57 protein-coding genes (1 of these 57 running past the window's edge) are annotated in these 56,774 nt (G+C 52.9%); 37 read left to right on the forward strand and 20 right to left on the reverse strand.

The genetic code is table 11. The features are described 5' to 3' along the window. Positions 1–31 precede the first annotated feature (31 nt). Complete coding sequence (locus J2I47_RS14225; protein ID WP_207365261.1) at positions 32–1,012, forward strand: Gfo/Idh/MocA family protein; 981 nt, start codon at positions 32–34, stop codon at positions 1,010–1,012. Between the two features lie 70 nt (positions 1,013–1,082). On the opposite strand, the gene J2I47_RS14230 is transcribed toward J2I47_RS14225, so the two are convergent. Together J2I47_RS14230 and J2I47_RS14235 are read right to left on the reverse strand one after the other, a co-directional pair. Further along, positions 1,083–2,477, reverse strand: coding sequence for a S8 family peptidase (locus tag J2I47_RS14230; RefSeq protein WP_207365262.1), 1,395 nt, complete (start codon positions 2,475–2,477; stop codon positions 1,083–1,085). 159 nt (positions 2,478–2,636) lie between these two features. After that, positions 2,637–3,539 (reverse strand): EamA/RhaT family transporter, encoded by a 903-nt coding sequence (locus J2I47_RS14235; protein WP_207365263.1) that lies wholly within the window; start codon positions 3,537–3,539, stop codon positions 2,637–2,639. Positions 3,540–3,589: 50 nt separating this feature from the next. Here J2I47_RS14235 and J2I47_RS14240 point away from each other — a divergent pair, with 50 nt between their 5' ends. Continuing rightward, the gene (locus J2I47_RS14240; RefSeq protein ID WP_207365264.1) at positions 3,590–4,297 is read left to right on the forward strand and encodes an SDR family oxidoreductase; all 708 of its coding nucleotides are present in this window, start codon (positions 3,590–3,592) and stop codon (positions 4,295–4,297) included. 73 nt (positions 4,298–4,370) lie between these two features. On the opposite strand, the gene pdxR is transcribed toward J2I47_RS14240, so the two are convergent. After that, positions 4,371–5,837, reverse strand: a complete 1,467-nt coding sequence (gene pdxR / locus J2I47_RS14245; RefSeq protein ID WP_207365265.1) for a MocR-like pyridoxine biosynthesis transcription factor PdxR — start codon at positions 5,835–5,837, stop codon at positions 4,371–4,373. Positions 5,838–5,919: 82 nt separating this feature from the next. On the opposite strand from pdxR, the gene J2I47_RS14250 reads away from it, so the two are divergent. Beyond that, the gene (locus J2I47_RS14250; protein ID WP_207365266.1) at positions 5,920–6,558 is read left to right on the forward strand and encodes a pyridoxamine 5'-phosphate oxidase family protein; all 639 of its coding nucleotides are present in this window, start codon (positions 5,920–5,922) and stop codon (positions 6,556–6,558) included. A 41-nt stretch (positions 6,559–6,599) separates the two neighbouring features. On the opposite strand, the gene J2I47_RS14255 is transcribed toward J2I47_RS14250, so the two are convergent. Beyond that, the gene (locus tag J2I47_RS14255; RefSeq protein ID WP_207365267.1) at positions 6,600–7,571 is read right to left on the reverse strand and encodes an aldo/keto reductase; all 972 of its coding nucleotides are present in this window, start codon (positions 7,569–7,571) and stop codon (positions 6,600–6,602) included. 43 nt (positions 7,572–7,614) lie between these two features. Between J2I47_RS14255 and J2I47_RS14260 the strand changes: the two genes are divergently transcribed. From J2I47_RS14260 to J2I47_RS14270, 3 genes are read left to right on the forward strand one after another with little or no spacing between them, the layout of a single operon-like run. Continuing rightward, complete coding sequence (locus J2I47_RS14260) at positions 7,615–7,935, forward strand: nucleotidyltransferase family protein (RefSeq protein ID WP_229374607.1); 321 nt, start codon at positions 7,615–7,617, stop codon at positions 7,933–7,935. Positions 7,936–7,981: 46 nt separating this feature from the next. Continuing rightward, entirely contained in the window at positions 7,982–8,299 is a 318-nt protein-coding gene (locus J2I47_RS14265; RefSeq protein ID WP_207365268.1) for a putative quinol monooxygenase, read from the forward strand. Continuing rightward, the gene (locus J2I47_RS14270) at positions 8,296–9,144 is read left to right on the forward strand and encodes an MBL fold metallo-hydrolase (RefSeq protein ID WP_207365269.1); all 849 of its coding nucleotides are present in this window, start codon (positions 8,296–8,298) and stop codon (positions 9,142–9,144) included. The genes J2I47_RS14265 and J2I47_RS14270 overlap by 4 nt, the downstream gene beginning before the upstream one ends. A 32-nt stretch (positions 9,145–9,176) precedes the next feature. Here the strand turns inward: J2I47_RS14270 and J2I47_RS14275 are convergent, their stop codons facing one another. The 7 genes from J2I47_RS14275 to J2I47_RS14305 all read right to left on the reverse strand — a co-directional run bounded on the left by J2I47_RS14275 (position 9,177) and on the right by J2I47_RS14305 (position 12,364). After that, complete coding sequence (locus J2I47_RS14275; protein WP_207365270.1) at positions 9,177–9,521, reverse strand: hypothetical protein; 345 nt, start codon at positions 9,519–9,521, stop codon at positions 9,177–9,179. 8 nt (positions 9,522–9,529) lie between these two features. Further along, a complete protein-coding gene (locus tag J2I47_RS14280; protein WP_207365271.1) occupies positions 9,530–9,874 on the reverse strand; it encodes a hypothetical protein in 345 nt (114 codons plus the stop codon). A 61-nt stretch (positions 9,875–9,935) separates the two neighbouring features. Continuing rightward, on the reverse strand, positions 9,936–10,298 hold the full coding sequence (locus tag J2I47_RS14285; protein ID WP_207365272.1) for a hypothetical protein: 363 nt from the start codon (positions 10,296–10,298) through the stop codon (positions 9,936–9,938). 8 nt (positions 10,299–10,306) lie between these two features. Next, positions 10,307–10,885: a hypothetical protein gene (locus J2I47_RS14290; RefSeq protein ID WP_207365273.1), complete on the reverse strand. Its 579-nt coding sequence runs from the start codon at positions 10,883–10,885 to the stop codon at positions 10,307–10,309. Positions 10,886–10,980: 95 nt separating this feature from the next. Further along, positions 10,981–11,349, reverse strand: coding sequence for a hypothetical protein (locus tag J2I47_RS14295; RefSeq protein WP_207365274.1), 369 nt, complete (start codon positions 11,347–11,349; stop codon positions 10,981–10,983). A gap of 96 nt (positions 11,350–11,445) precedes the next feature. Beyond that, positions 11,446–11,784: a hypothetical protein gene (locus J2I47_RS14300; RefSeq protein WP_207365275.1), complete on the reverse strand. Its 339-nt coding sequence runs from the start codon at positions 11,782–11,784 to the stop codon at positions 11,446–11,448. A 220-nt stretch (positions 11,785–12,004) separates the two neighbouring features. Continuing rightward, positions 12,005–12,364 (reverse strand): hypothetical protein, encoded by a 360-nt coding sequence (locus J2I47_RS14305; RefSeq protein ID WP_207365276.1) that lies wholly within the window; start codon positions 12,362–12,364, stop codon positions 12,005–12,007. A gap of 206 nt (positions 12,365–12,570) precedes the next feature. Here J2I47_RS14305 and J2I47_RS14310 point away from each other — a divergent pair, with 206 nt between their 5' ends. Both J2I47_RS14310 and lhgD read left to right on the forward strand, forming a co-directional pair. Continuing rightward, positions 12,571–13,776 (forward strand): anhydro-N-acetylmuramic acid kinase, encoded by a 1,206-nt coding sequence (locus J2I47_RS14310; protein ID WP_207365277.1) that lies wholly within the window; start codon positions 12,571–12,573, stop codon positions 13,774–13,776. 100 nt (positions 13,777–13,876) lie between these two features. Continuing rightward, complete coding sequence (lhgD, locus tag J2I47_RS14315) at positions 13,877–15,073, forward strand: L-2-hydroxyglutarate dehydrogenase (RefSeq protein ID WP_207365278.1); 1,197 nt, start codon at positions 13,877–13,879, stop codon at positions 15,071–15,073. Positions 15,074–15,159: 86 nt separating this feature from the next. Here the strand turns inward: lhgD and J2I47_RS14320 are convergent, their stop codons facing one another. Then, positions 15,160–15,873 carry a ThuA domain-containing protein gene (locus tag J2I47_RS14320; RefSeq protein WP_207365279.1) on the reverse strand — a complete coding sequence of 238 codons (714 nt, stop codon included), beginning with the start codon at positions 15,871–15,873 and terminating at the stop codon, positions 15,160–15,162. 109 nt (positions 15,874–15,982) lie between these two features. Here J2I47_RS14320 and J2I47_RS14325 point away from each other — a divergent pair, with 109 nt between their 5' ends. Then, a complete protein-coding gene (locus tag J2I47_RS14325) occupies positions 15,983–16,423 on the forward strand; it encodes an NUDIX hydrolase (protein WP_207365280.1) in 441 nt (146 codons plus the stop codon). Positions 16,424–16,459: 36 nt separating this feature from the next. Here J2I47_RS14325 and J2I47_RS14330 read toward each other — a convergent pair whose 3' ends face one another. After that, positions 16,460–17,380 carry an AraC family transcriptional regulator gene (locus J2I47_RS14330; RefSeq protein WP_207365281.1) on the reverse strand — a complete coding sequence of 307 codons (921 nt, stop codon included), beginning with the start codon at positions 17,378–17,380 and terminating at the stop codon, positions 16,460–16,462. A gap of 189 nt (positions 17,381–17,569) precedes the next feature. Here J2I47_RS14330 and J2I47_RS14335 point away from each other — a divergent pair, with 189 nt between their 5' ends. Genes J2I47_RS14335 through J2I47_RS14345 form a run of 3 tightly spaced genes read left to right on the forward strand, consistent with a single transcriptional unit; the run spans position 17,570 to position 20,136 of the window. Next, positions 17,570–17,971 (forward strand): GlcG/HbpS family heme-binding protein, encoded by a 402-nt coding sequence (locus J2I47_RS14335; RefSeq protein ID WP_207365282.1) that lies wholly within the window; start codon positions 17,570–17,572, stop codon positions 17,969–17,971. Between the two features lie 27 nt (positions 17,972–17,998). Beyond that, on the forward strand, positions 17,999–19,189 hold the full coding sequence (fdhA, locus tag J2I47_RS14340; RefSeq protein WP_207365283.1) for a formaldehyde dehydrogenase, glutathione-independent: 1,191 nt from the start codon (positions 17,999–18,001) through the stop codon (positions 19,187–19,189). Between the two features lie 17 nt (positions 19,190–19,206). Then, positions 19,207–20,136, forward strand: coding sequence for an alpha/beta fold hydrolase (locus J2I47_RS14345; RefSeq protein ID WP_207365284.1), 930 nt, complete (start codon positions 19,207–19,209; stop codon positions 20,134–20,136). Positions 20,137–20,167: 31 nt separating this feature from the next. Here J2I47_RS14345 and J2I47_RS14350 read toward each other — a convergent pair whose 3' ends face one another. Next, entirely contained in the window at positions 20,168–21,565 is a 1,398-nt protein-coding gene (locus tag J2I47_RS14350) for a high affinity choline transporter 1 (protein WP_207365285.1), read from the reverse strand. Between the two features lie 259 nt (positions 21,566–21,824). On the opposite strand from J2I47_RS14350, the gene J2I47_RS14355 reads away from it, so the two are divergent. From J2I47_RS14355 to J2I47_RS14395, 9 genes are all read left to right on the forward strand, one after another. Further along, positions 21,825–22,448, forward strand: coding sequence for a TetR/AcrR family transcriptional regulator (locus tag J2I47_RS14355; RefSeq protein ID WP_207365286.1), 624 nt, complete (start codon positions 21,825–21,827; stop codon positions 22,446–22,448). After that, a complete protein-coding gene (locus J2I47_RS14360) occupies positions 22,435–24,114 on the forward strand; it encodes a TolC family protein (RefSeq protein WP_207365287.1) in 1,680 nt (559 codons plus the stop codon). Before J2I47_RS14355 ends, J2I47_RS14360 begins: the two co-directional genes overlap by 14 nt. A 107-nt stretch (positions 24,115–24,221) precedes the next feature. Beyond that, positions 24,222–25,355: an efflux RND transporter periplasmic adaptor subunit gene (locus J2I47_RS14365; protein WP_207365288.1), complete on the forward strand. Its 1,134-nt coding sequence runs from the start codon at positions 24,222–24,224 to the stop codon at positions 25,353–25,355. A 97-nt stretch (positions 25,356–25,452) separates the two neighbouring features. Further along, a complete protein-coding gene (locus J2I47_RS14370; RefSeq protein ID WP_207365289.1) occupies positions 25,453–28,899 on the forward strand; it encodes an efflux RND transporter permease subunit in 3,447 nt (1,148 codons plus the stop codon). Between the two features lie 172 nt (positions 28,900–29,071). After that, the gene (locus J2I47_RS14375; RefSeq protein ID WP_207365290.1) at positions 29,072–30,379 is read left to right on the forward strand and encodes a metallophosphoesterase; all 1,308 of its coding nucleotides are present in this window, start codon (positions 29,072–29,074) and stop codon (positions 30,377–30,379) included. A gap of 74 nt (positions 30,380–30,453) precedes the next feature. Continuing rightward, positions 30,454–31,308 carry a dienelactone hydrolase family protein gene (locus J2I47_RS14380; protein ID WP_207365291.1) on the forward strand — a complete coding sequence of 285 codons (855 nt, stop codon included), beginning with the start codon at positions 30,454–30,456 and terminating at the stop codon, positions 31,306–31,308. 108 nt (positions 31,309–31,416) lie between these two features. Beyond that, positions 31,417–32,475 carry a class I SAM-dependent methyltransferase gene (locus J2I47_RS14385; RefSeq protein WP_207365292.1) on the forward strand — a complete coding sequence of 353 codons (1,059 nt, stop codon included), beginning with the start codon at positions 31,417–31,419 and terminating at the stop codon, positions 32,473–32,475. A gap of 180 nt (positions 32,476–32,655) precedes the next feature. Next, positions 32,656–34,002 (forward strand): xylose isomerase, encoded by a 1,347-nt coding sequence (gene xylA, locus J2I47_RS14390; protein ID WP_207365293.1) that lies wholly within the window; start codon positions 32,656–32,658, stop codon positions 34,000–34,002. 52 nt (positions 34,003–34,054) lie between these two features. After that, the gene (locus tag J2I47_RS14395; RefSeq protein ID WP_207365294.1) at positions 34,055–34,510 is read left to right on the forward strand and encodes a nuclear transport factor 2 family protein; all 456 of its coding nucleotides are present in this window, start codon (positions 34,055–34,057) and stop codon (positions 34,508–34,510) included. A 19-nt stretch (positions 34,511–34,529) separates the two neighbouring features. Here J2I47_RS14395 and panC read toward each other — a convergent pair whose 3' ends face one another. After that, positions 34,530–35,372 (reverse strand): pantoate--beta-alanine ligase, encoded by an 843-nt coding sequence (gene panC / locus J2I47_RS14400; protein ID WP_207365295.1) that lies wholly within the window; start codon positions 35,370–35,372, stop codon positions 34,530–34,532. Between the two features lie 176 nt (positions 35,373–35,548). On the opposite strand from panC, the gene J2I47_RS14405 reads away from it, so the two are divergent. From J2I47_RS14405 to J2I47_RS14420, 4 genes are all read left to right on the forward strand, one after another. After that, the gene (locus tag J2I47_RS14405) at positions 35,549–36,361 is read left to right on the forward strand and encodes a glycogen/starch synthase (protein WP_207365296.1); all 813 of its coding nucleotides are present in this window, start codon (positions 35,549–35,551) and stop codon (positions 36,359–36,361) included. Between the two features lie 10 nt (positions 36,362–36,371). Then, positions 36,372–37,748 (forward strand): DUF4270 family protein, encoded by a 1,377-nt coding sequence (locus tag J2I47_RS14410; protein WP_207365297.1) that lies wholly within the window; start codon positions 36,372–36,374, stop codon positions 37,746–37,748. Between the two features lie 62 nt (positions 37,749–37,810). Then, on the forward strand, positions 37,811–39,649 hold the full coding sequence (glmS, locus tag J2I47_RS14415) for a glutamine--fructose-6-phosphate transaminase (isomerizing) (protein WP_207365298.1): 1,839 nt from the start codon (positions 37,811–37,813) through the stop codon (positions 39,647–39,649). 83 nt (positions 39,650–39,732) lie between these two features. After that, positions 39,733–40,674 carry a fructosamine kinase family protein gene (locus J2I47_RS14420; RefSeq protein WP_207365299.1) on the forward strand — a complete coding sequence of 314 codons (942 nt, stop codon included), beginning with the start codon at positions 39,733–39,735 and terminating at the stop codon, positions 40,672–40,674. 120 nt (positions 40,675–40,794) lie between these two features. Here the strand turns inward: J2I47_RS14420 and J2I47_RS14425 are convergent, their stop codons facing one another. From J2I47_RS14425 to msrB, 4 genes are all read right to left on the reverse strand, one after another. After that, positions 40,795–40,989 carry a cold-shock protein gene (locus J2I47_RS14425; RefSeq protein ID WP_207336764.1) on the reverse strand — a complete coding sequence of 65 codons (195 nt, stop codon included), beginning with the start codon at positions 40,987–40,989 and terminating at the stop codon, positions 40,795–40,797. A 53-nt stretch (positions 40,990–41,042) separates the two neighbouring features. Next, entirely contained in the window at positions 41,043–42,443 is a 1,401-nt protein-coding gene (locus tag J2I47_RS14430) for a M14 family zinc carboxypeptidase (protein ID WP_207365300.1), read from the reverse strand. Positions 42,444–42,616: 173 nt separating this feature from the next. After that, a complete protein-coding gene (locus tag J2I47_RS14435; RefSeq protein WP_207365301.1) occupies positions 42,617–45,259 on the reverse strand; it encodes a T9SS type A sorting domain-containing protein in 2,643 nt (880 codons plus the stop codon). 13 nt (positions 45,260–45,272) lie between these two features. Further along, a complete protein-coding gene (gene msrB, locus J2I47_RS14440) occupies positions 45,273–45,671 on the reverse strand; it encodes a peptide-methionine (R)-S-oxide reductase MsrB (protein WP_207365302.1) in 399 nt (132 codons plus the stop codon). Positions 45,672–45,810: 139 nt separating this feature from the next. Here msrB and J2I47_RS14445 point away from each other — a divergent pair, with 139 nt between their 5' ends. Continuing rightward, complete coding sequence (locus tag J2I47_RS14445; RefSeq protein WP_207365303.1) at positions 45,811–47,736, forward strand: RecQ family ATP-dependent DNA helicase; 1,926 nt, start codon at positions 45,811–45,813, stop codon at positions 47,734–47,736. Between the two features lie 41 nt (positions 47,737–47,777). Here the strand turns inward: J2I47_RS14445 and J2I47_RS14450 are convergent, their stop codons facing one another. After that, complete coding sequence (locus J2I47_RS14450) at positions 47,778–48,620, reverse strand: SDR family oxidoreductase (protein WP_207365304.1); 843 nt, start codon at positions 48,618–48,620, stop codon at positions 47,778–47,780. Between the two features lie 57 nt (positions 48,621–48,677). Between J2I47_RS14450 and gldD the strand changes: the two genes are divergently transcribed. The 11 genes from gldD to murD form a co-directional block, all read left to right on the forward strand. Then, a complete protein-coding gene (gene gldD, locus J2I47_RS14455; RefSeq protein ID WP_207365305.1) occupies positions 48,678–49,283 on the forward strand; it encodes a gliding motility lipoprotein GldD in 606 nt (201 codons plus the stop codon). A gap of 207 nt (positions 49,284–49,490) precedes the next feature. Next, entirely contained in the window at positions 49,491–49,934 is a 444-nt protein-coding gene (gene rplM / locus J2I47_RS14460) for a 50S ribosomal protein L13 (protein WP_207365306.1), read from the forward strand. A gap of 3 nt (positions 49,935–49,937) precedes the next feature. Beyond that, positions 49,938–50,324, forward strand: coding sequence for a 30S ribosomal protein S9 (rpsI, locus tag J2I47_RS14465; RefSeq protein ID WP_207365307.1), 387 nt, complete (start codon positions 49,938–49,940; stop codon positions 50,322–50,324). Between the two features lie 183 nt (positions 50,325–50,507). After that, positions 50,508–51,392, forward strand: coding sequence for a 30S ribosomal protein S2 (rpsB, locus tag J2I47_RS14470; RefSeq protein WP_207365308.1), 885 nt, complete (start codon positions 50,508–50,510; stop codon positions 51,390–51,392). Positions 51,393–51,562: 170 nt separating this feature from the next. Beyond that, a complete protein-coding gene (gene tsf, locus J2I47_RS14475; RefSeq protein WP_207365309.1) occupies positions 51,563–52,399 on the forward strand; it encodes a translation elongation factor Ts in 837 nt (278 codons plus the stop codon). A 205-nt stretch (positions 52,400–52,604) separates the two neighbouring features. Further along, entirely contained in the window at positions 52,605–53,192 is a 588-nt protein-coding gene (locus tag J2I47_RS14480; RefSeq protein WP_207365310.1) for an RNA polymerase sigma factor, read from the forward strand. A gap of 29 nt (positions 53,193–53,221) precedes the next feature. Beyond that, positions 53,222–53,410 carry a hypothetical protein gene (locus J2I47_RS14485; RefSeq protein WP_207365311.1) on the forward strand — a complete coding sequence of 63 codons (189 nt, stop codon included), beginning with the start codon at positions 53,222–53,224 and terminating at the stop codon, positions 53,408–53,410. 31 nt (positions 53,411–53,441) lie between these two features. Beyond that, complete coding sequence (locus tag J2I47_RS14490; RefSeq protein WP_207365312.1) at positions 53,442–54,272, forward strand: mechanosensitive ion channel family protein; 831 nt, start codon at positions 53,442–53,444, stop codon at positions 54,270–54,272. A 57-nt stretch (positions 54,273–54,329) separates the two neighbouring features. Then, positions 54,330–55,292: a DUF3078 domain-containing protein gene (locus J2I47_RS14495; RefSeq protein ID WP_207365313.1), complete on the forward strand. Its 963-nt coding sequence runs from the start codon at positions 54,330–54,332 to the stop codon at positions 55,290–55,292. A gap of 96 nt (positions 55,293–55,388) precedes the next feature. Then, positions 55,389–55,721, forward strand: coding sequence for a large-conductance mechanosensitive channel protein MscL (gene mscL / locus J2I47_RS14500; RefSeq protein WP_207365314.1), 333 nt, complete (start codon positions 55,389–55,391; stop codon positions 55,719–55,721). Positions 55,722–55,853: 132 nt separating this feature from the next. Next, positions 55,854–56,774, forward strand: partial view of a UDP-N-acetylmuramoyl-L-alanine--D-glutamate ligase gene (gene murD, locus J2I47_RS14505; RefSeq protein ID WP_207365315.1) — the 5' portion only. 423 nt of this gene lie beyond the right edge of the window; 921 of the gene's 1,344 nt are visible here — the first part of the coding sequence; its start codon is at positions 55,854–55,856; its stop codon lies beyond the right edge, outside the window.

Genomic DNA, 56,774 nt, shown 5'->3' on the forward strand with positions numbered 1-56,774 from the left:
ACGTTCGCGAAGCCATTGTACATTAACGCCCATGGATCAAATCAACTGGGGTATCATTGGCTGCGGCGACGTAACGGAGGTGAAAAGCGGCCCGGCGTTTAATAAAGTGCCTCATTCTGCGCTGGTGGCCGTGATGCGGCGTGATGCCCAAAAAGCCGACGACTATGCCCGCCGGCATCAGGTACCAGCCTGGTACACCGACGCCGATGCGCTGATTAATGATCCCAACGTGAACGCTGTTTATGTAGCTACGCCTCCAGACAGCCATGCCGACTATGCCATTCGGGCGATGCGGGCGGGAAAACCCGTGTATGTAGAGAAACCGATGGCTCTGAACGCAGCTGAGTGTGCCCTTATGAACCAGGTGAGCCGCGAAACAGGCGTGCCGCTGTTTGTGGCGTTCTACCGCCGGGCACTGCCTTATTTTTTACGGGTAAAGCAACTCATCGACGATGGCGCCATCGGCGCTATCCGGATGGTCAACGTGACGTTGAACTGGCAACCCGACGACCGTGAAGTAGTAGCTGGACGTGGGTGGCGCGTGTCGCCGGTAATTTCGGGGGGCGGCCTGTTTCATGACCTGGCTTCGCACCAGTTCGACTTGCTGGAATTTATGCTTGGTCCCATCAAAACCGCCAGCGGAATTGCGCGAAATCAGGCCCGGCTGTACGAAGCGGATGATGTAGTCGTAGCCACGTTTGCCTTTGAATCGGGTGTGGTGGGTACCGGAAGCTGGTGCTTTACCGTCAATAAGGAGCAACGTATGGAACATACGCAACTCATTGGGTCGAAGGGGAAAATCACGTTCTCGTTCTTCGAAAATTTTATCATCACCGTCGACACTGCGTCGGGTACCGAAACGATCAGCGTACCTTTTCCCGAACACGTTCAGCAGCCACTCATTGAGTTGATTGTGAATGCATTACGCGGTGGCCCCGATAGTCCAAGCACTGGTGAAACAGGTGCACGATCCAGTCGTATCCTCGACTGGATAACGATTGCCAAATCTTAATCAATAGGCAAAAAAAAGCCCCGGCTGGCGGGGCTTTTTTTGATTCAGACAGGTAGCTGTCGGGCAAGGTTCAGAACGTAGCAACGCTCAACCGCCCACCCGTCACGCACTTACCCGACAGGGCTGCCGTTGGTACAGCGGCTGCGAGTATGGCTGCTTTAATTTGAGCGGCTGTTGCCGTTGGGTTCAGTGATTTGTAAAGAGCTACCGCCCCCGTTACGTGTGGCGTAGCCATAGAGGTGCCATTATACGAAGCGTAGCTAAACGTGTTGCCCGTACCCGGCACCGTTGACCAGATACCCTGCCCCGGTGCACCAATGTCGACGGTGGTGGCTCCGTAGTTCGAGAAGCTCGCCCGTGCCCCTGCCGAAGTGAGCGCTGCCACCGCAATGATGTTGGCGTTGGGGTAGTTGGACGGGTAGTTGGCTACAGCGTCGTTATTGTCGCCAACGCCATCAGAACCGCCGTTTCCGGCCGCTGCCACAAACAGGATGTTAGCTGTGTTGGCTCGTCCAATGGCATCCTGTAACGTCTGCGAAAAGCCCCCACCACCCCAGGAATTATTGCTGGCAACAATGCCCAGACTTGGGTGACGGGTTTTCATATCGGTCAGGTAATCAATGGCTTTGATAGCGTTGGCCGATGTGCCGCCTGAGGCGCCCAGGAACTTTAGACCAATCATTTTCACGTTCCAGCAAACGCCGGCAACGCCTGCGCCGTTGCCCCCCACAGCGCCAATGGTACCGGCAACGTGCGTGCCGTGATCGTCATTGACGTCGTCATACACAGAGGCGTTGTTGTTGGCAAAGTCCCAGCCATTGACATCGTCGATATACCCATTGCCATCATCGTCTTTGCCATTGACCGTCTCGTATGGATTCACCCATTTGTTGGCCGCCAGTTCGCTGTGAGTAATCATCCAGCCCTCGTCAATAATGCCTACGATAACACTGCTCGACCCGGTTTTATTGGCGGCCCAGGCTGTAGCTGCCTGACTGCCATATTGGTTGGCGGGTGATGTGCCGGGGCCATACATACCCCACAACGAACCGTTGGAGAAATAGGTGTCATTGGCCGTTACGTCTGTTGTGTAGATATAATTTGGCTCAGCATACTCAATTTCGGGCATGCCTTTGAGTTGACTAACGGCCTCCAGCACATCCGTTGGAACACTAGCCAGGATAACACCATCTGTGTCACCCGCCTTCTCCATCATTTTGGTCAGAATCTTCTCTGATTTACTGACCTTCATTTTGGCTAATGCCTTGAGTACTTTGTCGTTGGCTGTTCCGCTTTTAAACTTAATCAGCACCTCGCCGGGTACATAGCCCACATCAGTACCTACCCGCCCCTGACCCGGCTGTTGGGTAGGTGTTACATCGATTTGAGGCTGGCAACTGTACAAAAATCCGCCGCAAAGCAGCGCCGCCAACATCCGTCGGCCCGTGTGAAATGATTGTTTCATGTAATAGTTGATTAAGGAATTTGGGCTGTAACTTATAAATAAAATAGCATCTATTCATCAAATCGAATGCGGTATTTTTTCACTTTTTGGGTAGGTAAAAGGCCGGTAACTTATGAAATGATCTCTACTGTGTTCAGCCAGATCTGGTGGCAACGAACGTCAGACGAATTCCTGCCACGAAATCAGGCCGATTGCCAGTATGGCCAAAGCAAGCCCTATCTTATTGATGGTCAGTAGCTTTTCTCGAAAAAAGAGTGCAGCCACAGCTGCGGCAAGCAAAATCACGCCGATGTTATAGAGCGGATAGACAAACGCCCCGTTACCCTTAAACGCCGATAGTGCCAGCACGAGGGTGTAGAAGCTAAGAAAGTTGGGAACACCCAGCGTAACGGCGCCAAGCAGGTTCTGCTTCTCTATCCGGTCGATACCCCGGATAATGCGATACCCAAACAGTAACGTACCTGCGGTAATAGCTCCCACCACCATCGTCAGCGTGACCACCACCGGCGACTGACCAGTGGCGATGTAGCGCACGTTCATCACGTTGATCATTGTGTTGGTGAAGCCGTACATCAGAAACACCGCCACGGGCAGCATGGCCACCAGCGTCGATGTGCTGGCCGTTTCTGGACCACCAGGAGCACTTTTTTTGTACGTGCTCATCCCAACGGCCACTACCGCGAGAACCAGACCAACGTAATTCCACCCGTCGAAGGCACGGCCCCCGCCCCCCAGCACAAACAGGCTGACGCAGACCGGAATCACCAGCGAGAGATTATTGGCCAGTGACGTGGCCGTGATGCCATTGCGCTGCGTGCTTTCTCCCGACAGCAGAAACGTGACTACAAATGCCACGCCAATGCCCAGCGCTATCCAGGTCCAGGTTTGGCCCAAATCCAGGGTAAACGACGTACCCGCTGGCAGAAGTAGGTAGCCCGTAATAAAGCAAACGACGTAATTGAGGCTAATGGCCTGTACAGTGTTGACGTTAAAGCGCGGAAACAGCCGGAAATTTAGCAGCAGCATCACCGACAGTGCGACACTGGCAAGGAGATAGATCATTTTTCAGAAAATCGAAACGGACGGTCCAAGATACAGCCCATCTTTGCTTCATGAACATGCAAAACAAAGTCGTTATTATTTCTGGTGCCTCGCGGGGCATTGGGCGGGCTACAGCGTTGTTGCTGGCCCAACATGGCGCTAAAGTCGTAGCCACAGCCCGCAACGCCGATGAGCTGAAAACCCTCGAAACGGAAGGAAACGGCCAGATTGTGGCCGTGCCAGGCGACGTAGCCAATGAAGCCGACATGACTGCTGTGGTGCAAACAGCCCTGGACAAATTCGGTCACCTCGACATTGTAATCAACAACGCGGGTTTTGGCATTTTCAAAAACGTAGACGAGATCACTATCGACGAGTGGGATAGCGTGATGGCCACCAACGTGAAGGGCACGTTTGTCCTGACCAAAGCTGCATTACCCAGTCTGAAAGCACAGGGTAATGGCCATATTGTGGTGGTGGCATCAGACGTAGCCAAGCGCACCTTTGCGGGTGGGTCGCTCTACACTGCCAGCAAATATGCCCAGGAAGCGTTTATGGGGGCACTTCGGAAAGAAGTACGGTCGTTCGGCATCAAAGTAACCGGTGTCTATTCTGGCCTTGTCGACTCGCACTTCCACGCCAAAGGTCACGGTCACGAAACCTCAAAAGGCTACCTCCAAAGCGAAGACATGGCCGATTCGATGCTGTTTATCCTGAGCCGCCCCGCCCACGTGGTCATCGACGAATTCATGGTTCACCCGCTGGAACAGGAGTATTAATACAACATATATGATATATACTGTACCATATATGTTGTAAAGAATGGAAGGCAACTGGTCAAAACGCACTGCCTTATAGGCCAATAATCTCCCTCAAAATTTCCATACCCTGCTCCATTTCATCAACCGTTTTCGAGGCGAAGCCGAGGCGGGTATGGTGTACAATGGGGGCGTCGGGTTGGTAGAAACGGCCATTGTTGAACAGCAGGCCCCGGTTGCGGCAGCGGGCGGCGAGTTGGGGTAGATCAATAGCCTTGTCAAACTCGGTCCAGACGGCCATACCCCCGTCGGGGATGGTAAACGCAACGCTGTTGCCGAGAGTGGTTTTCAGCAGTTCGCAGAAATGGTCACGGCGGGCATGGTAGGTCTTCTGGGCTTTTTTGAGGTGTTTTTGAACGTCGCCTTCCGCCAGCATTTCGGCAATGGCCTGCTCCAGAATGGTGTCGCCCTGCCGGTCGATGATACGGCGGCGGTAGCCTAGTGCGGCTACCAGGTTCGGCGGACAAACCACATACCCCACCCGAAACGCCGGGGCGATTGACTTCGTAAACGAGCCTACGTAGACAACCATCCCGGCGGCATCGGCACTGGCGAGGGGCAGAATTGGGCTGCCGACGTAGTGGAAATCGTAGTCGTAATCATCTTCCAGCACCACGAAGCCATATTGCTCAGCCAGTTGTAGCAACCGAATACGCCGTTCGGCACTGAGTGTGATGGTGGTTGGGTAATGGTGGTGTGGCGTGACGTAAACTAACCGCACGGGTTGTTGCTGGCAAATGGCTTCAATGGCATCCACCACCAGCCCCTGCCCATCAACCGGAATACACATACGATTGGCTCCGCATTCGTCGAACACCAGGTTGGCCGACTGGTAGCTCAGGTCGCCAACCAGCACCACATCACCGGGTTCGAGCAGGAGTTTCGAGAGCAGATAGATGGCCATGATGCTGCCCCGGGTAGTAAAAATATGGTCGGGCGTGGCGGGAATACCCCGGCTGTCGCGGAGGTAACTGGCGAGTTGCTGACGAAAAAATGGCGTACCGTTGGTGTCGGCATAGCCCATCAGGTGCTGCTGAAAACCCCGATTCAGAATGTTGCGGTAATTGCGGCCCAACTGCTCAACGGGAGCCAAACGCAGGTCGGGCAGGCCATCATCAAAGCTCAGGATGGTGCTTGTTTTTAGAACGGGGATTTCCAGAAAAGGCTTTTTGTTGATCGTGAAGCCTGTTTGCTGTGCCATGCTGGTCGCAGCTAACTCCGTAAGCGGGCTAGGCACAACGTCGGGAAGCCGGCTGCTGACAAACGTGCCTTTGGCCGGAACCTGCATCAGCCAACCCTGCGCCGTAAGCTCGTCAAAGGCCGTCAAAACGGTTTTGCGGTGAACGCCCAGCAGCGCAGCCATTACCCGGCTACCCGGCAATTTTGTATTGGTCGACATAACGCCCTGCCGGATATGGCGGATCAGTGCGTTGGCAATCTGTGTGGACAGTGGCGTGCTGAGTTGTCGGTCCAGCGGAATCAGGGTAGCGTAGGGAAGCATAGCCGGACTACTGATTATCGCTAAACTGGTAGCCTATAGTAGTCCGGTAAAGGTCGAGTTTTGTTTAAAACAACACAACATCATGACGCCTACCTCACGCACCAAGCTCACCCGCCTGCCGAAACGCGGGGCACATGACCCGGCCACGATATACCCTATTCTGGACGAAGGATTGGTCTGCCATGTAAGCTATATTCTTCATGGACAACCGTTTATGATTCCCATTGCCTACTGCCGCATCAACGATACGGTCTATATCCACGGTTCGGTGGGCAGTCATTTCCTGCGCGAACTGGCTAAGGGTATCGACGTTTGTTTGGCGGTGACGCTCATTGACGGGCTGGTGCTGGCGCGGTCGGCGTTTCACCACTCGGTGAATTATCGGTCGGTGATCCTGTTTGGCAAAACGCGGTTGGTTACCGACGGGACCGAAGCCTGGGACGTGCTGAAACAGATCACGGAACACCTCATTCCGGGCCGCTGGGATGATACCCGCCAACCCAACGACAGTGAGATGAAAAAGACAATGGTGCTGGCCATTGATGTTGACGAAGCCTCGGCCAAAGTCCGAACCGGCAATGTTAACGATGACCCTGACGATGCCGGCCTGCCGCACTGGGCAGGCGTATTGCCCCTGACTATTCAGCCACGAGCACCCATCCAGGACCCAAACCAGGCAGCGATGGAAGTGCCGGAATACGTTACGGGGTGGAAGCGGTAAGTTTAATGTACATTGTACATTATTCATTGTACATTAAAATACTACTGACTCCATTCCGTTGGGGTACGATCCCAGCGGTGATTTTTTAATTCCTGTAATAGACTGTCGTCCAGTGCCTTGCCGTCACTGGCAGCGCAGTTAGCTTCTACATTGCGGATCTGACGCATACCCGGAATGGTGGTGGCCACGTCGGGGTTAGCCAGTATAAAACGTAGGGCCATTTCGGGCATGGTCATCCCCTGCGGCACCAGTGGTTTCAGGGCGTCGGCGTGCTCTATGCTGCTATTGAGGTTTTCGGGCACGAAATACGTTGACCGCCAGTCGTTAGCCGGAAAGGTCGTTTCTTTAGTCATCGTGCCGGTCAGCGTACCTTCGTCAAATGGGACACGAGCAATCACGCCGATGTTCAATTCCCGGCACAAGGGGAAGAGTTGATCCTCCGGGTTTTGGTCGAAAATGTTGTAGATCACCTGTACCCCGTCAATCAGGCCAGTGCGAAGTGTATTAAGGCAGTTTTCGGGCTCCCAGCGGTTCACAGACAGTCCCCAGGCAGTTACTTTACCTTGTTTGGTTAGATCTTCAATGGCCCGCTTCCACTCGTCCTGACTCGCCCATTCGTCTTCCCAAACGTGGAATTGCATTAGGTCAATCGTCTCCATGTCGAGGTTTTTCAGGCTCTTCTCAGTATATTCTACAATGTAGTCGGCAGGGAATACGTCGTTGAGCAAAAAGCCCTTTTTTGAGGGCCAGGTGCGGTTTTTCGGCGGAATTTTGGTGGCTGCGTACAGCTTTTTACCAGCGTTGTCTTTCAGTAATTGCCCCAGAATCTGTTCGCTGACGCCCTCGCCGTAGCCCCAGGCCGTATCGAAAAAGTTGCAGCCCAGTTCGACCGAGCGTTGCAGGGCGCGAAGTACTTCGGCCTTATCCGATCCGGTCCAGCCTGCGAGGCCCCACATGCCGTAACCAATTTCACTAACTTGCCAGCCTGTCCGGCCAAAGGTCCTGTATTGCATAAACGCGTTTTTGATTAAAGCAGAAAAAGGGTAGCTTGTACCTATGGAAACATCATGTAAAGTATCGGTAGGGGCTATTCCGTTTGTATCGATGCTGAGCACCTACTTCGCTAATAAACCCGTGAAACGCGCCTATTTGTTTGGTTCATATGTACGGGGTGAGCAGTCGGAAAGCAGTGATATCGACATATTAGTAGAACTCGATTATGAAAATGGGGCTGATTTTTTCGGATTTATCCAGATGCGTGATGAATTGGCTGATCTGTTAAAAAATCCGGTTGATTTGTTAAGTGCTAATGGGTTATCAGCGTATGTTAAGCCCTACATAGACGCAGAAAAACTGCTGATTTATGCTAATTCCTGATAAAGTCAGACTACTTCATAGGTCAATAGGCTAGTCTACATTATTTATGCTTACTCGGTTGGTTCGTATGTCGTTTCAGGAAGATCGCTTGGCTGATTTTGCTGCCATTTTTGATTCATCAAAGGCAAAGATTCGGGCGTTTCCGGGTTGTCTGCACCTCGAACTTCGCCGCGACCTCGATCATCCCAACGTCCGGATTACGCATAGCCTCTGGGAATCGCCCGCTGCGCTGGAGGCCTACCGGCAATCGGACCTTTTCCGTACTACCTGGGCAGCCACAAAAGTCTTATTTGCCGAAAAGCCATTGGCGTTTTCAATGGAAACCGAATGGAGTAGTGATGAGTACAACATCAAAAGCGTATGATCAAACCCATTCAACAAGACGACATACTGCTGGCTGATATCAAAGCAGCCCGAAAAGAATCAGATAAACTGCACGTGTGGTGGCTGGGGCAAAGCGGCTTCTTGTTGCACTACAACGGCACCTACCTTCTCTTTGATCCGTACCTATCTAACTCACTGTCAATAAAATACGCAAACACCGACAAGCCACATACGCGTGTGTCGGCACGTGTGATTGACCCCGCCTGTCTCACAATGATCAACGTGGTAACGTCGAGCCACAACCATACTGACCACCTCGACGCCGATACATTATTACCCCTGTTTGAAGCCTCGCCAGAGGCTCATTTTGTTATTCCTGAAGCCAACCGGGCCTTTGTTGCTGATCGCTTGACGTGCAACCCAGACTGGCCAATTGGCCTCTCGGCGGGGCAAGCTGTAAACGTTGGTGCAGTCACGTTGCATGGGGTTCCCGCAGCGCATAACGAGCTGGCCGTCAATGAGAAAGGTCAGAATCTGTACATGGGATTCGTGGCCGAAATTGGCCCCTACGCCATTTACCACTCCGGCGATACGCTCTGGTATGATAGCATCGTGGAAACGCTGGCGCCGTTCCAGGTTGATCTCGCGTTTTTACCCATCAACGGTAATAAGCCCGAGCGCCGCGTAGCGGGTAACTTAGACCCCGACGAAGCCGCCCTGCTGGGCCGCCGCATCGGGGCTAAACTGGTGATTCCGCACCATTACGATCTGTTTGCTTTCAACACCGCCAACCCAGCCGATTTTGTAGACGCCTGCACCCGCGAAAACACACCACACCGTGTGATGCAGCTGGGAGAAAAAATAGTGATGAGTGCTAAGCAGTGAGCGGCGGACCACTTATTGCTTAACGCATATCACTATTTTATTTGTCCGGCTGTAGCCTGCAGGGTAGAAGCAAGTGCCTCCAGGCGCGTGGCCATATCACCTTCCGGACCAACGTTCACACTCATTTCATGGGTGTTCGTCGAGAGGTCGGTCAAGATTTGCTGCATTTCGCCGGGGTTGGGGTCTCCGGCTGTCAACTGCGTTTTCAACTGCTGCAACAGATCGGTTATTTCGCGGGTGTTTTCAGCGTCGCCCAGTGTGGCAATCCACTGATCCAGAATGCCTCTGCCGCTCTGGGGCGTCATATCCATCACACCAGGTTTAAGCGTGTCCATGGTTTGATCGAGTAAGTCCGAAGCTTGTTCGTGTGATTCCATACGTTTGTTTACAGCGTCTCCGCTATGTTTTTCAGCACGATAGATAAACTCTCGAGTTTACCTGTCCACGTACCCTCGGCCGTTGGTGCTTCGGCATGGGTAGCCGCGTCGGTTGACAGGTTGTGCAACAGTTGTTTCAGTTGCGCTGGCTCGGGATCGCCACTGCTCAGCAAATCGCGGAGCTTGGTCAGATTGGCTTCCAGGCCTTCTACACCCACATTGCCGGGCAAGGCATCCAACCAACCGTCGATGAGTGTCGCGCCCGCCTGAGGCTGTGGCAATACACTTAGATCGCCCCGAAACGCGGCCAGTGTCTGGTCGAGCATATGCTGCTCATTGGTGTTTGTTCCCATCGTCTACAGGGAGCTTAGGGTTTAGCAACGGTGTAATTCCCCGCTAAACCCTAAGCTCGTTTTATACTGTCGTAGACAGTTGGCTGGCAAAGTTGCGAAGGGCCTGGCCCAGCGTATTCAAACGCGATGGGAGGTCACCAGCCGCACTTTGTCCAATCGTTTCGGTCTGGTCGGCCAGGTCCAGCAGCAGATCGTGCAGCTTCTGGTTGCTGGGCGAACCGCTTTGTAGTTCGCTCTGCAATTCCTGAAGAGGCTGAATCATTTTGCTGGCGTTATGGTCGCTTTTCAACGACGAAAACCAGTCTGTAATGAGCGAAAGGCCCTCCTGTGGTGAGGCTGCCTGACCCTGGTCAAATGCTTCAATCGTAGCGTCGATCAGCGTTGAGGCCGATGAGCCGCTTGTTTGTGAATGTTGATTAGCCATGTTGTTTTTTAGTTTGTGTTACCATTCTCAGCCCCTGAGCCATACATACCGCTACCCGTCTGTGATGTGCCGGCTGCATTATACGTGTCGCCACCAACTGATGACGAACCCGTGAACGGTGCTCCGCTCATGTCTGAGTTGTCTGAGCTATAAGCCCCCGTGGTTGTGTTTGAGCCAATGCCACCTGTGCTGCCGGTAGGATCGTCCATATCGCTCTGACGCGACTGATTACTCTGCGAACCGCCATTGGCCAGCTGCTGACCAAACGTTTGCAGGGCCGATGCCAGTTGGGCCAGTGATTCCTGTTCGGGGCCATCTACGCCCTGCGATGCGGCCTTTGTCTGGTCGGCCAATTCCTGGATAGTGGACTGAATCTGTCCCGTATTCATGCCCCCCTGCAACTCCATCCGGAGTTCGCTCAGCGTGTGGGCAATCGGGTTAGTCGATTCGTCGCCCGAATGCAGCGCACTGATCCAGTTGTCGATGAGCGAAACGCCGTCGGTTGGTGAAATGGCGGTAACGTCGCCGTTGAACGTCTGCACGGTCTCGTCGATGAGCTCCGATGCAAATTGTGAGGGTTGAGCCATATAGGAGTGAGCAGTAAGCAGTGGCAGCAGGCAGTGCCTGCGCGCGAGAAAACACGTCGGCGCGAACACTATTCACTGCCACTGGTTATTGCTACTTATTTAGACACTTGTTGATTGATGCTCTCCAGCGTAGAAATAAGGCGCTGAAGTTCTGTTTGCTGCGCACTGGCTTCCGGTGATTCCATCACGCTCTGAGTGATGTCGATTAGGTCTTCCATGTAGGCCTGTATCACCGATGGCTCAGGCGTACCACCGTCTTCACGGTTTGGGTCGAGTTCGGCTTTCAGGTCTTCGAGTACGTCGGCGATTTCGTCGGTCTCATCGGTACCGTTTTGATCCAGAAACTCAATCCACTGGTCAATGATAGACAACCCATCTTTGGGCGTCGTATTCTGAATCCCACTATCGAACGCCGAAACGGTCTGTTCGATCAATGAGGTGGTTTTGGGGTCTTGCGAGGTCATAATTTTAGTGGGCAGTAAGCAGTGGCAGTAGGTAATGCTTACGCCGGCTTATTTGCCATCGCGCCAGCACTGCCTACTGCCACTGCTTACGGCTACTTATTTAAGTTCCTTGGCGAATTCCTTAAGCGATTCGGCCAGATCTTTAAGTGAATCCTGGAGATCATCGTCGTCGGCTTTTTTAGCCGCTTTGGCGGTTTCATCACCCAGCTTTTTCACCAGTTGTGCAATTTTTTTAACGTCGGGAGCTTTCTCGCCCAACTGATCGTGCAACTCCTGCAATTCGTCGGCGATACCGCTGGCGGTTTCGTCTTTTTTCACGACGGCAATCCAGTCTTTAATCAGGGTGGCACCGTCTTTGGGTTTCACCGTGTCTACTCCATTGTCGAGGGCCTCGATAGTCGAGGTAATCAGCGATTCGGCTTTTTTAGTGGCCATGTTTGAAAGAAACGTTAGTTGAGTTGAAAAAGCCCGGTGGCAAACCCGGAACAGATGCCCGTTGCCCAAAAGGGACGTGGGGTTAAAACCCGACTATGTCTGTATTGTTTGTGGAAAGTTTTCGTCCATTGCTGGATGTTGGCGACTGGATATCGGACGCTGGAATCTGGCTATTGTATTAGTTAACGTGTCTAATGACCAGCGTCCGGTATTGGGCTTCCTACGAATGGCCCACCTCGTCGGTGCTGGCCAGCAGACCCTGGAGCGTGTCGGCCAATTGCTGAAGCTGCTCAGGGTTGGGGGTGGTTTCCTGCCGGGCAAAATAGCTTGTGTATTCGGCTAGTTCCATAAGTAGCACCCGCACCTGAACCGGGTCGGGTCCGGTCTGATTATCAACGTTGAGCAGCACTTTCTGAAGGTTGCTCAGTGCCGCCCGCACGGCCTCCAGCCCGTCGTAATGACTAAGCTCATTGAGCCAGTCATCGACTAGCGCCTGGCCCGATTCGCTGGTGTGTTCGCCGTTCTTTAGTGCCTGTGTCGTGGTGTCGATCAGGGTTGTGGTTGATTGGGGTGTGTTCATTTCGTCCTGCTTTTTGAGTGTATACTGAACAATGTACAATGAATAATGGCTGACGCGAGGTAGGCTTCACTGAGTGAAAGCCTTGACTGACAGGGGGTTAATTCTGAAATATTGAGCCAACACCTCACCAGAGATCAGTTAGCGGAACCGCCATTGTCCATGATTCATTGTGGTCCGCCGCGCAGTGCATTGTATCTTCATCACCCATGAACCCACAACTGCAACGCCTGTATGACCTGGCCAAAAAGCCCGACCGCCGTATCGTGGGGCTAATGTCGGGCACTTCACTCGACGGCCTCGACGTGGCCTTATGCCGGATTTCGGGTAACGGCGGTAACACGCAGCTTTCGGTAGAACAGTTTGAAACGGTACCTTACGAGGAGGCCTTCAAGGACAGTATCCGGGCCGTTTTTGCCAAAAAACAGATCAACTTTGAACACCTGACCCTGCTCAACGAACAGATTGGGCGGCAGCACGGGCGGTGGGTAGCACAGTGTCTGCGAAACTGGCACATAGAACCCGCCGACGTTGATTTAGTGGCCAGCCACGGGCAAACGGTCTATCACGCGCCACAGCAGCAACACCGCCGGGCGGGGTACCCCAACGCGACCCTGCAAATTGGCGACGGCGACCACGTGGCAGCTGAATCGGGGATTATTACGCTCAGCGATTTCCGGCAGCGGCACATCGCTCACGGTGGCGAAGGTGCTCCGTTAGCCGTTTATGGCGACTATCTTCTGTTTTCACAGGAAGGTGAAGACCGTATTTTGCTCAACATGGGTGGCATTGCCAACTTTACTTACCTGCCCAATTCGCTTGATGCCCGCGTTGTTTTCACCACCGACACCGGCCCCGGCAACACGCTCATCGACGCCTTTGCCCGTCAGTTTACGGGACAACCCTACGACGAAAACGGGCAGATGGCGGCGCGGGGTCGGGTCGATGAGGCACTGCTCCGTGCGCTGATCAACCACCCGTTTTTTGCACAGCCGTTTCCGAAAACAACTGGCCCTGAAGTGTTCAGTAAGTTGTATGTGCAAAACGCACAGCAACAAAGCGGCACCGAGACCATCGCCCCCGACGACCTGATGGCTACGCTTACCCGCTTCAGCGCCGAGACCATTGCTCAGGCCATTCAGCGGACGCTCACGCAGACAAAGATTGTCCATCCGCACGTATACATGAGTGGGGGCGGGGCGCACAACCCTGTACTGGTGGGGGCTATCAACGCCTTGCTTCCGGGTTGTACCTTTGCCAGAACAGATGCCCTCGGCATTGCCGGCGACGCCAAAGAAGCCGTTCTATTCGCCGTCCTGGCCAACGAAGCCGTTGCCGGAACCGGTAAGATCAACTTCGGCGAACGTCAGGGTGTGCCAAGTGTGAGTATGGGGAAGATATCTTTTTATAAGTGATGCACGATGAGTGATGAGCGATGAATGGGCTGACGCAAGAACAAATACGCTTGTGTCAGCCCATTCATCGCTCATCATTCATCGTGCATCATTAAAAATTATGACCGACGTAACGATTATTGGCGGGGGAATTGTGGGACTGGCCACGGCCCTGCAAATCAAGCAGCAGCAACCGGCGTTGTCGGTGATTGTGCTGGAAAAAGAGGCCAGGGTGGCGGCGCATCAGACCGGCCACAATTCGGGCGTGATTCACTCCGGGCTGTATTACAAACCGGGTAGCCTGAAAGCCACCAACTGCATTGAGGGCTACCGGATGCTATTGGCATTTTGCGACCGCGAAAACGTGCCCTACGACCTTTGCGGCAAGATTGTGGTGGCTACCAAACCAGAAGAGGTAGGCCAACTCGACACGTTATTTGAACGGGGGCAGCAGAATGGCCTGGGCGGGTTGCGTCGCCTGAACCTGCCTGCCCTGCGCGAGATTGAGCCGCATGTGAATGGTGTGGCAGGCATTTTTGTGCCACAAACCGGCATCATCGACTACACGGAAGTGTGCGAGGCCTATGCCCGTGTTTTTCAGGCACTTGGCGGCGAAATTCATTACAGCGAAAAAGTAGAGCAGCTGACACCCGGCCTATCGCTGAGCGTGGTTGTTACGAACAAGACGCGCTACGAAACCAAACTAGTCGTGAACTGCGCGGGCCTGTATTCCGATAAGATTGCGCAACTCACGCAACGCGAACCCATTGGTTTGCAGATCGTACCGTTTCGGGGTGAGTATTTCAAGATCAAACCTGATAAACAGTACCTCGTTAAGAACCTGATTTATCCCGTTCCCGACCCGAATTTCCCCTTTTTAGGTGTGCATTTTACCCGCATGATCCACGGCGGCGTGGAAGCCGGGCCTAATGCAGTGTTGGCTTTTCGGCGCGAGGGCTACAAAAAGTCGGATGTGAATCTGAAAGAATTTTTTGAGACGCTGGCGTGGCCGGGGTTTCAGAAAGTGGCTGCTAAATACTGGCAAATGGGCCTGGGCGAAATGTACCGGTCGTTCTCAAAATCGGCCTTCACCAAGGCTTTGCAGGAACTGATCCCGGAGGTACAGGAAGATGACCTTATCGAGGGCGGTGCAGGGGTTCGCGCGCAAGCCTGCGACCGTACCGGTGGCCTGCTCGACGACTTCTCGATCATCGAAACCGAACGCGCCGTTAACGTCTGCAATGCTCCTTCGCCAGCCGCAACCTCTTCACTATCAATTGGTAAGACGGTAGCCGAGAAGGTGCTGAAGCGGTTTTGATTATGTGCAATAGGTCAGGGTCGGGTGGATGCCATCACTCCAAGTGATGGCATCCACCCGACCCTGACCTATTGCCTGCCTACTGCTTACTTCTTCTTCCCCATTGTCCACTGAATGCCGCCCAGAAGGTGAGCCGTAAAGAGCGGGTCGGCGTAGGATTCGTCGGTGTGGCCCATGCCCGTGTAGAACGAGCGCCCCCCCTCGAAATTACGATACCAGGCAATGGGATGGTTGTCGCCGTTTTTACCGCCTTCGTATGTTTTTTCATCCAGCATGGCCAGCACAGTAGGGCCGGGTACAATGCTCTTGTAGTTATACCACTCGTCGAACCGTTTCCAGCGGTCAGGCAGCATACTCGTCGACGGATTTTTTTTGTCCACTACCACTACATCGGCATTTTGCTGTTTGGGATGACTCAGGAAATAAGCTCCGCAAAGCTGGTTGTACCACGGCCAGTCGTATTCGGTATCGGCGGCAGCGTGGATACCCATGTAGCCACCACCTTGCCGGATATATTGTTCAAAAGCCTGCTGTTGAAGGCTATCCAGCACGTTGCCGGTGGTACTCAGAAAGACTACCGCCTTGTACTTTTTCAGATTAGCGAGGCTAAACTGAGCCGCGTCCTCGGTGGTATCAACTCGAAATTTGTTGGCAGCTCCCAGGGCCATAATGGCTCGTTTACCCGCCCCGATAGAGGCATGCCGGAAGCCCTTTGTTCTGGAGAAGACAAGCACGGCATCCTGCGCCAAGGCTGAGTACGATAACGAGCAGGCCAGAAGTGTAGTCAGTAGCTGTCGCATGGAAAAAGAGGGTTTGTTTTGTTAAAAAGCCATTTTTTGCGTAGCTTACTGGTATATCGAAATATAAAAAGGGGTGGCCTGTCTGCTCCGTTTTACAACCTGTTTTTGCATGAAAGTTCGTCCTGCCGTGGTGTTAAGCCGAAACGACGCTGTGTTGCTGATGCAGTATCAATATGGCGACACCACTGTATTTGCCTTACCCGGTGGCAATCCTGACCCTGGTGAAGACCTCGAAGCCACGCTTGAACGTGAACTGATGGAAGAGTTGGGTGTTGAGATCCAGGTATTTCAACTGCTTTTCTGCGGTGTGGTAACGCGGCCTAATCAGCCAGAAGATGTACTTCATTGCGTGTTTATTGGCGAAATCTTTGGCGGCGAACCCGTACTGAATGCCGACCACACCACCGCCGCTGCTGTGGTTTGGAAACCCATTGCCGATCTCGACGATCTGGCTATGTACCCCAGTGTAGCTTCGGCCATTCAGGAACACCACGCTGCTCTGTTGCCCACCACGTATCTGGGCTATATCGACCAGCCGTTTTATGGGTGATATTGACGAAACCGAGATAAGCCAAGAGATACGTTGCTATAATGATTCCGCTGTCTGTTGCCGGTATGTTTTAGGCGTTGTGCCTTCCAGCAACTTAAATAACCGCGAAAAATAGTGGGGATTTTGGAAGCCAACCATATCGCTTACCTCCGCCACCGTTAGGGTTGGGTTAGCTAATAACCTACGAGCCAAACTGATGCGCTCGCGAATAATGAACTCAACCGGCGAAAGCCCGAATGCACCTTTAAATGATCGAAAAAAGCTAGACTTGCTCATGCAGGCTTTCTGGCACAATAAGTCGATCCCAATCTTTTCGGTTAAGTGTTCGTGAATGTAGCTGATCACCGCCGCAAACCGGTTGTTGGTGGGTAAGCCATCGGCCATGACCGCCATATTCTGCGTCTGAATTACCCGAATCAGTAACGACTTGAGGGTAAGGTCGGCCAAGGCGTCTTTGTCCATGTTATCTTCCATACTGATGCTGATGAGGCGGTTCAGTACGTTGGCCAGTTCCCGATTATTATAAAAGTGATACTGATTGAAGTTCAGTTTCCATTCGCCGCTATCGCCTTTCCGGGGATACCGTTCGTTGAGGAACGCCAGCGTCTGCCCCACCACCTGCCAGTCTAAGGCAATGGTGGCACACTGAACAGGGTGTCTGGCATCGGCTTCAGGAAAATCAACCTTCATCGATACCCCTTCGGGCAGGATGACCGTTTCGCCGGGCAGAAAACTGAAACCGGGATTCTGCGATAGATACATCACCTTACGGCCGCGTAACATGCTGGTAATGAACATTCCGTCGTATGACAGCACCAATCCAGAACACTGTTTGTAGGTTTCGAAAATAGTCAGTTCGCACTGGTTTAGCGTAAACACCCGGCGGTTTTCGACCAGTGATGTCAGGGCGCGGGTATCTGACAGATTGATGGGTTCCAAAGCGAATTTCCCAGGCATAGCGCGGAAGGTATAGCTGCTGGTTTAACAGGCTTCCCGCCGTTTATGTTATAGTCCACTCGCTAAAACTGGATAATAGTAGCATTGATTGGCATTATAGTGTAACCACGCCATGAGGCAACGCCCATAGCTTTGACCAGGATTTAAACTCCGGTCAATTTATCTTAATCATGTTCATTAGCCGAAATCATGGGTATCACGTTAGATCAGGCCGAAACGGCTATTAAAGCCGCCAAGGTCAAAGCTTTAGAAATCAACACGTTAATGAATATCGCTGTTGTTGACGCCGGGGCCAACTTGGTGGCGTTCGTACGCATGGACGGTGCCTGGCTCGGCTCGGCTGATATTTCGCAGAAGAAAGCCCGCACGGCCCGCTACTTCGACATGCCAACCGGTGAGCTGGGCAAGCTTTCGCAGCCCGGCGGTCCGCTCTTCAACATCGAACACGCTAATGGTGGCCTTATTACGTTTCCTGGCGGTCTGCCCATTAAAAACAGCGCGGGCGAGGTCATCGGGGCCATTGGCGTATCGGGTAGCAGCGTCGAAAACGATCACACTGTGGCGCAGGCCGGTGTCGATGCCATCAGTTAGCCAGAACTTATCTAAATCCTTACAACTATGTGTCAAAATCATGGTGTTGCTTACATCAGTCCCGGCGTGGTTGAGGTACAACAAATCGAATACCCAAAACTGGCCCTCGGTGACCGCAAGTGCGAACACGGGGTTATTCTGCAAATTGTTTCTACCAATATATGCGGTAGCGATCAGCACATGGTGCGGGGCCGCACAACGGCCCCGGCCGGGTTAGTACTGGGCCACGAAATAACGGGACTGGTGATTGAAGCCGGACGCGACGTGGAGTTTATCAAGGAAGGGGATCTGGTTTCGGTACCGTTCAATATTGCCTGCGGCCGGTGCCGAAACTGCAAAGCGGGGCAGACGGGGATCTGCCTGAACGTGAACCCCGGCCGGGCTGGTGCCGCCTATGGGTACGTCGATATGGGCGGCTGGGTAGGTGGTCAGGCCGAATATGTGATGGTACCCTACGCCGACTTCAATCTGCTTAAGTTTCCGGACAAAGACCAGGCGATGGCTAAAATCCGGGATCTGACGCTGCTTTCCGACATTTTTCCAACGGGTTACCACGGAGCCGTTATGGCGGGCGTGGGTCCGGGGTCTATCGTATACGTGGCCGGGGCCGGGCCTGTTGGGCTGGCCTGTGCGGTATCGTGCCACCTGCTGGGTGCTGCCGTCGTGATCGTGGGCGACATGATTCCTGAGCGGCTGGAACAGGCCAAAAGCTTTGGCTGTGAAATCATTGACCTGCGCAAAGAAACCCCGCTGGCCGACCAGATTGCTCAGATCGTTGGCGTTCCCGAAGTTGATTCAGCGGTTGACTGTGTTGGTTTTGAAGCGAAAGGCCACGGCGCAGGAGCCGACGTAGAGCAGCCCGCCAACGTGCTCAACGCGGCCATGACCATTACCCGCGCGGGTGGAGCCATCGGCATTCCGGGCTTGTACGTGACCGGCGATCCGGGGGCAAAAGAGAAGGCCGCTCAGGAAGGAAGCCTGAGCATCCGGATTGGGTTAGGCTGGGCCAAATCGCACTCGTTTTTCACTGGCCAAACACCCGTGATGAAATACCATCGGCAGTTAATGAACGCCATCCTGTATGATAAAGTCCAGATTGCCAAGGCCGTCAACGTGGAGGTAATCAGCTTGGACAAAGCGCCACAGGGTTACAAGGATTTTGATAAAGGAGCCGCTAAAAAATTTGTTATCGACCCCCACGGCTTGATACTAAATTAACAAACTAGCCAATTAATATGACTATGCACTACGTCCGGCGCGGTACCGGCAAACCACTTTTGTTACTTCACGGTATTGGCAGTTCGCTACGGACTTGGGATCTTGTGATGGATGGCCTGGCGGCCGAGCGCGATGTCATTGCTGTTGATTTGCCAGGTTTCGGTCAATCGCCCGCCCTGGTTGGGGAGGTCTCTATTCGTACCCTCGCCGACGCAGTAACCGATTTCCTGGCCGAACAGAACCTGCTGGGCATCGACGTTGTGGGCAATTCGATGGGTGCCCGGCTGGTGCTGGAACTGGCCCGGCGGGGCGGTGTGGTAGGCACAGTGGTCTCCCTCGATCCGGGCGGGTTCTGGCAGGGCTGGGAGGTGCCGTACTTCTTCCACTCGGTTCGGCTGTCGGCTCAGTTGTCTCAACGTATTCAGCCGTTGCTGCCTGTGCTGGTGGGCAACCCAATCAGCCGGACGCTGCTGTTTGCGCAGTTTTCGGCCCACCCCTGGACCATTCCGGCTTCGGTAGCGCTCAACGAGTTTCGGGAATTTCTGCCCACACCCAGCTTCACGAAGCTGCTGGACAGCTTGGCGCATGGACCTAAGCAGGCTGGTGCCCCGGTGGGCTCGCTTCAGTATCCGTTGGTGATTGGCTGGGGTCGTCAGGATCGGGTCTGCCTGCCCAGCCAATCGGAATTGGCCATGTCTTTATTCCCCGATGCACACCTGCACTGGTTTTCGAATTGTGGTCACGTACCTCAGCTCGACGTGCCGACAGAGACCGTCCGGTTGATACTGGACGTAACCGGGGGCGTGTATGAACCCCAACCTGTTGACACACAGGAATTGGAACCGTCAACCGTCTTGTCTGATAAGGTGCTGCTGGGCGTGGGGGGGGCTATACTGGTGGCGGGTTTGTTTTTTGCCCTCAGCCGGGGCCGGAAACGGTTGGTTTGATGCGCATCACGCTGACTACAGGACCACGCATTTATATCTTACCCTTCCACAAACTCCCCGCTATCATTGCTAGGGCACTGGCTATCAGGCCCCATAGCATAGGCGGAAACGTGGTGTTGAGCCAGATACAGAGTACCCACGTACTTAAGCCCGCCCCGATAGACCAGAGGCAACCGCGCAGGTTGGCCCGTTTCCAGTAGATACCTGCCGTGAGCGGCACAAACAGCGACACCAGGCTAAACGCCGATGACTCTCCTACAAGATCGAAAATGCTGGTACTCCGTCCCAGGGTTATGCTCACGCACAAAACCGAAATAACGACAATAGCCCAGCGAATGGCCTTAAGTAGTTGAGCATCAGTGGTGGCGGGCTGAAAAAATTTCACGATGTTCTCGCCAAAAACCGTGGCGGGGGCCAGAATTGCTCCACTCGACACGCTCAGAATGGCCGAAGTGAGTGCGCCGAAAAACAGGATCTGTAGCGGCAGGTTGCCATGGCGCATCACCATATTTGGAATGATGAGTTCACGGCCTTGTTCTGTGCCCAATGGGCCACCCCCGGCCAGATCGGGGTGTAATAGCCGGGCGCTGAGTGCAATAAACAGGGGCAGAGCCGCCACTGTCAAATACAGGCCCGATGCCAGATAAGACGCCCGCACGGCCACCGGAGCCGACTTGGCCGACATTACCCGCTGGAAAATATCCTGCTGCGGAATGCTGCCAAGGCCAATCGTCATCCAGGCAGCCAGGTACGTAGCCCAGCCATTGACGGACGCGGTTGGCAGGAACCTGAAAAAGCCGTTGGGTACGCGGGCAACCACGCCGTCGATGCCTCCCACCTGCGGCCACAATATAACCGCCAGCACCACCAGGGCCAGAATGATGATGAGGTTGTGCAGAAAGTCGGTGATGGAGATAGACCACATACCGCCCAGCAGGGTATAAATCATTACGATGCTGGCGCTTACCACAATGCCCCAGGCCATGGGGATGCCGATAACCACATTGAGCACAATCCCGATGGCGATGTACTGCGCGGCAATCCAGCTGAAGTACGATGGAATCACAATAATGGCGCTCATCAACTCTGCCGACCGCCCAAACCGGATGCGGAAGTAGTCAGAAAAGGTGGTAATACCTTCGCTGTAGAGTGGTTTGGCAAAGAAAGCGCCAACCAGAAACAGGCACAGTGCCGATCCAAACGGCTCTTCGATGATACTCAACACACCCCCCTCAACAAACTTGGCCGGTGCACCCATAATGCTTTCCGACCCAAACCAGGTAGCAAACGTGACCGACGTAGCCAGGGCCAGAGACAGCCCCCGTCCGGCCAGCACAAAGTCCTGCGAGGTAGTCACGCGCCGCGCCGCCCATGCCCCGATGGCGATGTTTGAGAGCAGATAAAGACAGATGCAGACAATGAGCGTCATGATTTTATAAATGCCGGACATCCTGCTGACATAGGGCTGTCACCGGTTGTGTGGTTTTTTGTAGCGTACAAAACAGCGTCATCATAGTAACATAAATGACGGCTGATAGGGGTAAAAGTCTACCATTTAATCCTGGTTTTGGTACGAATCAAAGAACAACTGTCCTTCATTAAAGAACTTTTAATAAACGACGGAAACTTTAAACTTTCTCGTAGTTTCCTGAGTTTCGGCTTCAGAATGTACCGTAATGACGGGTGAGATGAAGGAGAAAATTCTAAATGAAGCTGAGCGTCTTTTCTGGAAATATGGCGTCCGCACGATCACGATGGATGACATCGCCCGGCGGCTGGCCATTTCTAAAAAGACGATCTATCAGTACTTCACAGACAAGGAGGACATTGTATATCAGGTAGTTAACTATCATATCGAACATGAAATGATAGAGTGCACCCGGTTGATTGACCAGTCGATGAACCCACTAGAGGAGATGCTGATGATATCGGACCTGATGCGGCGTAATGCCGACATGGTTAACCCCAGCCTGCTTATGGACGTACAGCGATATTACCCCAAAGCATGGGACGCTTTTCTCCAGCACAAAGAAGGACGCATCATTACCGACATCAAAGCCAATCTCCAGCGGGGTGTTGACCAGGGCCTGTACCGGACCGACATTGATCTAGAGACCATGGCTCGCCTCCGTGTAGAGTTGATCCAGCTGGGATTCGATGACCGTGCTTTTCCAAACAACAAAGACGTCATGACGACCCAGGATCAGTTGCTCCACCTCTTCCTCAGGGGCATCTTAAGCGAACAGGGCTTTACCGTTTACAACACGCTGAAAAACAAAGAATACAACCTGACTGCATATGAAAACAAATAGTACATATCGAAACCGAACAACGGCCCTGTGGCTTGCGCTGGGGTGGCTGGGCATCGGTGCCGTCGCTGCGCAGGTGCCCACAACGGGGGCGCCAACGGGGTCGGCCCCTACGCAGCCTTCGGTGGGGCAGCAACCCACCGGTGCCGCGGCCAGCGGTCAACAGCCGGGAGCACAACAACCCGCTGCCACAGGCTCCATTACCCCAGGTGGGCAGGCAGCGGTGCCGTCGCAGCCGGGTGTATCGCCCACGGGTGCCCCGCAGCCGGGTCTGCAAAACGGTCCTGTCAACTTACAGCCGGGCACGGTGTCGACCATGAATTCGGGACTGGCCCCGGCACCTACGGGACTGGTGTCAACGACTCAGCCGGTTAATGGTCAGGCGTTTACGTTGCAGGAAGCCATTGATTTCGCCGTTCGGCAAAACATCAACGTGCGCAATACGCAACTCGACGCCGTGAGTGCCGAAGCCCGGATTCGGGAAATTAAAGCATCGGCATTGCCACAGATCAGTGCCAGTGGCTCGTTTACCGACAACCTGATTATTCAGCGGGCGTTTTTACCTGCTGTATTTTTCGACCCGAAGGCATCGCCCGATGCACCTGCCGTGCCGGTTCAGTTTGGTGTGACCTATTCCGGCAACGCCGCTGCCAGCGTCAACCAGTTGATCTACAGTGCGAGTTTGAACGTAGGACTTCGTGCCGCCGCTACCTACCGTGAACTGGCTCAACGTACCACGCAGGCGACCAAAGTAACGGTGGCTGAGCAGGTGGCCAAAGCCTACTACGGTGTACTGGTGGCTCGTGAGCGCTCGAAACTGCTGGACCTGAACATTGGCCGTCTCGATACGTTGCTGCGCGATACACGCGCTCTGAACAAACAGGGCTTTGTGGAAAAGCTAGATGTACAACGACTTGAAGTTCAGGCCAATAACCTGCGGGCTGATCGGCAAAACGTTGAGAACCTGATTCAGCTCAGCTATGCGTTATTGAAGTTTCAGATGGGGCTCAAAATAAACGAAGAGATCACCCTGACTGAGCAGTTGCAGGAGCGCAACCTCGACGAGCTGCAAGCGCTGATTGCGCCTGACCCAACGTTTCAGTACAGTAGCCGCATTGAATATTCGACTCTGCAAACGCAGCTTAAACTGGCAGAACTGGACATCGAGTCGTCGCAGAAAGGTTACTACCCCACACTCTCGGCGTTCATTAACTACGGCTACAACAACGGACGAAACAAGATCGGCGATATGTTCGCAACGCCCTGGCTGAACTTCTCTACGGCGGGTCTGAGCCTCCAGATACCCATTTTCGACGGGTTTCTGAAGAAGTACCAGATTGCCCAGAAACGCATCACGCTTCAGAAGGCGCAGAACAGCGGTGAGTTGCTCAAGAACTCCATCGACCTGCAAATCCGGCAGTCGAGCATTACGCTCAACAACGGGTTTCAGACGCTGCAAACCCAGCAGCGCAACCGCGACCTGGCCGCCGAAATCGTGCGCGTAACCCGGATCAAATACAAGGAGGGTGTAGGTTCGAACATCGAAGTGCTCAACGCCGAAACCTCCCTCCGCGAAGCCCAAACCAATTATTTCGCCTCCCTCTACGATTTCCTCATCGCCAAAGTCGATCAGGACAAAGCACTGGGACGGCTGTATGTAGGACAATAAGCTGATTTACGAATTACGAGTTACGATGTATGATTTGGGTCTGTCTGATGGACAGATGCTGAATCGGCAACGCTAATCCGTAATTCGTACATCGTAGATCGTAAATCATGAAGCAGACATATATAATCATTACACTGCTGGCCTTGTTGCTGGCAGCTTGCGGGGAAAAGAAATCAGACCTGCAAACCAAGAAAGAGGAACTGGCTAAGCTGAAAAGCGAACAGGCCGATTTGAACACGAAGGTGAAAGGCCTGGAAACGGAACTGGCTAAGCTCGACCCCGTCAAGCGCGAAGAAGCCAAAGTAAAAACCGTGGCTGTGTCGCCGGTGGTGGCCGGTACGTTTCGGCACTTTGTGGATTTGCAGGGTACGGTGGATGCCAAAAACAACGTGCAGGTATCGCCCAAAGGGCAGGGTGGGGTCATCACGGCCGTTTATGTAGTAGAGGGTACACCCGTACGGGCTGGTCAGGCGATTGCCAAACTGGATGATCAGATCGTGCGTGAGTCACTGGCCGAGGTACAGACGCAGTTGTCGCTGGCCAATACCGTCTATGAGAAGCAGGCCAACCTCTGGAAGCAGCAGATTGGCACGGAGTTGCAGTATTTGCAGGCCAAGAGCAACAAAGAATCACTGGAGCGGCGCATCGCTACCATCAAGGCGCAATTAGGTCAGTCGGTGGTAACGGCTCCCATCTCAGGTGTGGTTGATCAGGTAATTGGCAAGGTAGGTCAGCCGGCGGCACCGGGTATAGGTATTGTACGGATCGTGAACCTGTCGCGGCTGAAAGTGGTGGCTAAAGTGGCCGATACGTATTCGGGCACCGTGCGCAAAGGTGATCCGATCCAGATCACTTTCCCCGACATCAAAAAGCAGATCAACAGCACCATCACGTTCGTGTCTACCTCGGTTGATCCGCTTAGCCGGACGTTCACGATTGAGGCTGCTCTGCCGTCAGATAATGCCTTGAAACCGAATATGCTGGCGCAGGTTAAAATCAACGATGCCTCGAAACCGAACGCCGTAGTGATCAATCAAAACCTGATTCAAAACACGGAAAATGGCCAGCTGGTCTACGTGGCCGTAACGGAGGGCAATAAGAAGGTGGCAAAAGCGAAGAAAGTTACGACGGGCCAGAGCTACGGCGGCCAGATTGAGATTACGCAGGGCCTCAGCGCCGGTGACCAGCTCATCACGCAGGGCTACCAGGAAGTGACGGATGGACAAACGATTTCTTTTTAGTCCAACGTCTAAAGTCCATGGTCTAAAGTTGCGCTGCCTCAGGCTTATATGTGGAGCAACTTTAGACTTTAGACCTTAGACGTTGAACCTCCCCTCTATGAAATTCACAGACTATAAGACCCTTGGCTTCACCAACTGGTGTGTTGAGAACAGGACGGCGATTTACATTTTCACCTTCCTGATTACGCTGGGTGGGTTGTTTGTCTACAACAACCTGCCCAAAGAGCAGTTTCCGGACATCAAAGTCCCTACCATCATCGTGCAGACGGTGTATTTCGGTACGGCCCCCGCCGACATTGAAAACACGATCAACAAGCCGATTGAAAAGCAGTTGAAGGCTGTAACGGGCGTGAAGCGCGTGAAGTCGAACTCACTGCAGGATTTCTCGTTGATCACGGTCGAGTTTAACCCCGACGCCAACGTGGCCGAGGCCCTGCAACGGGTACGCGACGCCATTGATAAGGCCCGCCGCGACCTGCCCCAGAAGCTGGACAGTGGCCCTACGGCGCAGGACGTAAACTTTTCGGAGTTTCCGATCATGAACATCAACCTGGCTGGCAACTTTTCGCTGAACCAGTTGAAGGATTATGCTGAAGACATGCAGGATGCTATTGAAGCCATGCCTGAAATCAGCCGTGTCGACATTGTGGGTGCCCTGAAGCGCGAAATTCAGATCAACGTAGACCTGCCCCGGATGCAGAGCACAGGCCTGACATACTATGACATTCAGCAGGCCATTCAGGGTGAAAACATCAACGTATCGGGTGGTGATCTCGACGTAGACGGCGTTCGCCGGACGTTGCGTGTGAAAGGCGAGTTTACCGATGTTGCCCAGATCCGCAACCTGCAGATTCGCTCAGGAACGGGGGCCACCGTGCGCCTCGGCGACGTGGCCGACGTACAGGATAGCTTTGAAGAGCAGCAGGACTTTGCCCGTCTGGATAACAAAACAGTTGTAACCCTCAACGTGATCAAACGCGCCGGAGCCAATTTGCTGTCGGCATCGGAGCGGATCGAGAAAACGATTGATCAATACAAAGAAGATCGTTTCCCGCAGGGCCTGGACATCAAAATCACCGCCGACCAGTCGGAGAAAACCAAGGAGAACGTAAATGACCTGGTAAACACGGTGGTGCTGGGTTTCATCTTTGTGGTGCTCGTGCTGATGTTCTTCATGGGTGTACGCGATGCCATCTTTGTGGGCTTGTCGGTGCCGCTGTCGGCGCTGGTGGCCTTCGTGCTGATGCCCATTCTGGGGCCTATCGTGGGCACCGACTTCACGCTGAATACCATTGTGCTCTTTGCATTCCTGCTGGGCCTTGGCCTGGTGGTAGATGACGCCATTGTGGTAATTGAAAACACGCACCGGCTGTTTAACCAGAACAAAGACTGGACGATTCAGCAGGCCGTGAAAGCGGCAGCGGGTGAGGTGTTCATTCCTGTATTCTCGGGTACGCTCACGACCATTGCGCCGTTCTTCCCGCTTTTGTTCTGGCCAGGTATTGTGGGTGAATTCATGAAATTTCTACCCCTGACGCTCATTTTGACCCTTTTCGCGTCGCTGTTTGTGGCCTATGTGATCAACCCTGTCTTTGCGGTGTCATTTATGAACCGCCACGATGACGATCACCACGAAGACAACCAGGGGTTCGACAGTATCAAGCGTCCGTTGATGATTATGGGTGTGCTGGCTGTGGTGGGCTACTTTATTGACCGGGGTATCGGCAACCTGTTTGTGGTGGGCCTGTTGCTCTACGTCTTCAACCACTACGTGCTCACACCGAAGTTGATTGTGCCTTTCCAGGAGCGTCTGTTGCCCAAGCTGAAAAGCGGCTACCGCAAGCTGATCTCGTTTCTGCTCACGGGCTACCGGCCTGTCTATACAGTGGCAGCAGCGTTTGGTTTGCTGATCATGACCTTCCTGTTGCTGGGCGTTTTCCCCCCTAAAGTGATCTTCTTCCCCAGTGGTGAACCCGACTACATCTACGTCTACAACGAGATGCCCCAGGGTACCGACGCCACCGTTACCGACTCGGTGACGAAGGTGATTGAGAAGCGGGTGTATAAAGTGCTGGCCGACAACAAAGCCACCAACACCGTAAACTCGGTGATCTCAAACGTGGGCAAGAACGCCGGCGACCCAACCAACCCCGACCGAAACGCCACGCCGCAAAAATCGAAGGTGACGATTGCCTTTAAGGGCAACGAAGAACGCGAAGGTATTTCGACCGATACGCTGCTCAACAAGGTCCGTATGGCCATGCGGGGTATTCCGGGCACCGAAATTTCAGTGCAGCGCGAAAGCAATGGTCCGCCCACGGGTAAGCCTATTTCAATAGAAATTGGCGGTGATGACTTCGTTGTGTTGCAGAAGCTGGAGAAACAGGTTCGTCAGCGCATTCAACAGGCGGGCATCGAAGGTATCGAGCAGTTGAAGTCCGATCTGGTAACCAACAAGCCCGAGATTGTGCTGAACATCAACCGTGACAAAGCGGAGCGCGAAGGTATCTCGTCGCAGCAAGTGGCCTTCAGCGTGCGCACAGCCCTGTTTGGTACCGAAGTGTCGAAATTCCGCGATGCTAAAGACGAATACCCCATCATGGTGCGTCTGCGGAAAGACAACCGCAGCCAGATTGAGCGGATTCTGAGCCAGAACATCGTCTACCGCGACATGAACAGCGGTGGCGCGCTACGGCAGGTGCCCCTCACGTCGGTGGTGGATGTGCAGTATTCGACCACGTTCAGCCAGATCAACCGCAAAAACCAGAGCCGCCTCGTCACACTCAGTTCCGACGTAGTATCGGGCTATAACGCGAACCAGATTGTGGGGCAGATTCAGCAGATTGTCAACGACCTGGACGTACCCAACGGCTACACCATCAAGATGGGCGGTGAGCAGGAAGACCAGCAGGAGTCGATGAACTTCCTGATCTCTGCTTTCGGCATTGCCATCCTGCTGATCTACCTGATTCTGGCTACGCAGTTCAACTCGGTGGTGAAACCGTTTATTATCTTCACTACCATCCTGCTGTCGCTGATTGGGGTGTTCCTGGGCTTCATGATCACGGGTAAGCAGTTCTCGGTGATTATGTCGGGCGTGGGTATTATTGCCCTGGCAGGTATCGTGGTGAAAAATGGTATCCTGCTCATCGAATTTATCGAGGAGCTACGGGGCCGGGGCGTACCCACGCGTGAGGCTATCATCGAGGCAGGTGGCACCCGTCTGACGCCGGTGTTGCTCACGGCGGCGGCGGCAGTGCTTGGCCTGGTACCTCTTGCCTTCGGCCTCACCGTCGATTTCGTGAGCCTCTTCCGCGACTTCAACCCGCACGTAGTGATCGGGGGCGACAGTTCGGTGTTCTGGAACATTCTTGCCTGGACCATCATCTACGGCCTGACCTTCTCGACGGTGCTGACGCTGGTCATCGTGCCCTGCCTCTACTGGATCAACGAGCGCGTGCGCGACAAGTGGTTCCGCAAAGGCGATGCTGAAACCCCGCCCACTTACCGCCCGGAAAAACAACCCGAGCCAGCCGAGGTGTAGGCTTGCTCTGGTGGTGAAATTAGAAAAGGGCTTCCACTGTGTCGTGGAAGCCCTTTTTAGTAGACAAAAACAATTGGTATGTTGAAAAAATACGGAGAGGCTGACGCTCATAAACCTCAGCTTATGCTTTTGGGTTACTCTTATTCCCGGCCACGTGCCAACAACAACCACTATGAACCGTACCCTTGTTGGTTATCTGCTGATCGGCGTTTTTTTGCTGATTGATCTGTATATTTTTCAGGCGCTCAAGTTCTTGTTCCGGTCATCGACAGAGGCCACGCAACGTACTATGGCCTGGGGCTTTTGGGGGTTCTCGGCTCTATCTATCGGTGCCTACATCCTGATCCTGACCCTCCCCGCCGATTCGATGGGCCGTGTCACGCGCACCATGCTGACGTTTGCCGTGGCCATTGCCTACTTCTCGAAATTTATCAGTATCATCTTCCTCTTCATTGGCGACGTGGTCCGGTTTTTCTCCTGGATCTGGACGCAGGTAGTTGGCGGCACTATCAGCCCCGCCAAAACGCCGCATACCGAACTGCCGGGTGCCAACGTACCGCCCCGCAATGATACTATTACCCGCTCCGATTTTCTGGTGAAGACGGCCCTGGCCGCCGGAACAATTCCGCTCGTGGCGTTCTCCTACGGCATCATCTCCGGGGCGCACGATTACCGCGTTCGGCGGGTAACGCTGCCCCTGAAAAACCTGCCCCGTGGCTTCGATGGCCTTACCATTGCCCAACTGTCGGATATTCATTCGGGCAGTTTTTTCAACAAAACGGCCGTGAAAGGAGGCGTTGATATGCTCCTGCGCGAGAGTCCCGATTTGGTCTTTTTCACCGGCGATTTGGTCAACAGCCGCGCCGATGAGGTAAACGACTACATTGACATTTTCAACAAAGTACGGGCACCACTGGGGGTGTTTTCTACCCTCGGTAACCACGACTATGGGGCCTACGTACAGTGGCCAAGTGCAGAGGCTCAGCGCCAGAATGTGCTCAACGTGGTGAAGGCGCACAAGCTCATGGGCTGGAACCCGCTCATGGACGAAAACCACATCTTGACCCAGAACGGCGATAAGCTGGCCATCATCGGAGTGCAGAACCTGGGCTTCGGTCCGGCGGCCTTGCGGGCGGGTAACCTGGCCAAAGCCTACCGGGGTGCCGAAGACTACCCCGTCAAGCTCCTGCTCTCGCACGACCCTACGCACTGGGATGCCGAGATTCGCCCGAAATACCCCGACATCGACGTGACCTTCAGCGGCCACACCCACGGGGCGCAGTTTGGCGTAGAGTTCGGCGACTATAAATGGAGTCCGGTCAAATATTTCTACCGGCAGTGGGCGGGCCTCTACCGCGAAACCCCGCCGAACGGTCCCGAACAAACGCTCTACGTAAACCGGGGCTACGGCTACATAGGCTACCCTGGCCGGGTGGGCATCCTGCCCGAAATCACCATTTTTACCCTGAAACAGGTGTAGTATCAGGCATGAAACAAACCTTGCTCTTACTTTCCTCGTTCAGCTACTTGTATCAACATACATACCCCGTCACTATGAAAATCTTGTTTATTTCTGTTATCTCGTTGGTGCTATCGTTACTGGCACCGACGAAACCCGAAACCGCTGCCACTACCTCGATTCCCGTTTGTGGTATGAAAGGTATGGATCAGTTTGTGGATGCTCCCGGTTTTTTAGCCTTCCATGAAAGTCCGCTACCCCTGCATTATGTCAGCAAGGCAGGCGAAATGACCACATTCAGTACACCCGACGGCAAGAAAGCCAATGCATTTCTGTTGAAATCGGCCAAACCGTCTGACAAATGGCTGTTTGTGTATCAGGAGTGGTGGGGCCTGAATGACCATATCAAGAAAGAAGCCGAGACGTATTATAACGACCTCAAAAATGTCAACGTCATAGCGATTGACATGTACGATGGCAAGGTAGCTACCGACCCCGCCGAAGCCGGAAAGCTGATGCAGGGTGCTGACAAAGCCCGTCTGGGTGCCATCATGAAAGGGGCTATTGCCCTTGCCGGCCCCAAGGCCGAAATTGCCAGTGTAGGCTGGTGCTTCGGTGGTGGGTTATCGTTGCAGTCGGCTTTGTTAGAAGGCAAGCAGGCTAAAGGCTGCGTGATGTACTACGGTTTCCCGGAAATGGACGTAGAGAAACTGAAAACACTTGATACTGATGTGTTAGGTCTCTTTGGCTCGCAGGACGGCTACATTTCGCCGAAAGTGGTGGCTCAGTTTGAAGAAAACATGAAAAAGGCGGGCGAAAAAATAGAGGTGAAGATGTACGATGCCGTTCACGGTTTCGCCAATCCGAGCAACCCCAAATACGACAAAGCTGCCGCCGCCGATGCCTACAGCCGTTCGCTGACGTACTTGAAAGACCGGTTGAAAGCATAAAACGAGTTTAAAGTCCAATGTCTAAGGTCTAAAGTTCTCTTGCTCGAAAGGCTTACGCCTAAATAAGAGAACTTTAGACCTTAGACATTGGACTTTAAACCCCCTCTCATGCAACTAACTATCTCGGCCGATAATCCACTTGAGTGGGTGGCCCTGCAGGCAAATCTGGTGCCGGTGCCGCTGTTGCACGCTCAGATTATGCCCGTCATCAGCAAGGCCGTGCTTGAAGCTGCCGATAAAGGCGTGTTTGATGCCGTTGCTGAGGGACACAGCACCGCCGCCGCCGTGGCGCAGACCTGCCAGCTCAATCCCAAAGCCACCCGCGAACTGCTGGGATTGCTCACGGCGCTGGGCTATTTCGCCTACAAAAACGAGACGTTTGCCCTGACCCGGATGGCGCGGAAATGGACGTTGAAGCACGAGCCAGAGTCGGTCTACGGCATGATGCTGTTCAATAACCGGGTGGTGTGGCCGTGGCTCGAAAAGTTGGGTAACTACCTCCAGACGGGCGAGGGCATCCATTACCACGACCACCTCAATGCCGAGCAGTGGAATTATTATCAGCAGGCCATGGTAGCGGCCAGCGGCAGTGAAGCCAAGGAGTTTGGCCGTCGTGCGCCCGTTTCCAGGGCTATGAAAAACGGCCAGCCAACTCAGATGCTCGACATTGGCGGGTCGCACGGGCAGCATTCCGTAGCCCTATGCAAACGCTATGCGGGCCTTTCCTCCAAAATTCTGGACCTGCCCGCCGCCATTGAGCAGGCTGCGCCGCTGCTGGCCCGACTCGGCATGGGCGACCGCGTTCGGCACGTACCCGGAAACGCCCTCACCGACGATTTTGGCGAGGCACAATACGATTTTGTGTTAATGTCGAGTTTGGCGCATCACTTCACGCCCGAACAAAATGCAGACGTAGCCCGTCGCGTTGCCCATGCACTAAAGCCAGGCGGGATATATATCGTCAACGAGTTTATCCGCCCCGAAACGGGTGCGACGCCAGAGCTTGTTGGTAGTTCTACGGATCTGTTTTATGGCCTCACAAGCACAGCCGGTAATTATTCTATCTCTGAAATTCAGGCCTGGCAGCGCGACGCGGGTTTGCGCGTGGGTAAAGTGGTCACCTACAGGACCTTGCCGGGACGAGCCATGGTGGTTGGAATAAAGTAGGTGGCTAACTGGCGCATCTTCGGGCGAAAATGACCTGTTTTGAGCGAATTGATTTGATAAGAATTGACCAATGGTTAAAATAGTACACAAAATTGATGTCTTCAAAGGCAGGATATTTTTGTATTGACTGTCTTTGCTCAACAGGTAACTTTATGCTGATCCTGTTTATTTACCCTGATTATGTCTCAAACTAAGCTAACCCTTGGCGATAAAGCGTATTTCCCCTTTGTCGAAAATCCTATTGCCTACGAAGGCCGTGACTCTGATAACCCGCTGGCGTTTAAGTTCTACGACCCCAGCCGGACTATTCTGGGTACGCCCATGAAAGACCTGTTCCGCTTTGCCGTGGCCTACTGGCATACCTTCTGCGGCACCGGTGCCGATCCGTTTGGTCCGGGCGTGAAACACTTTCCCTGGGATGCCATGGCGGGCACCGATCCACTGGGGGCCGCCTACCAGAAAGCAGATGCCGCTTTCGAATTTAGTACCAAGATGGGTATAGAGTATTATTGCTTTCATGACGTCGACGTATCGCCAGAGGGCAAATCGAACCACGAGTTTGAGGCTAACTTCCGGAAGGTGGTCGACTATCTGAAGCAAAAACAGGCTGCCAGCGGCGTGAAACTGCTCTGGGGCACGGCCAATCTGTTTTCGCACGAACGGTACATGAACGGGGCCAGTACCAACCCCGATTTTCACGCACTCACCCACGGAGCCTGGCAGGTGAAAAACGCTATCGACGCCACCATCGAACTTGGTGGGCGGGGCTATACCTTCTGGGGAGGTCGTGAGGGTTATATGTCGCTGCTAAACACCAACATGAAGCGCGAAACCGAACACCTTGGTAAGTTTCTGCAAGTGAGCCGCGACTACGCCCGTAAACAGGGCTTCACCGGTTCGTTCTATATCGAGCCCAAGCCGATGGAGCCTACCAAGCACCAGTACGATTTCGACGCGGCTACGGTGGTGGGTTTTCTGAATAAACACGGTTTGCAGAATGACTTCGAACTGAACATCGAAACTAACCACGCCACCCTCGCCAGCCACACCTTCGCGCATGAACTGCAGGTAGCCGCCGACAACAATATGCTCGGCAGCATTGACGCCAACCGGGGTGATTACCAAAACGGCTGGGATACAGACCAGTTCCCCGTTGACGTGTATGAACTGACCGAGGCCATGCTGGTCATCCTGGAAGCGGGTGGTTTCAAGTCGGGTGGGGTCAATTTCGACGCCAAAACCCGCCGGAACTCGACCGATCTGCAGGATATTTTCATTGCTCACATTGGTGGTATGGACACCTTCGCCCGCGCCGCCATTGCTGCCGAGGCTATTTTGGGCAAATCAAAATACAAACAGCTGCGCACCGACCGCTATGCTAGTTTCGACAGCGGTGCCGGTGCCGACTTCGAAGCGGGTAAGCTCACCCTCGAAGACCTGCGCCAGTATGCCATCGACAACGGCGAAGTAACCCAGCGCAGCGGCCAGCAGGAACTGTATGAAATGATCGTGAATCAGTATATTTAGGAAATAAATAGACCCTAGATTGGGCGACCCGCCCAATCTAGGGTCAACTTCCATGAAAATCCTCCTCCTGCTCCTCTTTCTCCCCTTTGCGGGATTTGCCCAGACCATGGAAGCGTCGCCGGAAGACGAGGCAGGTATTATGCAGGCCGTCGACGACCTGTTCGAGGGCATGAAAAAAGCCGATGCCGCCGCTGTCAGAAAGGCATTTGCGCCCATGGCCACCCTACAGTCGGTGGTGAACAAAGACGGCAAAGTAAGTGTGCGCAACGAGCCGATAGAAGGCTTCGCTACCTCCATTGGCAAAGCCAAACCCGGCGACTTAAACGAGGTTATCGACCCTTACCAGATCATGGTTGATGGCGACCTTGCCACGGCTTTTATTCCCTACAAATTTTTTCTGAAAGACCAGCGCCATCACTGCGGTGCCAACGCTTTCACCCTTGTACGCCTTAACAACGTCTGGAAAATCCAGGCTATTATTGACACAAGGCGGGAGTGTGTAGATTAAAGGAGGTTAGCCGTTGGACTCAGAAAACTACATTATCAATCAATCGTACATTACCTAGTTGAGCGGCAATGCAGAGGGCGGTTTGACCGGGAGGCTGCAACTCACTAACAGACTGTAGGCTGTCGGCGTTGACGGCTTCAATATAGTCCAGTTTAAACGCGGGCCACCCATCGAGGTAGTCGGCTACAGCGGCTTTGGCCTGTTCGGGGGTTGCCTCGTCCAGCAGCATATTCTGCGCCAGCGTGAGAGCCTGAAACAGGGCTGGCGCTTCGGCTCTTTCCTTGGGGGAAAGTAATCGGTTCCGCGACGACATAGCCAGCCCGTCGGCTTCACGAACCGTAGCGCAACGGATCAGTTCGAGCGGAAAATTCAGATCGCGCACCAGACACTTGATCACGGCTACCTGCTGCAAGTCTTTTTGCCCGAAAAATGCTTTATCGGGCTGTACCAGGTGAAACAACTTGCTGACTACCAGGCCAACGCCGTTGAAATGACCGGGCCGCGACGCCCCTTCCATAATCGTTTCCAAGGCGCCGAAGTTGAAGCGGAGTGTGGCGGGCTGGGGGTACATTTCGGTGACTGACGGAGAAAAAAGTACATCCGTTCCAACCGTTTCGAGCTGGGCAGCGTCTTGTTCCAGGGTGCGGGGGTAACGGGCCAGATCGGCGGGGTTGTTAAACTGCGTGGGGTTCACAAAAATGCTGCACACTACTACGTCGCAAGCCTCTCTGGCCTGCTCAATCAGATTAAGATGACCTGCATGAAGTGCGCCCATGGTGGGCACAAAACCAATGGTTTGGCCTGCTTGGCGAACAGCAGTTAAGTGCGCATGTAAAGCAGAAATAGAATTGAAACGAAGCATGTGGTAATGAGTAAAAACGAACGCGGAACAACCGAAAATTACCCGCAAAAATCGACTGGCGTTGAATGAGGAAATTGTAATTATTTTGGGGGAAATGTATTGAAATGTGGTATTTTTTTGCTTAATTTTGCAAGTTTTTAAGGTAAAGACGCATAAACTATCTCCCACTTGCCTTTATGAGCAAACTTCGCATCTTGTACGTAGCCAGCGAAATTACCCCCTTCCTCAAAACCTCTGACGTGGCCGATTTCGTGCGAAAGTTGCCGCAGGAGATGCAGGAACGGGGCATGGAGATCCGCATTTTAGTACCGCGTTTTGGCTTAATCAATGAACGCAAAAACCGCCTTCACGAAGTAGTTCGGTTGTCGGGTATTAACATTTCAGTGGGCGACGAAGAGAAGCCTCTGATTATCAAGGTTGCCTCAATTCCCACCGCTAAGTTGCAGGTCTATTTCATTGACAACGAAGACTATTTCCACCGGAAGTACGTTTTCCACGACAAAGAAGACAAGTTCTACGATGACAACGATGAGCGGGCTATCTTTTTCTGCAAAGGTGTGCTGGAGACAGTAAAAAAATTAGGCTGGTCGCCCGATATCGTGCATTGCAATGATTGGATGACCGCTCTGATTCCGCTGTATTTGAAAACGACCTATAAGAACGACCCGATGTTTAAGGACACAAAATCGGTCTTTACGGTCTATAACAATTCATTTGAACATCGTTTTCACGCGGGTAATTTGGTTGAAAAAGCCAAAATGATGGACATCGATGATGCCATGATGGCCCACCTCGAAACGGGTGATTTTAATGGATTTATTAAAATCGGTTGTGCTTATGCTGACGCCGTTGTGAACGCTGGCGAAACCGAAAACGATAGTCTGACTACCATTCTGAATGAAATTGCCGAACACAAACTCGACCTCCCCGACGCCGAAATCAACGTTACCGAGCGTTATTTCAATATTTACACGGCTCTGGCCAGCTAAATTGGCCATTGTGGTGAGTTTGCTGGCCGCTGTGGTGGCTTGTGAGGAACCCAAAGAGATAGGTTTAGCGCCCACCACTCCGGTGGGCGTTCTCTATACCGATACCCTCACCATTACCCGCACTACGATCCAGTTTGATTCGGTGCGGAGCCAAAATCAAAGTAACCTTTTGGTTGGCCGTTACACTGATCCACAATTTGGACAGATAGAAGCCAAAAGCTATGCCCAGTTGCAGCTAAACGGCACCTTTGCTGTTACTGACTCAGGTACAACAAACGCGACGGCTGCCAGCCGGATTGTGCTCGATTCCACTCGTATGCAGGTTTCGTTAACAGGGTCCTGGTATGGTGACACGACGGTGCCGCAGGAAATCGTTGTTTCGCGTACCACAGATAGTCTGCGTCAGGGTAATTACGACATCAGCAGTTCCGTAGGGGTGTCAAACACAATCGTGGCTCGACGCAGAATACAGCCTCGCCCATCTAGTCCAGATTCCACCGTGTTTATTCCTGTTGATGCCTCACTTGGCCGTGAGCTGATAGCACTAGCCAACACGAATGCGGCCCTTTTTTCAACGGCTACAGGTCTGTTGACTGATCCTACCGGTTTTCGGCGTGCCATTGCCAGAGATTTCGAAATAAAATCTGTTACAGCCGCCCAAGCAGCTGTTTTGGGTGTATCACCGAATGGTTCGGGCGTCATTGTCTATTATCATGTTCAGGGTGAGAGTACACGGAGAAGTTATGTATTCACGTTTACAGGTCGCCGTTTCAACCAGATTACCAGCAATCGCACAGGCGTATTGGCGTCGCTAAAGCCAGGACAGAGCCTGCCTGTTACAACTACGGGCCGTACGTATGTACAACCGGGTACAGGCATTACGACCAAACTGCAGTTTCCGACGCTGACTAACCTGATCAAATCGGGCCGAATCGCGATCAATCGGGCTGATCTGGTTGTTACGCCAGTGCCAACAGAAAACCCTAAGCTGTTCTTGCCGCCCTACATGGTCTTGTCGGAAGTAAATGACCAAAATCGACTCACGCGCACTGACATCACATCGGGAGGGGCGTATCTCTTTACAGTGCAGTCAGTCGGTCCCTTAAATCGCCTGGGTAGTAGTTTTGTTTCTCCGCAGCTTGCCTTCCTCGACACGCGAACAAACTCGTATACATTTAATCTGGGGGGCTATTTGCAGTCCGTGGTGTCGGGCGTCAGTCCCGGTGCCGGATTAGCCATTCTAACGCCTGGCGGCAACCTGTTTCCCTCTACGCAGTCTGGCACTATTGATGCTACTCAATCCGTACTAACAGATCGGGTCTGGCGAATGGTGCTGGATGGAAAGGCCAGTGTGAAATTGATTGTCTTCTATACCACTTCGAACTAATTGTAAAACCCCATCTCGAAAAAGGATGGGGTTTTGCGTTCACTCATAAAACGTATTGGCCTATGTGTGGCATCGTGGCTTATGTGGGGCATCGGGAAGCCTGCCCCCTTGTAATTAAAGGACTTAAACGCCTCGAATACCGGGGCTACGACAGTGCCGGTATAGCCCTGAACAACGGTGATGGACTAACCGTATACAAAAAGAAGGGTAAAGTGTCGGCTCTTGAGCAGGAATTGCTTGACAAGCCGTTGCAGGCTACTATTGGCATGGGACACACGCGCTGGGCCACCCACGGTGAGCCCAATGACGTAAACGCCCACCCACACTATTCGTTTCACCGCAAGCTGGCCATCATCCATAACGGGATCATTGAGAACTACGCGGCTATTAAGGAAACACTGCTCCGCAAGGGGCATACCTTCGCGAGTCAGACCGATACGGAGGTACTGGGACAGTTTATTGAAGACATCTGGGAAAACGCCGGGGGGACGCTGGAAGAGGCCGTGCGTCTGGCGTTGCAGGAAGTGGCCGGCGCCTACGCCATTGTAGTCATGAATGCCGAAGACGCCACTCAACTGGTGGCCGCCCGCAAGGGTAGCCCGCTGGTCATTGGCGTGGGTGAAGGCGAATACTTTTTTGCCTCCGATGCCTCGCCCATCATCGAATACACCAAAGACGTGATCTACCTCAACGACTATGAGGTGGCTAACGTGCAGAATGGTAAGCTGAGTATTGTTAACCTCGAAAACACCAAAACCACGCCCTACGTCCAGAAAGTGGAGATGGAACTGGCGGCTATCGAAAAAGGTGGTTTTGAGCACTTTATGCTCAAAGAAATCTTTGAGCAGCCACGTTCCATTGCCGACTCCATGCGGGGCCGCGTCAACGCCGACGAAGGCACACTGCAACTCGGTGGCCTCCGCGACTACATGGATAAGCTGGCCAAGTCGAAGCGGATTATCATTATTGGTTGTGGTACTTCCTGGCACGCCGGTCTGGTGGCCGAATACATCTTCGAAGAACTGGCCCGAATTCCCGTTGAGGTAGAATACGCGTCGGAGTTTCGGTACCGCAATCCAATCATTAAAGAGGGTGATATCGTGATTGCCATTTCGCAGTCAGGTGAAACGGCCGATACCCTGGCGGCTATTGAACTGGCTAAGTCAAAAGGAGCTACCATCTTTGGAGTTTGCAACGTGGTGGGGTCATCTATTGCGCGGGCTACCCATGCCGGTGCTTACACTCACGCGGGACCGGAGATTGGTGTAGCAAGTACAAAGGCCTTCACTGCCCAGGTAACCGTGCTGACCATGATGGCCCTGGCGGCGGCCCAGCGTAAAGGGGCTATTTCCGATACCCTGTTTCGGCAGCTTTTAGCCGAACTGGAGACCATTCCGGCTAAGGTAGAGCGTGTGTTGCAAAGTGCCGAAAAAATCCGGGAGATCGCCTATATCTTCACCTACGCCCGCAATTTCATTTACCTGGGCCGTGGTTTGAACTTCCCCGTGGCGCTGGAAGGGGCCCTTAAACTAAAAGAGATTAGCTACATACACGCCGAAGGTTACCCCGCCGCCGAGATGAAGCACGGACCCATCGCTCTTATCGACGAAGACATGCCGGTGGTAGTTGTGGCCACGCAGGATAGTTCGTATGAGAAAGTGGTATCAAATATTCAGGAAGTAAAAGCTCGCAAAGGCCGTGTTATTGCCGTCGTCACCGAAGGTGATACACACCTGCCCACAATGGTTGATTTTACCATTGAAATTCCGAAAGTCCACGATATGCTGATGCCGCTAATTTCGGTAATTCCCATGCAACTCCTGGCTTACGACATTGCTGTCATGCGTGGCCGCAACGTAGACCAGCCCCGCAACTTGGCTAAGTCCGTGACGGTGGAGTAAAAGCAAACTCAGGCTTTGTGCCTTGAAAAGTCTGTTCCTGTGTACAGGGGCAGACTTTTTCGTTTTTAGCAGGTTATACAGTCATGCATTTTTGGGGAAACGAACAGACTGATTTTTTTGAAACCATTCTTTACCAGCATCTGGGAGCATCTGTTGACGTGCTCGACGCGCAGTTTCTGAGCGGAGGTGACATCAACACGGCAGCGCGGGTATTCACGTCGGAAGGGGCGTTTTTTGTAAAATGGAATCAGGCTAATCTAAGTGGTACCGGTCGGCAGCGTATCGATGAGCCAATGGCCGCGGGCGACGATCTGTTTGCTGTGGAGGCCCTTGGTTTAGCCCGGCTTCGTAGCACCAACGCTATCCGCGTACCAGCCGAAATTGGTCATGGACGTCTCGGTGAACGAGCTTACCTGATTCTGGAGTATTTAGAACCTGATGCCGACGGCCTGCGGAGTGCATCCCCTGCTTACTGGATCCAGTTGGGTCACCAACTGGCTCATCTGCACGCCTACACGCAACCACAGTTTGGGCTGGATCACGACAATTTCATCGGCTCATTAGTGCAACGGAACACGCTGACAGATAATGGCTACGACTTCTTTTTCAATCAGCGACTATTGCCACAGGCCGGACAGGCACTCTACAACGGTTTACTGAGTAAATCAACTTACGACGCGCTCTTCCGGCTACGTGAACGCCTGCCTGGCCTGCTTCCTGTAGATCGCCCTGCATTGCTTCATGGCGACCTGTGGACGGGCAACGTGTTAGTAACAGAAGACGGCCGCCCGGCCCTTGTCGATCCGGCGGTATACTATGGCTTTCGCGAGGCGGAATTAGCCTTTACACACTTGTTTGGCGGTTTTGATCCCCAATTTTACGAGGCTTATGAAGAGCTATTTCCGTTGGAACCAGGCTTCACTGAACGTGTTCCGATCTACAACCTGTATCCGCTGCTGGTGCATGTCAACCTTTTCGGGTCAGGCTATGTGCTGGGTGTAGAACGGGTGCTCAACCGGTTTTAAACCGGGAGCAGGGGCAAAAAAAAAAGATTTACAGCTACTCGGCAGCCGTAAATCTTATTTGAGACGTTGTACAAGCACTCTTTCAGGCTTGTATCGCTAAACCAGTACGAACAACAACGACTAAGCGCGTTGTACGTTTACTGCATTGAGGCCACGCTTACCTTGTTCAACTTCGTAGGTAACTTTGTCGTTTTCACGCAGAGTCAAACCATTAAGGGCTGAGATGTGAACAAACACGTCTTCACCGCCACCGTCGGGAACAATAAAACCGAATCCTTTAGATTCGTTAAAAAACTTAACTGTACCTGTTTTCATACACTTATTTAGTAGAAGCTTCAAAGATAACCATTTTGATTGACAAGCAACTACTAATCAATAATTCCATTACCAGATTCGTCCAGAAAGCCGTTTAAGACCACTTTTTTTATAGAATTTCCTTCTTTTAGTAAAAAAGTAGCCACTTGACCCAGTCCCGGCGGGCGTCCGGGGAGCTTTCCTTCCCACAAAACGTGGAGCGGCTGCGGAGGAAAACTACCTCGTTTTGCCGTGCGTACCTTCACTGCTACGATGCCTTCCTGCCGAAGCTTGACCACGTCGAGTTTGCGCAGGTCAGCAGGGGAAGCAAGGGTGTCGGGGTAGAGGCGGGCAGGGGTGAGGGTCAGGCCGGTAGCATCGAATTCGGTGAGGCCACCAAACGTAGAGAGGTCGCCGAGGTCGTCGATGGTGCTGCGATAGGCAAATGCCCGCGCCGAGTCAGTGTTTACTTCGTAACGATTAATACCCAGGTCAACGGTGTAGGGCTTGCCATTACGCACCACCGTAGCATTGCGAATGAGCAGATCGAACAGGGCACGGCCATTTTCCGGAATTGCCTGGTATTCGGCGGGCGTTTCGTTGATGTTCGTTTCGTTGGCAATGGCGTTGAGCGCGGTGAGTATAGCCACAAAGTTGAGCCGCCGGATACTCATTTTTTCTACGTCGTCTACCTGCCCACCCGATTCGATCAGGATCAACGTGGTGCCCCACTTCTGAATATTATCGCCAAAGGCGCGGGGTTCAAAGTCATCGTCGTAGCGAGCCACCTGACCTGGAATAAATTGCTGCAACACGCGGTTCATGCCCACGATCAATTGCATAGACCGTTTACGCACTTCGTTAATGTTCCGGTCCTGGTCATAGGCGGTGGCTAAAAAAGACACCACGGCCTGCTTACCCGTGTTGCCTACACTGTAGCGTGGATTTTGGTCATGCAGGTTAAAGCCAACCAGCGGTTTTAGCGTCTGCTGCAGGTTTTTCAGCACCACAGACTCTGGCGACTGCAGCCGCAGGGCATCGCGGTTCATGTCAATGTCAACGGAAGTTCGCCGCTGAAAACGTTCGGCCCCATCAGGGTTGAGCATGGGCAGCATGTGTAGTGTCGTTTTAGCCAGAATGGTCTGGCGCATGTCGTCGAACCCGTCGCCAGAAGCTTGTAAAAACCGAAATAAATCGAACAGGGCCATCGTGGCGGTGGCTTCGTCGCCGTGCATCTGCGACCACATCAGCACAGGCACGGGACCCGTTCCGGCTCGCACCAAATTCAGGCTTCGTCCTTCCGACGATGTGCCAACCTGGGTAACGGACAGGGGACTGCCCAGTTTCTCCAGAACAGGCAGGATGGCTTTGTGCTTAAACCGACGGTGGGTAAAGGTGGTGTCTTTGTAAGCTTCGTGGGCGTCGAACAGGCGGCGGGCCAAGTCTTGCGCCTGAATCTGATGAAAAGCAGTCATGCACAAAAGTAAACACGCCAGCCGGGTCAGGCGAAGTGAGCAGAGGAAAGGCATATCATTAGGAGGAGTAATGAAAGAAAGCAGGAAAGGGATAAAGGAGAAAAGAGCTTGCATCAGCGTGTTTATGCCATTGCAAGCTCTTTTCTCCTTTATCCCTTTCTGCTTTCTTCCTTTTATTTCACTACCATTATTTTCTTGGTCTGTTTAATGTCGCCGGCAGTCAGTTGCAGGAAATACAATCCGGCGGGTAATTGGCTCACATCAAGTTGCTCTGCCAGTTTCCGGCCACTCACCGGCACCGCCACCTGCCGGAGCGATTGCCCAGTAGGCGACGTTAGTGTGAGGGTGGCCTCAGTGGCAGGCAGGCTTAACTCAGCCGCAACACGCATCGTACCCGAAACTGGGTTTGGATACACCGAGAACGCCATAGTGGGCGTGGGTTCAGTAGCCAAAATTGGCGGTGGCGGTGGTACCTGTATCTGAAGGTTGTCTACCTGCCAGCCCCAACCGTGCGCCAGTTGGTCGGCAAAGAGGCGGAAACGGACTAAAATAATGTCGTCGCCCCGGAAATAACCCTGATCCTGGATACCAAATGACCGGCTTTTCAATAGGGCTGGTGTGCCTAGGGTACCCGAGTTTGTCTCGCTTGGTAAGCCTGGTACCTGGGAAGCGTTCCAGGCAGCCAGCCACGTGCTGTTGTTACCTGAATCATAGCCATTGATGAGGGGATACCAGGTACGGCCATTGTCTTTGCTTCCCTCCACAATAACATAGTCGAAGAATTCGGCATCACCGTAGACGGTACCGGCAGTGCCTGGTTCTACAAGCACAATCTCATCAAATTTGATTTTAGCACTGTCGGGGTTGGCCTTTACCTTAATGGGAGCCAATAGCGTGTAGGTGAAATTCGCTTCGTTGAAGGCGTCACTTCCGTTTTTATAGGGATGGTCGGAGTTGATGCTGGGGCTACTGAATCCAGCGGGCGTTGTTACGCTAAACCCACTGCCTACAAAATCAGCCGTCGATGTGGTAACATTGGCGAAGTCATTTACATACTGAGTACGTACGGTTGCCTGCGGCCCAACAATGGTGATGTCGTAGAAACCCGTAGCAGGACTGACGGCCTGGTTACTAACGGCTGCCAGGTCACGGGCCACAATCCGATAGCTTATCTTGTCGCCCGCTTTCAATGTATTGCGGGGAATAATCAGGTTTTGGCCCCAAAGGCTGTCGGCCTGTGATAGCAGAAGCATGGGCACGATGGGCTTAGCCTGTCCGTTGATCTGGTATTCGATGTAAACGGTGTCGATACCCACTTTGCGCCGGGCACCAATAACGCGCGTTAAGCGTCGGTCATCGGTTACTTTGGCGATAATGGGAATCGTATCGGCAGCCGCCGCAAACAGCACTGTCTGATCGGGGGTATGGGTAATTTTTGGGGCAACCCGGTCAACGCCCGTAGTAAATGCATAATAGTATTGCACGTTGTTGATGTTGCGCCCTGGGTTAGTGTAGGTGCGCCCAACGCCATCATTGGTACGGAGATAATATACCGTTTTTGCCTGCGCGGCCGCCGACGGTATAGCCGCACTAAACGACTGTACCCCATTCGCGGTACCTGTGAGCGTCATGGTAATGTTCTGGTAGGTGGTATCGGCGTTGGTAGGGTTGCCTATGCGGTAACGAAGCTGCGGCGGTGTAGCCCCCAGTGTGGTGTCGCTAATAACTCTTGCCCGCACCACCACATCACCACCTGTCTCGCGGTCATCAATGGGATCGTGCAACAGAGACGTTGTCTTCCACTCCATGTCTTCAAAAAACGACAGCACAATAGGGCCAGGGTTCTGAATAGCCTCGGCATTGGCAATGTTGGGCGTCATGAGTGAGTTGGGTGTCCCGGCAGGATACGTGGTTTCGTCCAGATGGTAAAGCGTAGAACCGGAACTATAAGTTGTGGGCGCGTAGAGTTTCGCCCTGTCTCCAGTTTTTTGACGCAAGACAGGTCCGTTCAGGTATAGATTACGGCCTACCAACTGATTATAGAGGAGGCTGGCTGTAGAGAAGGATTGCGGATCGGCCAATCGTATGCCGGTGTTGTTTTCAATAAACTGATCAAAGACGGCAGTTACTGAGTTGTCGGCCACCCTATTTGTTGCATCAGCCCGGATAAACCCGGTAAACCCAAGCCCGTGGCCAAGTTCATGAAGCACCACCGACACAAGATCAGTTGTACCTGGCCCTGGCTTAGCATCGAGGCCCAGATACCAGCTATTGTTACTATTGAAATTGGCAACGATATCGGCGCTATCGGGGCTGTTTAAACTTCTCCGGGCAATTTTTTCAGCTAGAGCCACTGGATAATAGGCGTTGCCTTTCTGGGCACCGTCGGGGCTGCCGAAATAGGTGGCTGGGCGTGCGCTGCCGAGCGTAACAAAGCCAGAGCCACTGGCCAGCGGCGTCCAGTTAGCCTTGATTCGAATGGGTACGGGGCTGACGATCAATGTAGACCAGATATCAACTGCGCGTTGAAACGCAGCTTTGGCGTCGGCGGGGTAGCCTACGTAATCAACGATAAATGTGGACGTTGGCGCGCGGCGGGCTTTGGCAAAATTAGCTGGGGCGGCAATTGTCGTAAACGCATCTTTCCGCAGCCCATAGCAAATGATGGGGTCGGGGGTGATGGTGCGATTACGCAGGGCAAAATTTTCGTAGGGAGTTAGGTCATGGGTTCTTGTCTGTTTTTTTTGCGCCAGCACCGAGCCGGTCATCAGACACAGGATTCCCACCAAACAGCGCAGCACGTAGCGGTTTATCATAGACGTAGTACAATCAAACTTCGGGTTGTTTTAATACCAAAGATATTGAATTCAGGCAGTAGCGCAAGCCCGTTGGCGGGGGGCCATCATCGAACACGTGGCCTAAATGTGCGTCGCAAATGTTACAAAGCACTTCAACCCGGTACATGCCGTAGCTGTAGTCTTTCTCCAGCCGCACCCGATCTTCCTGCAGCGGAGCCGTGAAGCTGGGCCAGCCCGTTCCTGACTCAAATTTGGTGGTCGACTCGAACAAGTCTGTACCACAACATACGCAGGCATAGATGCCCGGCTCCTTCGATTCGCAGTATTCGCCCGTGTAGGGTCGCTCGGTACCTTTTTGGCGCGTCACTCGGAATTGTTCGGGTGTGAGTATTTGCCGCCACTCTTCATCTGTTTTTATTACTTTTTCCATGGGTCTTGCCTCTGTATCAGTTCGTCTCACCTGTTAGCTACTTACGCCAATTACTGGCAGAGAGTTGCTTTCTAAACAGACAAGAGGGTTAATTGTCTTTCGGGTTGGCAGGCTGGTGTGTTAAATTTGTTGGCAGACTATGACCGCACGCCAGCTTCTTCAGACCTATTGGGGCTATTCCAGTTTCAGGCCCTTGCAGGAAGATATTGTCAGCGCCATCCTCGACGGCTTTGATACGCTGGTGCTCATGCCCACCGGTGGGGGCAAATCCATTTGTTTTCAGGTACCCGCGCTGGGCATGGAGGGGGTTTGCATTGTGGTTACGCCCCTGATTGCACTCATGAAAGACCAGGTCCTTCAGCTACGGCGGCGGGGCATTGCGGCGGCAGCTATCTACTCCGGTATGCACTACCGCGAGATCGACACCGTACTGGATAATTGTATCTACGGCAATATCAAATTCCTCTACGTATCGCCCGAACGGCTCCGCACCGAGATCATGATTGAACGCGCCAAGCAGATGAAAGTTTGCTTGTTAGCTGTTGACGAAGCACACTGTATTTCGGCCTGGGGGCATGACTTTCGGCCACCGTATCTGCAAATTGCCGAGTTCCGCGAAAAACTGACGGGTATTATACCCACCGTAGCGCTGACGGCCTCGGCCACACCCGCCGTGCAGGCCGAGATCACGGAAAAACTGGACTTTCGCACCAATTTCAAAACGTTCCGCCAGTCGTTTGCGCGGGCTAATCTGTCTTATTCGGCGCGGCTGGAAGAAGGCAAAGAAGCCCGCCTGCTCACGATCCTGACCAACGTGCCCGGTACGGCCATTGTCTATGTTCGCAGCCGCCGCCTGACCCAGCAAATGGCCGAATGGCTGGTACAGCAGGGTATCTCTGCCGATTTCTACCATGCCGGACTGACCACCCCCCAACGTTCGCAGAAGCAGGATGACTGGATGTCGGGCCGCACCCGCGTGGTGGTGGCTACCAACGCTTTCGGTATGGGCATCGACAAACCTGACGTGCGTGTGGTGGTGCACCTGGAACCACCCGACACCCTGGAGGCCTATTACCAGGAGGCCGGCCGGGCCGGACGAGACGGGCAAAAGGCTTATGCCGTTTTATTGTATTCTACTGCCGACTGTCAGCGGGTTATTCAGCAAACAGAGCAGCAGTACCCACCTGTTGAACTCATCCGGCGGGTATACCAGGCTCTGGCCAATTATACTGCCGTGCCCACGGGTGGGGGCGAGCTGACCACCTATGATTTCGATCTGGCCAACTTCACGCGCACGTTTAACCTGCCGCCGCAAGACACGCATTATGCGCTGAAGCAACTACAACTGGCGGGCTACATTGACCTCAGCGAAGCCTATTTCCGGCCATCGCGCGTGGTGCTGAACATGGACAACCGGTCGCTCTACGAGTTCCAGGTGATGAATCCTCGCTTCGACCCGTTTATCAAATTGCTTATGCGCATGTACGGGGGCGAACTCTTCACCGACTTCACCCCTATTTCGGAGGGCAACCTGTCGCGGGCGTACTTAGTGTCGGAGAACGAAGTGATTGAGTTGTTGACGCAACTGGCCCAGCGGGAAGTACTGCTGTATGAAAAGCAAACGGATAAACCTCAGCTTACCTACCTCACCCCCCGTCACGACGCCCGTGCGCTTCCCTTCGATGTGCAGGGGCTAAACCAGCGTCGCCAGCATGCACTTGACAAAGCCCAGGCATCAGTCGATTATGCTCAGCATCAGACCCAGTGCCGCACCAGGATACTGCAACATTATTTCGGTGAAGAAACCGATGCTGTCTGTGGCGTATGCGATAACTGCATTGCCAATAAAAAGCGGGCCGAAAACGGTACACTAGTGCCAAAAGAGGTGCGTGAAGCCGTTCGGAACTACGTTTCGCTCGCTCGCGACAAAGGCGTCACGCCCCGCCAACTGGCCCATTATTTTAGCCAAACTGATGAGCAGGAGCTGGCCCAGACCGTGCGCCTGATGCTGGCCGAAGAAGAACTTCGCTATAACGCCGCCGGGAACATTACGCTGAACAAATAGGGACAGGGATGCCATCGCTCGGAGCGATGGCATCCCTGTCCCTATTTGTTCAGCGTAATGTTCCCGGCGGTGTTCTTTCGCGTTGCCTGCCAGACGGCCTGTTCTTTCAATCCTTTTTTGCGTAACAAGTCGGTAATGGAAAAGCTGAGGGCGGGGAAGAGGTTACCAACCTTACCCAGCCAACCCCGGCTGGTAGGAATCAGCACCTCCAGCTTGCGATGTTGAATGGCATCGCGCACAATGGCCCGCTCTACGTCCTGCACCGTCAGTATGCGCCCCCCCGAAAAACTTAATGCAGCCTCTGGGTGGTCAATTTGCGCTGTCAGCATATTGGTATCGACCAGATCGGGGCATACTACCGACACCTGTACTCCTTGTTTTCGTAGCTCGCCTGCCGCTGCCAACGAGAATCCCCGTACGGCAAACTTCGTAGCCGAATACAGACTTAACCCTTGGATAGGAGCTACTCCCGCCAGCGAGGCAATGTTGATGATCTGCCCACCGCCCTGTTTCACCATTTGCGCCGCCATCAACCGCGTCCCCAGGATCACGCCTTTGAGGTTTACGTCCACAACCAGATCAACGTCGGCAGGGTTAAATTCGGCAGCATAACCTACGTGCACAACCCCGGCAATGTTCAGCCCCACGTCAACGCGACCAAAACGAGTAAGTGTCTGATCAATAACCGCTTGCCAGCTTGCTGTGCTTCGTACGTCAAGCGGCAGGGTAAGTACGCGGGTTTGGTCCCAGTCGGCGGTGAGTGTAGCTAAGCCAACAACGTCAATGTCTGTTGCTACTACATGGTGTCCCTGATTGTAGAACACACGAGCCATATGACGGCCGATGCCATTGGCGCAGCCGGTAAGCAAATAGGTAGTTGGCATAGGAAGAGAATAGGGGCTGTTTACAACGAACCAGGCAACGTTTGCGTTAAGTAAAGCATGATTCGCACCGTTTTTATTCGCCTGTGTTACGTGGGCTTTATCAGCAGTTGTCTGGCCGTGATATATGCCTGCGGTTCATCCGATCAGGCTGATTATGTGCCAAAGCCAAAGGGCTATCCCCGTATCGATATTCCCACCGCCGAGTATGTACCCGTTGAGCCGGGTCATCCGTATCAGTTCGAGGTAAACAAAATTGCCCGTGTCTTGCCCGACACCTTCAAACGGGCTGAGCCGCACTGGATTTTCGTGTATTACCCCACGCTGAAGGCCACGGTACAATTGACCTATAAGCCCGTACAAAGCCTTGATAATCTGCGCGGTATGCTGGCTGATGCCTATAAACTCACGGCCAAGCATAATGTAAAAGCGTATTCAATCAATCAGCAGCGCGTGCAACTCAGAAATGGTCTTTCGGCCAGCCTGATTACCCTGGTAGGCGATGTACCTACCCAATTTCAATTCGTCACCACCGACACCACCCGGCACTTTCTGCGTGGCGCACTCTATTTCGATACTGCCACCGCCAATGACTCGCTCGCTCCCGTTATCAACTACGTCAAAGCCGACATGATGCGTATGCTGAATACGCTGAAATGGAAATGAAAAAGTTCAAAGTCTAAGGTCTAAAGTTGGCTGGCGCCGGAGTATGTTCGCGTCAGCCAACTTTAGACCTTAGACTTTGAACTTTGAACCCGCTTTCTCCCTTGTTTTTCAGGCTTCTAACGCGTACATTTGCACTCCCGTTTCGAGACGGGCGTTTTTTTGTAAGGTACAATCGTCTGTTAATCAACCAATACCGCTCACAATCCAGTGGATACGTTAAGCTACAAAACTGTTTCGGCCAATAGAGGGACCGCAAACAAGGAGTGGATCGTCGTTGACGCTAAGGATGCCGTTGTCGGTCGTCTGGCTAGCCAGGTAGCGGCCCGCATTCGCGGCAAACACAAGCCCAACTTCACCCCCCACGTTGATTGCGGTGACAATGTCATCATCATCAACGCCGAAAAAATTCGCTTCACGGGTCGCAAGATGACCGACAAAGTGTACGTGCGCCATACGGGTTATCCCGGTGGTCAGCGTTTCGCTTCGCCACGTCTATGGCTCGAGAAACACCCAGAGCGCGTGCTGGAGCACGCCATCCGGGGTATGTTGCCCAAGAATCGTCTGGGCCGCCACTTGTTTACCAACCTGTTCGTGTATACGGGTGAAACTCACCCACACGCGGCACAGCAACCGAAAGAAATTAAATTCTAACCAATGGATCGTATCAACACCATCGGTCGCCGGAAAACCGCTGTTGCCCGCATTTACATGTCAGCAGGTAGCGGAGCCATCACGGTCAACGGAAAAGAACTCAATGCGTACTTCCCGACCGAAGTACTGCAAATTATCACTCGTCAGCCTTTCGCTACCGTGAAAGCCGATGCTACGTATGACGTAAAAGTCAACGTGCGCGGTGGTGGCGTAACGGGTCAGGCCGAAGCCACCCGCATGGCTATTTCTCGTGCGCTGGTAGAAGCCAACGCCGAATACCGCCCAGCCCTCAAGAAAGAAGGGTTCCTGACGCGGGATTCACGCATGGTAGAACGGAAGAAGCCAGGCCGTAAGAAAGCCCGCCGTAAGTTCCAGTTCTCGAAACGATAAAAAATGTTCAATGTCTAAAGTCCAATGTCCAAACGGTCCGCCGTCGTGGTTGCTTTGCTCCATAGCAGCGCAACTTTAAACGTTAGACTTGAAACATTAAACTCCCTTCTGTCCAGACTGCGCTTAGACGTTGCCGATGCGCGGTGCTGCGTACTCTCAATCATTTTTCATTTTTAGCTGAAAATGGCACAAGTAGAATATAAAGACCTCTTAGACGCCGGTGTGCACTTTGGCCACCTTACGCGCAAGTGGGACCCCCGGATGGCTCCGTATATCTTCATGGAGAAAAACGGCATCCATATTATTGACCTCAACAAAACCCTGGCCTCACTCGAAGAAGCGTCGAATGCGATCAAAGGCATTGTACGTTCTGGCCGGAAGGTAATGTTTGTGGCGACGAAGAAGCAAGCCCAGGAAATTGTAACGGAAGAAGCGAAACGGCTGAAAATGCCCTACGTGACTGACCGTTGGCTGGGTGGCATGATGACCAACTTCGCCACGATTCGCAAGTCGCTGAAGAAACTCCAGACGCTGGAAAAGATGCTCAAAGACGAAGTCCTCGTTAAGAACGTCGCCAAGCGGGAGCGCCTAACGCTGACGCGCGAAAAAGAAAAACTGGAGCGTGTATTAGGTGGTGTTGCCGACCTGACGCGTTTGCCTGCGGCCCTGTTCGTAGTCGACGTGAAGCGCGAGAACATTGCGGTGCTGGAAGCCATCCGGTTGGGTATCCCCGTGTTTGCCATGTGCGACACGAACTCAAACCCGAACCTGGTTGATTTTGCTATCCCGGCCAACGATGACGCCTACAAGTCGATTTCACTGATTACGCTTGCCATCGGTAAGGCCATCGAAGAAGGCCTCATGGAGCGGAAGCAGGATAAAGACAGTCAGGCAGCGCAGGAGGAAGAGGATGCCAAGCGTCAGGAAAACCAACGCCGGGCCGCCGCCGAAGGTGCTGACGAGCCAGCAGGAGCCGAAACGCCAGTAGCCGAAACCGTTCAGGTTGAGCCTTCTGCCGAAGTAGAAGCCCCCGCCGCAGACGCTACGCCCGTAGGCAACACCGATTAAGTTAGTTCTAACAGACAACAGACGATTTGACCGGATAGCCCGTAGCCACACCAACCCGGCTATGGGCTATTTTTTTAAGAAGTTCAATGTTACTGGTCTGATGGCTGAAGTTGTAGGCTTTCTGTGCAAAGCAACTTTGGACGTTAGACATTAAACTTTAGACCATAAACATGGCAGCAATTACCGCAGCAGACGTAAATAAACTCCGGCAGGAAACAGGTGCCGGCATGATGGATTGTAAAAAAGCCCTTGTTGAAGCCGATGGCGACTTCGACAGAGCGAAAGAAGTGCTTCGTAAGCATGGACAAAAAATTGCCGACAAGCGCGCCGACAACGCTACTGCCGAAGGCGTGGTGCTTGCTCATGTTAGCCCCGACGGCAAGATGGGTAAGGTCGTGGCCCTGGCCTGCGAAACCGAACCTGTATCGAAGGTGGCTGATTTTCAGAACCTAGCTATGGCCGTGTTGAGCAACGCCGTAGCCGACCATGTAACGAGCAAAGAAGCTTTGTTGGCAGAGGTACAAGCCGACGGTCGTCCTTTGCAGGATCATATCACCGACCTGATGGGTAAAATCGGTGAAAAAATAGACGTTGTTTCCTTCGAGACTGTTAGCGCCGACAAAGTCGTATCATACATTCACTCGAATGGCAAACTGGGTGTGCTGGTTGGTCTGGCGAACACCGGTAGCGCCGACGTAGCTGAAGTTGGTAAGGACGTGGCTATGCAGATTGCTGCGATGAAGCCCATTGCTCTTGACAAAGATGGCGTTGATGCCACCATCGTTCAGCGCGAAATTGAAGTAGGTAAAGAGCAAGCCCGCACCGAAGGCAAGCCTGAGGCCATGCTGGAGAAAATCGCGATGGGTAAGCTCAATAAGTTCTACAAAGACAACACGCTGCTGAACCAGGAGTTTGTGAAAGATAGCTCGATGACTATCGCCCAGTTGCTCGACAAGACCAGCAAAGGTCTGACGGTGTCAGCGTTCAAGCGTGTATCTATTGGATAAATAGAAACAAGGGGCGAGAAGATGAAACAAGAATCAGGAGGACATCAACAAGGCTAATGTCTTGTTTCTTGCCTCCTGATTCTTGTTTCATCTTCTCGCCCCTTGTTTCTCAGTTTTTTAGTGGCAAGCCCGACCAATCTGGTCGGGCTTTTTGCTTTTATTGCCGTTACTTTTCCTACCCTAACTTGTCATAGCAACGCCTATTATGAAACATTTATCAGATGAGGAGTTAGTGCGCCTGTATGTAAAAACACAGCGCAATCCTTATTTCGAAGCTCTGTATACCCGGTACTGCGATAAAGTGTATCGGAAATGCCTGTCGTTCACTAAAAATTCAGAGCGTGCTGAAGACTTCACGCATGACATTTTTATTCGTATTGCCACCAAGTTGAGTGGTTTCCGGGAGCAGGCTAAATTCTCGACATGGCTCTATTCAGTTACGTACAACTACTGCATGGACCAACTACGTAGCCCCCGGCAGAAAGAAGTTTATTCCGATGAACCCTACGAGGGCGTGGGTATGTATGATGACGATGACGCCGAAGTGGCTGAAATGGAGGCACAACGCCTAAACAAAGCCCTGGACTACCTCACGTCTGATGAACGGGGCCTGCTGATGATGAAGTACCAGGACGATATCAGCATCCGGGACATTGCCGAAGCGCAGAAAATCACGGAAAGCGCTGTGAAAATGCGGTTGATGCGGGCCAAAGAAAAGCTACGTAAACGGTATCTCGAAGCACTCATTTTTTGGGTGCTGGTGGGCATTAAAGCACTGACTGGTTTTAAATAATCACTTAACGGACAACTTCTCTAATCGTCATGGAAAACCCTTTCAAACAAATTGAGCCAGATGCGAATTGTCCGCCCCACCTTCGGGAGCAAATTGTGTCGGAAATAGATATGATCCGAAATGCCCTTACCGTCGTCGAGCTTTATACCGGCGACTTGTTCGGCGCCTTATCGGCTCTGTTATCTGATTCCTCAGAAACGCCACCAACCAATTCGTAACTCACCGCTAACCTGAAACTCACCGCAACTCATGAATCCACAGCTACCAAACATCACCCAAATTCTGATTAACACGTTCCAGACGCTCATTGCGCAGTTTATTTCATTTGTCCCCAAGTTGATTGGCGCTGTTGTAGTGCTGGGTATTGGCGTTTTGGTAGCCAAGCTGGTATCGGCCTTGGTGGGACGAGTGCTCAAACAGGCAGGCTTTGACCGGATTGGCGACAAGCTCAACGAGATCGATGTGATTCGGCAGTTACAGACCGAGATCAAGCTGAGCGAAATCGTTTCCAAAGTTCTCTACTATTTTATTCTGCTGGTTTTCATCACCGCCGCCACCGAAACCCTGGGGGTGGCCGCCATTACAGGTATGGTGACAGCCTTAGTCAACTTCATCCCTAAACTAATTGCGGCAGCCATTATGCTGCAGGTAGGGGTGCTTATTGCGGACGTGTTAAAGAAAGGTGTTATCAGCCTGTGCGCCTCGTTCAATATCGCGTCGGGGCGGTTGCTGGGCACAGTGGTGTTTGTGTTTATCCTGCTTATTACCATCATTTCAGCACTGGGGCAGGCGGGTATCAATACCGAACTGCTGGAATCGAGTTTCAACCTGCTCATTGGCGGTGTCATTTTCGCGTTTGCTGTAGGTTACGGCCTTGCCTCACGCGATGTGATGGCCAACTTGCTGTCGTCATTCTACACCAAGAATAAATTTAAAGAAGGTCAGCGTATACGGGTAGAGGGTATCACAGGCCAGATCATAAGTGTTGATGGCACCACACTGACTCTAAAAACGGGTGACTCAACTACCACTGTTCCCATGCAACTGCTTCAGACAAAGACAGTTGAGTTTTTGGATTAGATAGTATACAGTTGTAAGTTTCTGCCTTAGTACCGTACCCCTTCACCACTTGTACCCATGAAAAGAAACGTAGCAGTGGCCATTTTGGCCACGGGCTTCGCCTATGCGGCCTATGCCCAGGACCCTGCCACAACGCAGGTAACAACCAATTTTAAGGACACCGTTTCGGTGAAACCAGACACGACCTACTGGCAGAAATCAGTCACAGGCGGCATCAATTTCAATCAGGCCAGCTTCAGCAACTGGACCGGTGGGGGTGTTAATTCGGTGGCCATTGGCGGTATTCTGGCTGGTCGGGCTTTGTACGAAAAGGGTAAAACATCCTGGGACAATACCGCCGATTTGCAACTGGGTTTTATTACGCAGGGAGGCCGCACCCGGAAGGCGGCCGATCAACTCATCCTTATTTCGGTGGTGGGTCATAAAATTGCTCCGCACTGGGATTTGTTTGCGTCAGGCACGTTCAACACGTTTTTTGCGCCGGGTTATCGGTATGACAAGCTCCCCGCCGGTGCCGAAGACTTCAAAGTGTCGAATTTCTTTTCTCCTGCTCAACTGACGCTTGCCTGGGGCGTGGCCTACAAACCCAGCGATGAATTTTCGTTGCGTATCAGTCCGTTTGCGCCCCGATTTACCTTCCTGGCCGATGATGCCGTACGATTTCGCGAAGGCACGGGTGGTATTATCATCCCAGATAAAGGAGCTAAGGCGTATGGCGTAGAAGCTGGCAAATCAGTTCGGTCTGAGTGGTTGGCGTTGCAATTGCAGGCTGCTCTGAACAAAAAGCTGGGCGAAAATGTGAGTTTGACTGCTCGCTACCAACTCTATGCCAACTACGAAACGCTGGATGCCATTGACCACCGTGTCGATATTCTGCTCACTGCTAAGCTGAACCGTTACTTAAGTACAACTTTGGGTCTAATAGCTTTGTACGACAAAGATTTTTACGATGGTCTTCAACTGCAGCAATCATTAGGTATTGGTTTGATATATAATGCCAGTACGTTCAGAAAAAAATAAATTTTTCTTGCGGGCCTTTGGGAAATTCACTTAATTAGTACTACTTACCTCAGTTTTCTTAACCTCTTACAAAACTTACAAAACATCCGTAACATTATGTTGAAAGAATTTCGCACGTTTATTGCCCAGGGCAATGTGCTGGACCTGGCTGTTGGTGTCATCATCGGTGCAGCCTTTGGTAAGATTACAAGTTCGCTAGTCGATGACATCCTAAACCCAATAATTGGGTTGCTCTTGGGTGGTGTAGACTTTAGTCAAATGAAGATTGTGTTGAAAGAAGCTGTAGGCACGGCACCAGAGGTTGCTATCCGGTACGGTAATTTTCTGACCGTGGTTATTCAATTTGTACTTGTCGCTCTGGTGATATTCATGGTTGTGAAAGCAGCTAATCGGATGAAGAAATCGCAGCCTGAGCTCGTTGAGGCGTAACGTTTGCAAATCCAACCCACCTTTAAGCCCCGGTCAATAGCCGGGGCTTTTTTTGTTTTATGAATAGGGATGGCTTTCCCCACTTAGTCCGTTTTTTTGTAGGACGAAATGAATTCGGCACCAACAACAGCTATGCGATTAATCATTTTGGGTGGAGGAGAGTCGGGGGTGGGAGCGGCTTTGCTAGGGCAAGCTAAAGGATACGAAGTATTTTTATCAGACCGCAGTCTGCTAAAACCGGCTTACCGCGACACACTCTCTGCCGCAGGTATTGCTTTTGAAGAAGGTCAGCATACCGAGACACTAATTCTGAATGCGACTGAGGTTATAAAGAGCCCCGGTATTCCCGACACGGCGCCGCTGGTGGTGAAACTGCGGGCACAGGGTATACCCGTTATCTCGGAGTTGGAGTTCGCCGCGCGATACACACGGGCAAAACTGATTGGTATTACGGGTAGTAATGGCAAAACCACCACCACGTTGCTTACATACCATCTGCTGAAAACGGCGGGCCTGAACGTGGGATTGGCGGGCAACATTGGCGAGAGCTTTGCCAAGCAGGTTATAGAGGATAGGTTCGATTATTTCGTTCTGGAAATCAGTAGTTTCCAGCTTGACGGCATGTATTCCATGCGGTTAGATACCGCTGTTTTACTCAACATCACCCCTGATCATCTGGATCGGTATGGGTATGATTTTGGGCAGTATGTAGCCAGTAAATTCCGCATCACACAAAACCAGCGGCCACAGGATACCTTTGTCTATTTCCTCGAAAACAGTCCCACCGTGCAGGAAATGGCCAAAAACCCGCCCGTGGCTCAAGCATTACCCATTTCGCTGGAGACACCTGTTCCTGTGGGTGGTTATGCCATAAACGGGCAGCTTACAACCCATTTCGGTGATCAGACCTATACCGATACGTTGGCCGAACTGCCTTTGAAAGGCCCACACAATGCCCTCAACATGCTGGCGGCTGTTCTGGCAGCACAGTCGGTTGGGGCGTCGGCAAACGCAATCAGATCGGGTCTGCGTAGTTTTGAAAACGCTGCCCAC

Origin of the sequence: Fibrella rubiginis (genome assembly GCF_017353185.1) — a bacterium.
In the GTDB taxonomy this organism is placed as follows: Bacteria; Bacteroidota; Bacteroidia; order Cytophagales; family Spirosomataceae; genus Fibrella; species Fibrella rubiginis.

Excerpts from the sequence above, each read along its gene's own strand:
- J2I47_RS14225 (WP_207365261.1), top strand. The coding sequence starts at position 32 with ATGGATCAAATCAACTGGGGTATCATTGGCTGCGGCGACGTAACGGAG.
- J2I47_RS14230 (WP_207365262.1), bottom strand. The coding sequence starts at position 2,477 with ATGAAACAATCATTTCACACGGGCCGACGGATGTTGGCGGCGCTGCTT.
- J2I47_RS14235 (WP_207365263.1), bottom strand. The coding sequence starts at position 3,539 with ATGATCTATCTCCTTGCCAGTGTCGCACTGTCGGTGATGCTGCTGCTA.
- J2I47_RS14240 (WP_207365264.1), top strand. The coding sequence starts at position 3,590 with ATGAACATGCAAAACAAAGTCGTTATTATTTCTGGTGCCTCGCGGGGC.
- pdxR (WP_207365265.1), bottom strand. The coding sequence starts at position 5,837 with ATGCTTCCCTACGCTACCCTGATTCCGCTGGACCGACAACTCAGCACG.
- J2I47_RS14250 (WP_207365266.1), top strand. The coding sequence starts at position 5,920 with ATGACGCCTACCTCACGCACCAAGCTCACCCGCCTGCCGAAACGCGGG.
- J2I47_RS14255 (WP_207365267.1), bottom strand. The coding sequence starts at position 7,571 with ATGCAATACAGGACCTTTGGCCGGACAGGCTGGCAAGTTAGTGAAATT.
- J2I47_RS14260 (WP_229374607.1), top strand. The coding sequence starts at position 7,615 with ATGGAAACATCATGTAAAGTATCGGTAGGGGCTATTCCGTTTGTATCG.
- J2I47_RS14265 (WP_207365268.1), top strand. The coding sequence starts at position 7,982 with ATGCTTACTCGGTTGGTTCGTATGTCGTTTCAGGAAGATCGCTTGGCT.
- J2I47_RS14270 (WP_207365269.1), top strand. The coding sequence starts at position 8,296 with ATGATCAAACCCATTCAACAAGACGACATACTGCTGGCTGATATCAAA.
- J2I47_RS14275 (WP_207365270.1), bottom strand. The coding sequence starts at position 9,521 with ATGGAATCACACGAACAAGCTTCGGACTTACTCGATCAAACCATGGAC.
- J2I47_RS14280 (WP_207365271.1), bottom strand. The coding sequence starts at position 9,874 with ATGGGAACAAACACCAATGAGCAGCATATGCTCGACCAGACACTGGCC.
- J2I47_RS14285 (WP_207365272.1), bottom strand. The coding sequence starts at position 10,298 with ATGGCTAATCAACATTCACAAACAAGCGGCTCATCGGCCTCAACGCTG.
- J2I47_RS14290 (WP_207365273.1), bottom strand. The coding sequence starts at position 10,885 with ATGGCTCAACCCTCACAATTTGCATCGGAGCTCATCGACGAGACCGTG.
- J2I47_RS14295 (WP_207365274.1), bottom strand. The coding sequence starts at position 11,349 with ATGACCTCGCAAGACCCCAAAACCACCTCATTGATCGAACAGACCGTT.
- J2I47_RS14300 (WP_207365275.1), bottom strand. The coding sequence starts at position 11,784 with ATGGCCACTAAAAAAGCCGAATCGCTGATTACCTCGACTATCGAGGCC.
- J2I47_RS14305 (WP_207365276.1), bottom strand. The coding sequence starts at position 12,364 with ATGAACACACCCCAATCAACCACAACCCTGATCGACACCACGACACAG.
- J2I47_RS14310 (WP_207365277.1), top strand. The coding sequence starts at position 12,571 with ATGAACCCACAACTGCAACGCCTGTATGACCTGGCCAAAAAGCCCGAC.
- lhgD (WP_207365278.1), top strand. The coding sequence starts at position 13,877 with ATGACCGACGTAACGATTATTGGCGGGGGAATTGTGGGACTGGCCACG.
- J2I47_RS14320 (WP_207365279.1), bottom strand. The coding sequence starts at position 15,873 with ATGCGACAGCTACTGACTACACTTCTGGCCTGCTCGTTATCGTACTCA.
- J2I47_RS14325 (WP_207365280.1), top strand. The coding sequence starts at position 15,983 with ATGAAAGTTCGTCCTGCCGTGGTGTTAAGCCGAAACGACGCTGTGTTG.
- J2I47_RS14330 (WP_207365281.1), bottom strand. The coding sequence starts at position 17,380 with ATGCCTGGGAAATTCGCTTTGGAACCCATCAATCTGTCAGATACCCGC.
- J2I47_RS14335 (WP_207365282.1), top strand. The coding sequence starts at position 17,570 with ATGGGTATCACGTTAGATCAGGCCGAAACGGCTATTAAAGCCGCCAAG.
- fdhA (WP_207365283.1), top strand. The coding sequence starts at position 17,999 with ATGTGTCAAAATCATGGTGTTGCTTACATCAGTCCCGGCGTGGTTGAG.
- J2I47_RS14345 (WP_207365284.1), top strand. The coding sequence starts at position 19,207 with ATGACTATGCACTACGTCCGGCGCGGTACCGGCAAACCACTTTTGTTA.
- J2I47_RS14350 (WP_207365285.1), bottom strand. The coding sequence starts at position 21,565 with ATGACGCTCATTGTCTGCATCTGTCTTTATCTGCTCTCAAACATCGCC.
- J2I47_RS14355 (WP_207365286.1), top strand. The coding sequence starts at position 21,825 with ATGAAGGAGAAAATTCTAAATGAAGCTGAGCGTCTTTTCTGGAAATAT.
- J2I47_RS14360 (WP_207365287.1), top strand. The coding sequence starts at position 22,435 with ATGAAAACAAATAGTACATATCGAAACCGAACAACGGCCCTGTGGCTT.
- J2I47_RS14365 (WP_207365288.1), top strand. The coding sequence starts at position 24,222 with ATGAAGCAGACATATATAATCATTACACTGCTGGCCTTGTTGCTGGCA.
- J2I47_RS14370 (WP_207365289.1), top strand. The coding sequence starts at position 25,453 with ATGAAATTCACAGACTATAAGACCCTTGGCTTCACCAACTGGTGTGTT.
- J2I47_RS14375 (WP_207365290.1), top strand. The coding sequence starts at position 29,072 with ATGAACCGTACCCTTGTTGGTTATCTGCTGATCGGCGTTTTTTTGCTG.
- J2I47_RS14380 (WP_207365291.1), top strand. The coding sequence starts at position 30,454 with ATGAAAATCTTGTTTATTTCTGTTATCTCGTTGGTGCTATCGTTACTG.
- J2I47_RS14385 (WP_207365292.1), top strand. The coding sequence starts at position 31,417 with ATGCAACTAACTATCTCGGCCGATAATCCACTTGAGTGGGTGGCCCTG.
- xylA (WP_207365293.1), top strand. The coding sequence starts at position 32,656 with ATGTCTCAAACTAAGCTAACCCTTGGCGATAAAGCGTATTTCCCCTTT.
- J2I47_RS14395 (WP_207365294.1), top strand. The coding sequence starts at position 34,055 with ATGAAAATCCTCCTCCTGCTCCTCTTTCTCCCCTTTGCGGGATTTGCC.
- panC (WP_207365295.1), bottom strand. The coding sequence starts at position 35,372 with ATGCTTCGTTTCAATTCTATTTCTGCTTTACATGCGCACTTAACTGCT.
- J2I47_RS14405 (WP_207365296.1), top strand. The coding sequence starts at position 35,549 with ATGAGCAAACTTCGCATCTTGTACGTAGCCAGCGAAATTACCCCCTTC.
- glmS (WP_207365298.1), top strand. The coding sequence starts at position 37,811 with ATGTGTGGCATCGTGGCTTATGTGGGGCATCGGGAAGCCTGCCCCCTT.
- J2I47_RS14420 (WP_207365299.1), top strand. The coding sequence starts at position 39,733 with ATGCATTTTTGGGGAAACGAACAGACTGATTTTTTTGAAACCATTCTT.
- J2I47_RS14425 (WP_207336764.1), bottom strand. The coding sequence starts at position 40,989 with ATGAAAACAGGTACAGTTAAGTTTTTTAACGAATCTAAAGGATTCGGT.
- J2I47_RS14430 (WP_207365300.1), bottom strand. The coding sequence starts at position 42,443 with ATGACTGCTTTTCATCAGATTCAGGCGCAAGACTTGGCCCGCCGCCTG.
- J2I47_RS14435 (WP_207365301.1), bottom strand. The coding sequence starts at position 45,259 with ATGATAAACCGCTACGTGCTGCGCTGTTTGGTGGGAATCCTGTGTCTG.
- msrB (WP_207365302.1), bottom strand. The coding sequence starts at position 45,671 with ATGGAAAAAGTAATAAAAACAGATGAAGAGTGGCGGCAAATACTCACA.
- J2I47_RS14445 (WP_207365303.1), top strand. The coding sequence starts at position 45,811 with ATGACCGCACGCCAGCTTCTTCAGACCTATTGGGGCTATTCCAGTTTC.
- J2I47_RS14450 (WP_207365304.1), bottom strand. The coding sequence starts at position 48,620 with ATGCCAACTACCTATTTGCTTACCGGCTGCGCCAATGGCATCGGCCGT.
- gldD (WP_207365305.1), top strand. The coding sequence starts at position 48,678 with ATGATTCGCACCGTTTTTATTCGCCTGTGTTACGTGGGCTTTATCAGC.
- rpsI (WP_207365307.1), top strand. The coding sequence starts at position 49,938 with ATGGATCGTATCAACACCATCGGTCGCCGGAAAACCGCTGTTGCCCGC.
- rpsB (WP_207365308.1), top strand. The coding sequence starts at position 50,508 with ATGGCACAAGTAGAATATAAAGACCTCTTAGACGCCGGTGTGCACTTT.
- tsf (WP_207365309.1), top strand. The coding sequence starts at position 51,563 with ATGGCAGCAATTACCGCAGCAGACGTAAATAAACTCCGGCAGGAAACA.
- J2I47_RS14480 (WP_207365310.1), top strand. The coding sequence starts at position 52,605 with ATGAAACATTTATCAGATGAGGAGTTAGTGCGCCTGTATGTAAAAACA.
- J2I47_RS14485 (WP_207365311.1), top strand. The coding sequence starts at position 53,222 with ATGGAAAACCCTTTCAAACAAATTGAGCCAGATGCGAATTGTCCGCCC.
- J2I47_RS14490 (WP_207365312.1), top strand. The coding sequence starts at position 53,442 with ATGAATCCACAGCTACCAAACATCACCCAAATTCTGATTAACACGTTC.
- J2I47_RS14495 (WP_207365313.1), top strand. The coding sequence starts at position 54,330 with ATGAAAAGAAACGTAGCAGTGGCCATTTTGGCCACGGGCTTCGCCTAT.
- mscL (WP_207365314.1), top strand. The coding sequence starts at position 55,389 with ATGTTGAAAGAATTTCGCACGTTTATTGCCCAGGGCAATGTGCTGGAC.